Origin of the sequence: Streptomyces tailanensis (assembly GCF_008386495.1) — a bacterium.
GTDB lineage: Bacteria > Actinomycetota > Actinomycetes > Streptomycetales > Streptomycetaceae > Streptomyces > Streptomyces tailanensis.
Window position 1 is genome coordinate 1 of record NZ_VTHJ01000025.1, and the last position, 57,671, is coordinate 57,671.

General features: G+C 69.2%; 41 protein-coding genes, 1 tRNA gene and 2 pseudogenes (1 of these 44 running past the window's edge). 24 read left to right on the forward strand and 20 right to left on the reverse strand.

Annotated elements, in window-relative coordinates; translation table 11 throughout:
• Positions 1 to 202 precede the first annotated feature (202 nt).
• Positions 203 to 760: a beta-class carbonic anhydrase gene (locus F3T56_RS21135; protein ID WP_172639055.1), complete on the forward strand. Its 558-nt coding sequence runs from the start codon at positions 203 to 205 to the stop codon at positions 758 to 760.
• 126 nt (positions 761 to 886) lie between these two features.
• Positions 887 to 1,798, forward strand: a complete 912-nt coding sequence (locus F3T56_RS21140) for an acyl-CoA dehydrogenase family protein (RefSeq protein WP_246203734.1) — start codon at positions 887 to 889, stop codon at positions 1,796 to 1,798.
• Positions 1,799 to 1,825: 27 nt separating this feature from the next.
• Here F3T56_RS21140 and F3T56_RS21145 read toward each other — a convergent pair whose 3' ends face one another.
• Entirely contained in the window at positions 1,826 to 2,518 is a 693-nt protein-coding gene (locus tag F3T56_RS21145) for a GntR family transcriptional regulator (protein WP_149826767.1), read from the reverse strand.
• Between the two features lie 288 nt (positions 2,519 to 2,806).
• Between F3T56_RS21145 and F3T56_RS21150 the strand changes: the two genes are divergently transcribed.
• The 5 genes from F3T56_RS21150 to F3T56_RS21170 all read left to right on the forward strand — a co-directional run bounded on the left by F3T56_RS21150 (position 2,807) and on the right by F3T56_RS21170 (position 9,080).
• Complete coding sequence (locus F3T56_RS21150) at positions 2,807 to 3,280, forward strand: formate dehydrogenase subunit gamma (protein ID WP_149826768.1); 474 nt, start codon at positions 2,807 to 2,809, stop codon at positions 3,278 to 3,280.
• 2 nt (positions 3,281 to 3,282) lie between these two features.
• Entirely contained in the window at positions 3,283 to 4,914 is a 1,632-nt protein-coding gene (locus tag F3T56_RS21155; protein ID WP_149826769.1) for a formate dehydrogenase beta subunit, read from the forward strand.
• Complete coding sequence (fdhF, locus tag F3T56_RS21160) at positions 4,911 to 7,772, forward strand: formate dehydrogenase subunit alpha (RefSeq protein WP_246203735.1); 2,862 nt, start codon at positions 4,911 to 4,913, stop codon at positions 7,770 to 7,772. Before F3T56_RS21155 ends, fdhF begins: the two co-directional genes overlap by 4 nt.
• Position 7,773: 1 nt before the next feature.
• Positions 7,774 to 7,986, forward strand: a complete 213-nt coding sequence (locus F3T56_RS21165; RefSeq protein ID WP_246203736.1) for a formate dehydrogenase subunit delta — start codon at positions 7,774 to 7,776, stop codon at positions 7,984 to 7,986.
• Positions 7,987 to 8,138: 152 nt separating this feature from the next.
• Entirely contained in the window at positions 8,139 to 9,080 is a 942-nt protein-coding gene (locus tag F3T56_RS21170) for a LysR family transcriptional regulator (RefSeq protein WP_149826770.1), read from the forward strand.
• A 9-nt stretch (positions 9,081 to 9,089) separates the two neighbouring features.
• On the opposite strand, the gene F3T56_RS21175 is transcribed toward F3T56_RS21170, so the two are convergent.
• Positions 9,090 to 10,664, reverse strand: coding sequence for a FadD7 family fatty acid--CoA ligase (locus F3T56_RS21175; protein ID WP_149826771.1), 1,575 nt, complete (start codon positions 10,662 to 10,664; stop codon positions 9,090 to 9,092).
• A 261-nt stretch (positions 10,665 to 10,925) separates the two neighbouring features.
• Between F3T56_RS21175 and oxc the strand changes: the two genes are divergently transcribed.
• Positions 10,926 to 12,674, forward strand: coding sequence for an oxalyl-CoA decarboxylase (gene oxc, locus F3T56_RS21180; protein ID WP_149826772.1), 1,749 nt, complete (start codon positions 10,926 to 10,928; stop codon positions 12,672 to 12,674).
• 29 nt (positions 12,675 to 12,703) lie between these two features.
• A complete protein-coding gene (gene frc, locus F3T56_RS21185) occupies positions 12,704 to 13,960 on the forward strand; it encodes a formyl-CoA transferase (protein ID WP_149826773.1) in 1,257 nt (418 codons plus the stop codon).
• A 70-nt stretch (positions 13,961 to 14,030) separates the two neighbouring features.
• Here the strand turns inward: frc and F3T56_RS21190 are convergent, their stop codons facing one another.
• Entirely contained in the window at positions 14,031 to 14,450 is a 420-nt protein-coding gene (locus tag F3T56_RS21190) for a PAS domain S-box protein (RefSeq protein ID WP_149826774.1), read from the reverse strand.
• A gap of 278 nt (positions 14,451 to 14,728) precedes the next feature.
• Positions 14,729 to 15,700 carry a 2-dehydropantoate 2-reductase gene (locus F3T56_RS21195; protein WP_149826775.1) on the reverse strand — a complete coding sequence of 324 codons (972 nt, stop codon included), beginning with the start codon at positions 15,698 to 15,700 and terminating at the stop codon, positions 14,729 to 14,731.
• A 300-nt stretch (positions 15,701 to 16,000) separates the two neighbouring features.
• Here F3T56_RS21195 and F3T56_RS21200 point away from each other — a divergent pair, with 300 nt between their 5' ends.
• The 3 genes and pseudogenes from F3T56_RS21200 (at position 16,001) to fusA (ending at position 19,387) form a co-directional block, all read left to right on the forward strand.
• Positions 16,001 to 16,678, forward strand: coding sequence for a GntR family transcriptional regulator (locus F3T56_RS21200; protein WP_149826776.1), 678 nt, complete (start codon positions 16,001 to 16,003; stop codon positions 16,676 to 16,678).
• Between the two features lie 160 nt (positions 16,679 to 16,838).
• Positions 16,839 to 16,923, forward strand: a tRNA-Leu gene (locus F3T56_RS21205).
• Positions 16,924 to 17,316: 393 nt separating this feature from the next.
• Positions 17,317 to 19,387, forward strand: a pseudogene (gene fusA, locus F3T56_RS21210) (elongation factor G).
• A 117-nt stretch (positions 19,388 to 19,504) separates the two neighbouring features.
• Here the strand turns inward: fusA and F3T56_RS21215 are convergent.
• Positions 19,505 to 20,875, reverse strand: a complete 1,371-nt coding sequence (locus F3T56_RS21215; RefSeq protein WP_149826777.1) for a glycoside hydrolase family 43 protein — start codon at positions 20,873 to 20,875, stop codon at positions 19,505 to 19,507.
• A gap of 336 nt (positions 20,876 to 21,211) precedes the next feature.
• Here F3T56_RS21215 and F3T56_RS21220 point away from each other — a divergent pair, with 336 nt between their 5' ends.
• The 6 genes from F3T56_RS21220 to F3T56_RS21245 all read left to right on the forward strand — a co-directional run bounded on the left by F3T56_RS21220 (position 21,212) and on the right by F3T56_RS21245 (position 30,178).
• Positions 21,212 to 22,153, forward strand: coding sequence for a hypothetical protein (locus F3T56_RS21220; RefSeq protein WP_246203737.1), 942 nt, complete (start codon positions 21,212 to 21,214; stop codon positions 22,151 to 22,153).
• Positions 22,154 to 22,227: 74 nt separating this feature from the next.
• Positions 22,228 to 22,677: a peptidase inhibitor family I36 protein gene (locus F3T56_RS21225; protein WP_149826778.1), complete on the forward strand. Its 450-nt coding sequence runs from the start codon at positions 22,228 to 22,230 to the stop codon at positions 22,675 to 22,677.
• 100 nt (positions 22,678 to 22,777) lie between these two features.
• Entirely contained in the window at positions 22,778 to 23,227 is a 450-nt protein-coding gene (locus F3T56_RS21230) for a hypothetical protein (RefSeq protein WP_149826779.1), read from the forward strand.
• Positions 23,228 to 23,390: 163 nt separating this feature from the next.
• On the forward strand, positions 23,391 to 27,281 hold the full coding sequence (locus tag F3T56_RS21235; RefSeq protein ID WP_149826780.1) for an nSTAND1 domain-containing NTPase: 3,891 nt from the start codon (positions 23,391 to 23,393) through the stop codon (positions 27,279 to 27,281).
• 160 nt (positions 27,282 to 27,441) lie between these two features.
• On the forward strand, positions 27,442 to 28,302 hold the full coding sequence (locus F3T56_RS21240) for a C40 family peptidase (protein WP_149826781.1): 861 nt from the start codon (positions 27,442 to 27,444) through the stop codon (positions 28,300 to 28,302).
• Between the two features lie 217 nt (positions 28,303 to 28,519).
• Complete coding sequence (locus F3T56_RS21245; protein ID WP_149826782.1) at positions 28,520 to 30,178, forward strand: N-6 DNA methylase; 1,659 nt, start codon at positions 28,520 to 28,522, stop codon at positions 30,176 to 30,178.
• Between the two features lie 28 nt (positions 30,179 to 30,206).
• Here the strand turns inward: F3T56_RS21245 and F3T56_RS21250 are convergent, their stop codons facing one another.
• The 4 genes from F3T56_RS21250 to F3T56_RS48000 form a co-directional block, all read right to left on the reverse strand.
• Positions 30,207 to 32,342, reverse strand: a complete 2,136-nt coding sequence (locus F3T56_RS21250; protein ID WP_149826783.1) for a UvrD-helicase domain-containing protein — start codon at positions 32,340 to 32,342, stop codon at positions 30,207 to 30,209.
• Positions 32,343 to 32,381: 39 nt separating this feature from the next.
• Complete coding sequence (locus F3T56_RS21255) at positions 32,382 to 33,626, reverse strand: McrC family protein (protein ID WP_149826784.1); 1,245 nt, start codon at positions 33,624 to 33,626, stop codon at positions 32,382 to 32,384.
• Positions 33,623 to 35,449: a DUF4357 domain-containing protein gene (locus F3T56_RS21260; protein WP_425473596.1), complete on the reverse strand. Its 1,827-nt coding sequence runs from the start codon at positions 35,447 to 35,449 to the stop codon at positions 33,623 to 33,625. Before F3T56_RS21260 ends, F3T56_RS21255 begins: the two co-directional genes overlap by 4 nt.
• 63 nt (positions 35,450 to 35,512) lie before the next feature.
• Entirely contained in the window at positions 35,513 to 36,622 is a 1,110-nt protein-coding gene (locus tag F3T56_RS48000; protein WP_246203738.1) for a hypothetical protein, read from the reverse strand.
• A gap of 540 nt (positions 36,623 to 37,162) precedes the next feature.
• On the opposite strand from F3T56_RS48000, the gene F3T56_RS21270 reads away from it, so the two are divergent.
• Both F3T56_RS21270 and F3T56_RS21275 read left to right on the forward strand, forming a co-directional pair.
• On the forward strand, positions 37,163 to 37,444 hold the full coding sequence (locus F3T56_RS21270) for a DUF6247 family protein (RefSeq protein ID WP_342786967.1): 282 nt from the start codon (positions 37,163 to 37,165) through the stop codon (positions 37,442 to 37,444).
• A 73-nt stretch (positions 37,445 to 37,517) separates the two neighbouring features.
• A complete protein-coding gene (locus tag F3T56_RS21275) occupies positions 37,518 to 37,703 on the forward strand; it encodes a hypothetical protein (protein WP_246203739.1) in 186 nt (61 codons plus the stop codon).
• An 806-nt stretch (positions 37,704 to 38,509) separates the two neighbouring features.
• On the opposite strand, the gene F3T56_RS21285 is transcribed toward F3T56_RS21275, so the two are convergent.
• The 3 genes from F3T56_RS21285 to F3T56_RS48005 form a co-directional block, all read right to left on the reverse strand.
• Positions 38,510 to 39,601: a PASTA domain-containing protein gene (locus F3T56_RS21285; protein WP_172639056.1), complete on the reverse strand. Its 1,092-nt coding sequence runs from the start codon at positions 39,599 to 39,601 to the stop codon at positions 38,510 to 38,512.
• 113 nt (positions 39,602 to 39,714) lie between these two features.
• Positions 39,715 to 41,352 carry a hypothetical protein gene (locus tag F3T56_RS21290; protein ID WP_149826787.1) on the reverse strand — a complete coding sequence of 546 codons (1,638 nt, stop codon included), beginning with the start codon at positions 41,350 to 41,352 and terminating at the stop codon, positions 39,715 to 39,717.
• A gap of 364 nt (positions 41,353 to 41,716) precedes the next feature.
• Entirely contained in the window at positions 41,717 to 41,977 is a 261-nt protein-coding gene (locus F3T56_RS48005) for an McrC family protein (RefSeq protein ID WP_246203740.1), read from the reverse strand.
• Positions 41,978 to 42,004: 27 nt separating this feature from the next.
• Here F3T56_RS48005 and F3T56_RS48010 point away from each other — a divergent pair, with 27 nt between their 5' ends.
• The 3 genes from F3T56_RS48010 to F3T56_RS21305 all read left to right on the forward strand — a co-directional run bounded on the left by F3T56_RS48010 (position 42,005) and on the right by F3T56_RS21305 (position 44,092).
• A complete protein-coding gene (locus tag F3T56_RS48010; protein ID WP_246203741.1) occupies positions 42,005 to 42,172 on the forward strand; it encodes a hypothetical protein in 168 nt (55 codons plus the stop codon).
• A gap of 70 nt (positions 42,173 to 42,242) precedes the next feature.
• Positions 42,243 to 42,470: a hypothetical protein gene (locus tag F3T56_RS21300; protein WP_172639057.1), complete on the forward strand. Its 228-nt coding sequence runs from the start codon at positions 42,243 to 42,245 to the stop codon at positions 42,468 to 42,470.
• A gap of 260 nt (positions 42,471 to 42,730) precedes the next feature.
• Entirely contained in the window at positions 42,731 to 44,092 is a 1,362-nt protein-coding gene (locus tag F3T56_RS21305; protein ID WP_149826789.1) for an endonuclease domain-containing protein, read from the forward strand.
• Between the two features lie 979 nt (positions 44,093 to 45,071).
• Here the strand turns inward: F3T56_RS21305 and F3T56_RS21315 are convergent.
• Together F3T56_RS21315 and F3T56_RS21320 are read right to left on the reverse strand one after the other, a co-directional pair.
• Complete coding sequence (locus F3T56_RS21315) at positions 45,072 to 45,308, reverse strand: hypothetical protein (protein ID WP_149826791.1); 237 nt, start codon at positions 45,306 to 45,308, stop codon at positions 45,072 to 45,074.
• The gene (locus F3T56_RS21320) at positions 45,305 to 45,625 is read right to left on the reverse strand and encodes a hypothetical protein (protein ID WP_149826792.1); all 321 of its coding nucleotides are present in this window, start codon (positions 45,623 to 45,625) and stop codon (positions 45,305 to 45,307) included. Before F3T56_RS21320 ends, F3T56_RS21315 begins: the two co-directional genes overlap by 4 nt.
• A 140-nt stretch (positions 45,626 to 45,765) precedes the next feature.
• Here F3T56_RS21320 and F3T56_RS21325 point away from each other — a divergent pair.
• Positions 45,766 to 45,959: pseudogene (locus tag F3T56_RS21325) on the forward strand (DUF397 domain-containing protein).
• A 60-nt stretch (positions 45,960 to 46,019) separates the two neighbouring features.
• On the opposite strand, the gene F3T56_RS21330 reads toward F3T56_RS21325, so the two are convergent.
• The 6 genes from F3T56_RS21330 to F3T56_RS21355 all read right to left on the reverse strand — a co-directional run.
• Positions 46,020 to 47,765: a GTPase gene (locus tag F3T56_RS21330; protein ID WP_172639058.1), complete on the reverse strand. Its 1,746-nt coding sequence runs from the start codon at positions 47,763 to 47,765 to the stop codon at positions 46,020 to 46,022.
• Complete coding sequence (locus tag F3T56_RS21335) at positions 47,758 to 50,550, reverse strand: GTPase (RefSeq protein ID WP_172639059.1); 2,793 nt, start codon at positions 50,548 to 50,550, stop codon at positions 47,758 to 47,760. The genes F3T56_RS21330 and F3T56_RS21335 overlap by 8 nt, the downstream gene beginning before the upstream one ends.
• A gap of 191 nt (positions 50,551 to 50,741) precedes the next feature.
• Positions 50,742 to 52,838, reverse strand: coding sequence for an Hsp70 family protein (locus tag F3T56_RS21340; protein ID WP_149826795.1), 2,097 nt, complete (start codon positions 52,836 to 52,838; stop codon positions 50,742 to 50,744).
• The gene (locus F3T56_RS21345) at positions 52,835 to 53,440 is read right to left on the reverse strand and encodes a hypothetical protein (protein ID WP_149826796.1); all 606 of its coding nucleotides are present in this window, start codon (positions 53,438 to 53,440) and stop codon (positions 52,835 to 52,837) included. Before F3T56_RS21345 ends, F3T56_RS21340 begins: the two co-directional genes overlap by 4 nt.
• Positions 53,441 to 53,445: 5 nt before the next feature.
• A complete protein-coding gene (locus tag F3T56_RS21350; RefSeq protein ID WP_149826797.1) occupies positions 53,446 to 55,104 on the reverse strand; it encodes a hypothetical protein in 1,659 nt (552 codons plus the stop codon).
• Positions 55,101 to 57,671, reverse strand: the 3' portion of a protein-coding gene (locus tag F3T56_RS21355) for an Eco57I restriction-modification methylase domain-containing protein (protein ID WP_149826798.1). It continues 1,464 nt past the right edge of the window; only the last 2,571 of its 4,035 coding nucleotides appear in the window; its start codon lies beyond the right edge, outside the window; the stop codon is at positions 55,101 to 55,103. Before F3T56_RS21355 ends, F3T56_RS21350 begins: the two co-directional genes overlap by 4 nt.

Sequence of the window (57,671 nt, forward strand, 5' to 3'; positions counted from 1 at the left end):
ACCCACATCACCCCCTCCCCCCTCCTCGGCCAACACACCGAGGAAATCCTCATCAGCGAACTCGGACTGGAGGAGAGCGAGTTGACGCTTCTCAAAGCCGAGGGCGTGATCTGACCAGCCGCTTCCATCGCGTCCCGGGCACGGCGCCGACCGTGCCCGGGACGGTTCCCGTGCACACCCGACCGGAGTGAGGTAGCACAGCATGTCGACACACGCCCCCCGTTTCGCCCAGTCCGCCCGCGGCGCGGCGGCACCCGGCGCAGAGACCGTCATCGACCGGCTCGTGGAGTCCAACCGCGCCTACGCCGCCGGATTCACCGACCCTGGGATGGGCGCTCGCCCCGTCCTGGGCGTCGCCGTCGTGGCCTGCATGGACGCCCGTATCGACCTGCACGCCGCGCTCGGCCTGCAACTCGGCGACTGCCATACCGTCCGCAACGCCGGCGGTGTGGTCACCGACGACACCATCCGGTCCCTGACGATCAGTCAGCGTGCGCTCGGCACCAGCAGTGTCGTCCTCATCCACCACACCGGCTGCGGTCTGCAGACCCTGACCGAGGACTTCCGGCACGAGCTGGAGCTGGAGGTCGGCCAGCGCCCCGCATGGGCGGTCGAGGCCTTCCGGGACGTCGACCAGGACGTACGGCAGTCGATGCAGCGGGTGCGCACCTCCCCGTTCCTGCCGCACACCGACGACGTCCGGGGGTTCGTCTTCGATGTGACGACGGGTCTGCTGCGGGAGATCGACCCGCGGGTCTGAGTTGCCTCGGGTCTGAGTTGCCTCGCGCCGCACTCTGGCGCCCCGTGAAAGCATGCAGCATACTGTATGCAATCATCTCTTGCCGCCTGACGGCGGACCGGACACCGCTTCCGAAGGGGGCACTCCGTGTCGTACCGCACCGTGTCGTACCGCACCGCTCTCGCAGAAGTCCTGACCCGCGTCGTCGCGCCGTGCGCCGAACTGACCGGCACGGAGGGCAGGTTCCCGCGTGGCGCTGTGACGGCCTTCGGGGCCACCGGGCTGCTGGGACTGACCGTCTCCACCGAGTTCGGCGGCGCCGGACTGGGCCTGCCGGAAGCCGCCGAGGTGGTGGCCCGGACCGCCCGTATCTGCCCGGCCACGGCGGCGGTGCTCCGGTCCCACTACACGGCGGTCGCCGTCATCGAGTCGTACGGCAGTCCGTGGCTGCGCGGTGAGATCGCCGCCGGACGCCACCTCAGCAGCCTCGCCCTCGCCGAGGACACGACCGGCGAGCAGGAGGCGGAGGCCCATCTGCTGATGCCGCGGTGCACCGCCTTCCGCTCCGGTGGCGTGGTCGCCCTGCGCGCTCGTAAACGCCAGGTGGTCGCGGCGGGAGAGGCCGACAGTTACGTCTGGTCCTCCCGGTCGCTCGGTGTGCCGGACGGTCTGAGTCTGTGGGGGGTCCCGGCACACGCCCCGGATCTCTTCGTCCCGGCGCGGCCCGATGACTCGGGGCCGCCGGGCAGTGCGACGTCCACGGTGTTCGCCGACCCCGTTCTGGTGCCCGCCGACGCGATGCTCGGGAAGGACGGCGGCGGGCTCGACATCGTGCTGCGCACGGTACTGCCCTGGCTGCGCGAACTGTGGGCCGCGGGCGCGGGGGAACTCCACCTCGCCGCCGATGCCGGCCTCGGGCTTGCCGATGGCTCCCTCGCCACCGACACCGGCCGCCTGCCCGTCGACGGTTCCCTCGCCGTCGACGGCGCCCGCGAGTCGGCCGGCCACCTCTCGGCAGGCGTCCCCCGACGCCCCGCCGATTCCCTCGCGCCGTCCTGAACTGCCGCCCGGCAGCGGCCCGTTCGGTCAGTCCCTGCCCGCCGCCCCGGCGGTGATCTGCTTGCGGTAGAAGCCGGTCGTGCGCTCGGTGTGCTTGCGCATGACCTCAGCCGCTCGGTCCGCGTCGCCCTTGGCGATGGCCTTGATGAGCTGGGTGTGCTCGTTCCAGGCCTCCTTGCCTCGGGGCTTGGCGATCGGTGTGTAGTACCAGCGCACCTTCTGGCTCACCTGCGCGAGCAGTTCGGCCAGTACGGCGTTGTCGGCCACGGAGGTGACGAAGGCATGCAGGGCCGTGTTGGCCTCGACCAGACGCTCGACGTCACCCGCGGCGAGCGCGTCGACGCCCTCCTGCTCCAGCTCCCAGAGGCGTTCCACGTCCTCTGGTCCCGCGTTCCTGGCGGCGAGCTGGGCCGAATAGGTCTCCAGCACCGAGCGGACGCCGAGAAGCTGGGCGGCCTCCTCCTCGGTGGGGGAGTGGACGAAGGCGCCCTGGGCGGGCCGCAGATCGACCCAGCCGGCGGTCTGCAGGCGCTGCAGGGCTTCGCGGACCGGCTGGCGGCTGACCCCGAGGTGCTCGGCGAGCTCGGCCTCGACCAGGTGCTGGCCGGGCTTGAGGGAGCCGTTGACGATGAGTTCGGTCAGGGTGTCGTACACGGCCTGGCGCAGGGGTGCCGGGCGGGCGACGCGCCGGGACGCTGCGGCCATGAGTGCCTCGCGCATGGTTGTCCCGTTCCGCCGCCGGGCCGACGGCTTTGCCGAGAGGAAGCCGCCGAGAGGGTTGTAGACGGCGGCTTTAGCATACAGGTTTTGGTATGCAACATGGACCTGGCGGTCCGTCGGGTCCGCCGGGTCCGTCGGGCTTGGGGGCGCGGCCGTGTCGGGGCTCGGGCGGTCGTATTCGCCGCACGCCTTTACGGCTGTCGTCTGTATACAGAAGCCTGTATGGGGTATTGTTTCAGTCTCCTGCAACCCTCGCCGGGGACCCGTGTGACGGAAGGCGAAGCGATCATGACGACCAGCGGGAGTGACGTGACGGTCGAGAGCGTGGTCCGGAGGGTGGTGGCCGATCACCGGGATCAGCGCGGCGCGCTGCTGCCCGTACTGCACGCGGTCCAGGCCGAGTTGGGCCATGTGCCGCAGGAGGCGATACCGGTGCTCGCCGACGAGCTCAACCTCTCCCGGGCGGACGTCCACGGAGTGGTGACCTTCTACCACGACTTCCGCCGCGAGCCCGCGGGCCGCACCACGGTCCGCATCTGCCGTGCCGAGGCCTGTCAGGCGCTGGGCGCCGACCGCCTGGTGAGCTACGCGCGCGAGGCCGGACTGACGCTGGGCGAGACGACCGCAGACGGTTCCGTCACCGTCGAGCAGGTCTTCTGCCTGGGCAACTGCGCACTGGGGCCGTCGGTGGAGGCGAACGGACGGCTGTACGGACGAGTGGGCCCGGCCCGACTGGGCTCGATCCTCAACGGGACGGTCTGATCATGAACAACTCTTCCCCGTTCGGTACCGCGTCGCACTCCGCGGTGACGGTCTACGTCCCCCGCGACTCGGCGGCCAGATCCGTCGGCGCGGACGAGGTCGCCGACGCCCTCCAACGCGCCGCCACACGCGGCGACTTCGCCATCGACGTCGTACGCAACGGATCGCGCGGCATGCTGTGGCTGGAGCCGATGGTCGAGGTCGTGACCCCGCAGGGCCGCGTCGGCTACGGACCGGTGACCCCCGAGGACGTGGACGGACTCCTGGCCGCCGGCATCCTGGACGGCGCGGACCATCCGCTGCGACTGGGCCTCGTCGACGAACTGCCCTGGCTGGCCCGCCAGAACCGGGTCACCTTCGCCCGAGTCGGCGTGACCGATCCCCTGTCGCCCGAGGACTACGTCGAGCACGGCGGACTGAAAGGTCTGCGGGCCGCCTTGGAGATGGCCCCCGCCGACGTGGTCGCCGAGGTCACCGAGTCCGGACTGCGCGGCCGTGGCGGCGCCGGATTCCCGGCCGGCATCAAGTGGAAGACCGTGCTCGACTGCGCCGACGAGCTGAAGTTCGTCTGCTGCAACGCCGACGAGGGCGACAGCGGGACCTTCGCCGACCGCATGGTGATGGAGGGCGACCCGTTCCTGCTCATCGAGGGCATGACCATCGCCGCGCACGCGGTCGGCGCGAGTGAGGGCTACCTCTACATCCGCTCCGAATACCCCGACGCCGTCGCCACGATGCGCGAAGCGATCGAGCTCGCCCGTGAGCAGGGCTGGCTCGGCGAGAACATCCTCGGCTCCGGACTCCACTTCGACCTGCACGTACGCGTCGGTGCCGGCGCGTACATCTGCGGCGAGGAGACCTCCATGCTGGAGAGCCTGGAGGGTAAGCGGGGCATGGTCCGCGCGAAGCCGCCGATCCCCGCGATCGAGGGCCTGTTCGGCAAGCCGACCGTGGTGAACAACGTACTGACCCTCACCACCGTCCCGGTCGTCCTCGCCGACGGAGCCAAGGCGTACCAGGACCTCGGCGTCGGCCGCTCCCGCGGCACCCAGGTCTTCCAGCTCGGCGGCAACATCGCGCGCGGCGGCATCGTGGAGACGGCGTTCGGCATCACGCTGCGCGAGCTGATCGAGGAGTACGGCGGCGGGACACTGACCGGGCGCCCGGTGCGCACCGTGCAGGTCGGCGGGCCGCTGGGGGCGTACCTTCCCCAGGCGCAGTTCGACCTGCCGATGGACTACGAGGCGTTCGCCGAGGCCGGCGCGATGCTCGGGCACGGCGGGATCGTCGTGTTCGACGACACCGTCGACATGGCCGCGCAGGCCCGCTTCGCGATGGAGTTCTGCGCCGAGGAGTCGTGCGGCAAGTGCACCCCGTGCCGGGTCGGCGCGGTGCGCGGCGTCGAGGTGATCGACAGAATCGTCGCCAGCACGCACCGGGACGAGAACCTGGCCCTGCTCGAGGACCTATGCGACCTGATGACCGAAGGCTCGCTGTGTGCGATGGGCGGGCTGACCCCGATGCCCGTACGCAGCGCCCTCACCCACTTCCCCGACGACTTTCTCGGCGGCCGTCGGCTCCTGGAGATCCAACCCGTGACTGCGACCGGCATGAGGACGGAGGGCACGGCATGAGCCTGCTCAAGGAACCCGACTTCGGAACCCCGGAACGGCCCGGCCCGGCGACGGTGTCGGTGGAGATCGACGGCCTGCCGGTGACCGTCCCGGAGGGCACCTCCGTGATGCGCGCCGCCGCCGAGGCCGGCGTCGACATACCCAAACTCTGCGCCACCGACAGCCTGGAGGCGTTCGGCTCCTGCCGGCTGTGCGTGGTGGAGATCGACGGCCGGCGCGGCACCCCGGCGTCCTGCACCACACCATGCGCCGACGGGATGAAGGTGAGCACCCAGACCCCGAAGGTGGAGAAGCTCCGCCAGGGCGTCATGGAGCTCTACATCTCCGACCACCCGCTGGACTGCCTCACCTGCCCGGCCAACGGCGACTGCGAACTGCAGGACATGGCAGGCGTGGTGGGGCTCAGGCAGGTCCGCTACGGCTACGAGGGCGAGAACCACCTCGACGCCGAGAAGGACACCTCCAACCCCTACTTCGACTTCGACCCGTCCAAGTGCATCGCCTGCTCCCGCTGCGTCCGCGCCTGCGGCGAGATCCAGGGCACCTTCGCCCTCACCATCGAGGGCCGAGGCTTCGACTCCAAGGTCTCGCCCGGCGCCGGCGAGACCTTCATGGACTCCGAGTGCGTCTCCTGCGGTGCCTGTGTGCAGGCCTGCCCGACGTCCACGCTCCAGGAGCGCTCGGTCGTCGAACTCGGCATGCCCACCAGGTCGGTGGTGACCACCTGCGCGTACTGCGGCGTCGGCTGCTCCTTCAAGGCCGAGCTGCGCGGAGACGAACTCGTGCGCATGGTGCCCCACAAGGACGGCGGCGCGAACGAGGGCCACTCCTGTGTGAAGGGCCGCTTCGCCTTCGGCTACGCCACCCACCCCGACCGGGTCCTCAAGCCCATGGTCCGAGACCGGATCACCGACCCGTGGCGCGAGGTCGAGTGGGAAGAGGCCATCGGCACGGTCGCCCGGCGCATGCGGGAGATCCAGGGCCGGTACGGGTCGGGCGCGGTAGGCGCCATCACCTCTTCGCGCTGCACCAACGAAGAGGTCTACGTCGTACAGAAGATGGTCCGCGCGGCCTTCGGCAACAACAACGTCGACACCTGCGCCCGGGTCTGCCACTCGCCGACGGGATACGGGCTCAAGCAGACCTTCGGCGAGTCCGCGGGCACCCAGGACTTCCGCTCGGTCGCCGAGGCCGACGTCATCATGGTGATCGGTGCCAACCCCACCGACGGACACCCGGTGTTCGCCTCCCGGATGAAGCGCCGGCTGCGCGAGGGCGCCAAGCTCATCGTGGTCGACCCACGCCGCATCGACCTCGTGCGCTCCCCGCACATCGAGGCCCGGCACCACCTCCAGCTCCGGCCGAGCACCAACGTCGCCGTCGTCAACGCCATGGCCCATGTCGTCGTCACCGAGGGCCTGGTCGACCGCTCCTTCGTGGACGCCCGGTGCGAAGGCTTCGACGAGTGGGCGGAGTTCATCGCCCGCCCGGAGAACAGCCCGGAGGCCGTGGAACCCATCACCGGCGTCCCGGCCGCCGAACTCCGCGCCGCGGCAAGGCTGTACGCCGAAGCACCCAACGGCGCCATCTACTACGGCCTCGGCGTCACCGAACACAGCCAGGGCTCCACCATGGTCATGGGAATGGCCAACCTCGCGATGGCATGCGGCAACATCGGCCGCGACGGCGTCGGCGTGAACCCACTGCGCGGCCAGAACAACGTTCAGGGCTCCTGCGACATGGGCTCGTTCCCTCACGAACTCCCCGGCTACCGGCACGTCTCCGACGACGCAGTGCGCACCGTGTTCGAGAACCTCTGGGGCGGCACCCTCCTCGCCGAGCCCGGACTGCGCATTCCGAACATGTTCGACGCGGCGATCGACGGAACCTTCCGCGGGCTCTTCGTCCACGGCGAGGACATCGCCCAGTCCGACCCGAACCTCAAACACGTCACCGCCGCGCTCGAAGCCATGGAACTGGTCGTCGTCCAGGACCTGTTCCTCAACGAGACGGCCAAGTTCGCGCACGTCTTCCTGCCCGGCGCGTCCTTCCTGGAGAAAGACGGCACCTTCACCAACGCCGAACGACGCATCAACCGGGTGCGCGCGGTCATGAAACCGAAGACGGGCAAGCACGAGTGGCAGATCGTCAGCGAGATCGCCACCGCCATGGGGTATCCGATGGCGTACGACCATCCGAGCCAGATCATGGACGAGATCGCCTCGGTCACACCGACGTTCACCGGGGTCTCCTTCGAGCTGCTGGACAAGCTCGGCAGCGTCCAGTGGCCGTGCAACGAGCAGGCGCCGGAGGGGACGCCCATCATGCACGTGGACGAGTTCGTGCGCGGCAAAGGCAGGTTCGTGGTCACCTCCTACGTGCCGACGAACGAGCGCAGCACCCGCCGCTTCCCGCTGGTCCTCACCACGGGGCGGATCCTCAGCCAGTACAACGTCGGCGCGCAGACCCGCCGTACGGGCAATGTCGCCTGGCACCCCGAGGACATCCTGGAACTGCACCCGCACGACGCCGAGGTCCGCGGCGTCAAGGACGGCGACATGGTCACCCTGGCCAGCCGGGTGGGGGAGACGACGCTGCGCGCGGAGATCTCCGACCGGATGCCGACCGGGGTCGTGTACACGACCTTCCACCACCCGGTGACCGGCGCCAACGTGGTGACCACGGAGAACTCCGACTGGGCGACCAACTGCCCGGAGTACAAGGTGACCGCCGTCCAGGTCGGCCTCGCCCGCCCGGACCGGCACAGCGACACCGAGCCCACCGAAGTCACCGAAGTCACCGAAGTCACCGAAGTCACCGAAGTCACCGAGAACGAGCTCGTGACGGTGGTGGACTGAGATGACAGCCACCGTGCCGTCGGAGCGCAGGATGGCGAACGACATCGCCAGGAACCTCGCACACCTGCCGGGGGACCGGGCCGCCGAGGAGATCGCCGGGCACATCGGCCGGTTCTGGGACCCACGGATGCGCAACCGGCTCTACGAGTACGTCGACGCCGGAGCCGACGGCCTCGACCCCCTGGTGGTGGCGGCCGTGAAGCTCCTGCGCTGACCGTCCGCGCCCGCGCCCGCGACCGCCGAGGGACGTGCGGCGGTCGCGGGCGTCGGGTTACGTGTCGAGCAGCATGACTACGGCCCCTGTACATATCTCAAATACTGCATACAGTATGGAGTGTGGCCACCTCGGGCAGAGAGGAGTCGTTCATGCTGTTCCGGCAGCTCGAATACTTCGTGGCGGTGGCGAGGGAACGGCACTTCGCCCGGGCGGCGCAGTCCTGCTACGTCTCCCAGCCCGCGCTCTCGGCGGCGATCGCCAAACTGGAGCGGGAGCTGAACGTCACGCTCATCAACCGGGGACACAACTACCAGGGCCTCACTCCCGAGGGTGAACGGCTCGTGGTGTGGGCCAAGCGCATCCTCGCCGAACAGGACGCGTTCAAGGCCGAGGTGGCCGCCGTGCAGTCCGGCATCACCGGCACGCTGCGGCTCGGTACCGACCCCACGGCCTCCACGACCCTGGCGCTTCCCGTGGCCGCGTTCTGCGCGGCGCACCCGCTGGCCAAGGTGCAGGTACGGTCCCGGCTGTCGACGAAGGAACTCCACCGCCAGCTGCGCGACTACGAACTCGATGTCGCGATCGCCCACTTCGACTCGGGCGACCAGGAAGGCCTGCAGGTCGTCCCCCTCTACCAGGAGCGCTACATGCTGCTGGTGTCGGACGACCATCTGGTGGCCCAGTCCGCCACCGTGACCTGGGCGGACGCCGCCCAGCTCCCCCTCGCGCTGCTGACTCCCGACATGCGGATCCGCCAGATCGTCGACACCGTCTTCGCGGAGAAGGGGTTCGTGGTGACCCCGCAGGTGGAGACGGATTCCATTGCCTCCCTCTACGCGCACGTGGGCGGAGGCGAATGGGCGAGCATCGTGCCGCACACCTGGCTGCGGGCGATGCCGGTGATCGGCCGGACGAGAGCGCTGCCCCTGGTCGACCCGGAGGCCGGCGCCCAGGTCTCGGTGGTGATCCACGCGGCGACCCCCGGCTCGGTGGCCGCCCGTGCCTTCGTCAACGCGGCGACGGGTCTGTCCCTGGACGACTTCTTCGCCCGGCCGCTCCCGGACGGGCACCGGGTCCGAACCGCCTCCTGAAAGCCCCGGTCAGGGCGCGTACAGGGCCTGCACGGCCCTCCGGTCCAGACCGCCCTTCGCGGTGTACGGCAGCGTGGCGACCAGCTCGATCCGGTCGGGCACCTCGAACGCGGCCAGCCGGTCCCGGCAGTACCGCAGGATCTGCGCGGGCCCGACGCTCTCGCCCTCGCGCACGACCACGGCGGCCCCGACCCGCTGCCCGTACACCGTGTCGGGGACGGCGAACACGGCCGCCTCGGCCACCCCCGGGCATCCGGCGAGGATGTCCTCGACATACTCGGGCGAGATCTTCTCGCCGCCACGGTTGATGAGGTTCTTGATCCGCCCGGTCAGGGACAGCTGGCCGTCCCCGTCCAGCGCGCCCAGGTCGCCGGTGCGCAGCCACCCGTCGACGAACGTGTACGCCGTTCCCTCACGGTCGGCGAGATAGCCGCGGGCGACGGTGGGCCCCTGCACCCACACCTCGCCCTCGACACCCACGGGACAGACCCGCCCGTTCCTGTCCACGACCCGGACCTCGACCCCCGTCGGCCGGCCGACCGACCCGTGCTTCAGCGCCCCCCGGCCGGGCAGCGGCTCACTGGTCGCCTGGTGCGAGGACTCGGTCATCCCGTACGCGGACAGCAGCGGCACGCCCAACGTGCGCTCAAGCGCCCGTTGTGTGGCCGTGTTGAGGGGAGCGCTGCAACTGCGTACGAACTTCAGCGGTGGCGCCTGTGGGCCCGGATCCTCCCGCTCGGAACGGTCCAGCAGGATCTCGTGGATGGCCGGGACCGCGGTGAACCAGGTGGCCGACACGGCACGCATGTCGTCCCAGAACGTGCCCGCCGAGAACCGTCCCCGCTCGGGCAGCAGCACACGGCCTCCGCTGGCCAGGGTGGCCAGCAGCGCCGCGAACAGCCCATGGCCGTGGAAGAACGGCATCACCGCGACCGTCGCGTCATCGGGGCCCAACTCGTAGGCGCCACAGGTGTTCTGGACCGATGCCGCCACGTTGGAGTGGGTCAGCGGGACCATCTTCGCCCGGCCGGTGGTTCCGGCGGTGAACAGGACGAGGGCGTCCTGATCCGACAACTCCTCCGCCGCACCCCGTACATGAGGAGCGGCACCGGGATCGAGTGCGATCGTCGCCGTGCCCGCCCGGGAGACGTCCACGCGCAGCGGCCACGCCGGGACGGGCAGCGCGACACCCGTCGCTTCGGGCCCCACCAGCACGGCCCGTGCTCCCAACGCCGCAAGGCGCTCGGAGAGTTGGGACGCGGGCAGTGCCGGATCCAGCGGAGCGACCACCAGCCCGGCGCGCGCCGCACCGAGCAACGCGACGACGAACTCCGCGGTGTTGGCACAGATCAGGCCGACCGCGTCACCGCGGCGCAACCCGGTGCCGCGGAGCCGGGCGGCCACGTCGTCGGCCAGTGCGCCGAGACCCCGGTAGGACAGGTGCACCCGCTCGCCCGTGACGACGAGGGCCTGGGCGTACGGGCGGGTCCGCACGTGTGCGTCGAGGAGATCGGCGAGGCCCGTGACCGTCGGAGGCCGGTACCCGTCCGCGTCCCGCACGGATGCCGCGGCCGCAACGGCCATGACCCCACCCCCTCGCCTCGCGCCGGATCCGATGAAGCAGTCCTCTGCGAGCCTGCGGTGGCACACGGCGCACGTCCAATACCCGCTGGCGAACGGTCGATAGCAGCCGTCTATCAAGCAAGCTGCGAAGCCCCTGAGCAGCCGTCGATAGATGCTGTTTATCGGCTGGTCGCCGATGGGTCTTGGACGTGGGCGGGCGCGCTGCGGATCGTGAGAGAAGTAGCCGCTCCGGCAGGACCTGCCCAAGGAGGACCTCGGACCATGACCGCCCCCTCGCCACTGGAGACCGCGGCAGCAGCCGACGTTCCGACCGAGCTCACCGACGGGTACCACCTGGTCGTCGACGCGCTCAAGATGAACGACGTCGACACCATCTACGGGGTGGTCGGCATCCCGATCACCGACCTGGCCCGACTCGCCCAGGCCCAGGGCATCCGCTACGTCGGTTTCCGTCACGAGAGCAACGCCGGACACGCGGCGGCCATCGCCGGCTACCTCAACAAGAAACCGGGCGTGGCGCTGACGGTGTCGGCACCGGGCTTCCTCAACGGTCTGGTCGCGCTGGCGAACGCGACCACCAACTGCTTCCCGATGGTCCAGATCTCCGGCTCCAGCGAGCGCCACCTCGTCGACCTCAAGCAGGGCGACTACGAGGAGATGGACCAGCTCGCCGCCGCGCAGCCGTTCGTCAAGGCCGCGTACCGGGTCAGCCGGGTCGAGGACATCGGCCGCGGCATCGCCCGCGCGCTGCGCACCGCGATCTCCGGGCGCCCCGGCGGGGTGTACCTCGACATCCCCGCGGCGGTGCTCGGCTCCATCATGCCCAAGGAGGAGGGTGACAGGACGCTGAGCCGTCTCGTCGACCCTGCCCCGCGCCAGCTGCCCGCGCCGGAGGCCGTGGACCGGGCGATCGAGCTCCTGGCCTCCGCCGAGCGCCCGCTGGTGGTGCTCGGCAAGGGCGCCGCGTACGCCCAGGCCGACGCCAAGGTACGGGAGTTCATCGAGTCCACCGGCATCCCGTACGTACCGATGTCGATGGCCAAGGGCCTGCTGCCCGACGACCACCCGCAGTCGGCCGCCACAGCCCGCTCCCTGGCCCTGAAGAAGGCCGACGTCGTGATGCTGATCGGCGCCCGCCTCAACTGGCTGCTGGGCCACGGTCAGACGGGCTGGAACCCCGACGCCAAGTTCGTCCAGATCGACATCGACCCCAAGGAGATGGACAGCAACCAGCCCATCGCCGCTCCGCTCGTCGGGGACATCGAGTCGGTGCTCGACGCGCTTGCCGACCGCACCAAGCCCGGCCAGATCCAGGCCCCCTCGGCCTGGCGGGACGAACTCGGGGCGCGCTCGGCGCAGAACGTCGCCAAGATGGCCAAGCGTCTGGAGGCCGACCCGCACCCCATGCAGTTCATGGGCGCCCTGAAGGCCGTACGCGACGTCGTGCACCAGCACCCGGAGACGTACATCGTCAACGAGGGCGCCAACGCCCTGGACATCGCACGCAACGTCATCGACATGCACGTCCCGCGCCACCGCCTCGACAGCGGCACCTGGGGCGTCATGGGCATCGGCATGGGCTACGCCATCGCCGCCGCCGTCGAGAGCGGCGCCCCGGTCGTGGCCATCGAGGGTGACAGCGCCTTCGGGTTCAGCGGCATCGAGATCGAGACGATCTGCCGCTACAACCTGCCCGTCGTCACCGTGATCATGAACAACGGCGGCGTCTACCGCGGCGACGACGTCAACCCGTACGACGAGGCCCCCTCGCCCACGACCCTCATGGCGGCCGCCCGCCACGACCTGCTGATCGAGGCGTTCGGCGGCAAGGGCTACCGCGCCACCACGCCCGCCGAGGTCACCGCCGCCCTCACCGAGGCCCTCGCCTCCGGCGGCCCGGCGCTCATCGACTGCGTGATCGACCCCTCGGCCGGCACCGAGAGCGGCCACATCTCGCACCTGAACCCCAAGGGCATCACCGTCGGCAACATCACGCCGGCCAAGAAGTGACCACGCAACTTCACGAAAAGGAAGCAGACATGAGTGAAAAGCCGCTCGCCGGAATCAAGGTGATCGACTTCACCGGGGTCCAGGCCGGTCCCGCCTGCACGCAGATGCTCGCCTGGTTCGGCGCCGACGTCCTGAAGGTGGAGCGCCCCAACGGCGGCGACGTGACGCGCCGTCAACTCAGGGACATCGAGGACCTGGACGCTCTCTACTTCACGATGCTCAACAGCAACAAGCGCTCCCTCGCCATCAACACCAAGACCCCCGAGGGCAAGGAGGTCCTGGAAAAGCTCATCAGGGAAGCCGACGTCCTGGTGGAGAACTTCGGCCCGGGCGCGATGGACCGGATGGGCTTCCCCTGGGAGCGCATCCAGGAGCTCAACCCGCGCCTGATCTTCGGCTCGGTCAAGGGCTTCAACGACCAGTCGTCCTGGAACGACCTCAAGGTCTATGAGAACGTCGCCCAGTGCGCGGGCGGCGCCGCCTCCACCACCGGCTTCTGGGACGGCCCGCCGACCATCTCCGGCGCCGCCATCGGTGACACCAACACCGGTATGCACCTGGCGATCGGCATCCTCACCGCGATCATCGACCGGAACAGGACCGGCAAGGGCCAGAAGGTGTCCGTCTCCATGCAGGACGCCGTGCTCAACCTCTGCCGCGTCAAGCTGCGCGACCAGCAGCGCCTGGAGCGGGTCGGCTACCTGGAGGAGTACCCGCAGTACCCCAACGGCGAGTTCACCGACGTGGTGCCGCGCGGCGGCAACGCGGGCGGCGGCGGCCAGCCCGGCTGGGTGCTCAAGTGCAAGGGCTGGGAGACCGACCCGAACGCGTACATCTACTTCACCATCCAGGAGCAGAACTGGAAGCGCACCGCCGAGGCGATCGGTCACCCCGAGTGGGCCGAGGACCCGGAGTACGCCACCGCGCGCGCCCGCCAGAACCACATCTTCGAGATCTTCGAGGAGATCGAGAAGTGGCTCGCGGACAAGACCAAGTACGAGGCGGTCAACATCCTGCGTGAGTGGGAGGTGCCCTGTGCCCCGGTGATGAGCATGAAGGAGATCGCCTACGACGAGGACCTGCGCAAGAGCGGCACGGTCGTCGAGGTCGACCAGAAGGGCCGCGGCACCTACCTGACCGTCGGCAGCCCGGTGAAGTTCTCCTCCTTCAAGCCGGATGTCGCCGGTGCCCCGCTCCTCGGCGAGCACAGCTCCGAGGTCCTGGTCGAACTGGGCTACGACGAGGAGACCATCGGCCGGCTGAAGGAGAACGGCGTCATCGTCTGACCCCGGCCGTCCCACGCGAAAGCGGCCGTGGCCTTCGGGCCACGGCCGCTTCTCCCTTGTCCGGTGCGGCTCAGACCGTGGCCTCGGCCCGCCGCCGCATCAGCTCCCGCTCGCGTCGCGCGGTGACGTCCCGGATGACCGCACCGCAGTACGTGCTGCCGTCGGGGCCCGGCAGCATCACCACGCTGAACTCGATGGACAGCTTGCGGCCGTCCGCCGCCAGCGCGGGAACGTTCAGCAGGTCCGCCTCCCCGTACTTGCTGGACCCCCGGTCCATGGCCTCCTGGAAGCCGTCCCAGTGACGCTTGCGATGCCTCTCGGGGATGATGACGTCCAGACTGCGACCGTCCACATCGGCCGCCGGGAACCCGAAGATGCGCTCCGCACCCCGGTTCCAGTAGCGGATCAGTCCTTCACCGTCGATGATCACGATGCCGTCGGGCGCCTGGGCGGCCATTCCCAGCACCACCTCGGGATTCAGATCTTCCATGTCGCCTCCGAGCCGGGGCCATTGGATACTGAACGTACGACGGCAGTATACAGATAATCGTATACAGGATCCACTTCGCCTGATCGCCATCCGCGCCCGGCTCACATGACGGAGGCGGGACCCCGCCGACGCAGGGGGCGCTCCCCGCCGCAGAGGTCCCGCCGTCGTGCAGCGGGGGGCCGGTCAGCCCTGGGTGGCCGCGCCCCGCAGGGTGATGCGGTCCGCTCCCGCGTACACGTTCATGGAAGTGCCGTCCGGTATCGGCGAGTCGAGCCGTCTCATGCGGCGGTCCGGTGGGCGAGGAGGTCGCTGATGGCGTGGACGGTTCGGAGGGTGGGGACGTGGGTGCCGGTGATGTCGGCGAGTTCGATGACGGCCGTGAGGAGGACGTCGAGTTCGAGTGGTTTGCCGGCTTCGAGGTCCTGGAGGGTGGAGGTGCGGTGGTCGCCGACGCGTTCGGCGCCGGCGAGGCGGCGTTCGATGGATACGCCGACCTCGCAGCCGAGGGCTTCGGCGACGGCGAGGGTTTCTCGCATCATGGTTTGGATGACGTGGCGGGTGCCGCCGTGGTGGCACATCTGGCGCATGGTGGCGCGGGCCAGTGCGCTGATCGGGTTGAAGCTGATGTTGCCGAGCAGTTTGAGCCAGATGTCGTTGCGCAGGTCTTTTTCGACCGGGCATTTCAGCCCGCCGGCCTGCATGGCCTCGCTGAACGCACGGCAGCGGGCCGAACTGCTGCGGTCGGGTTCGCCGACGGAGAAGCGGGTGCCTTCCAGGTGGCGGACCACGCCGGGGGCGTCGAGTTCTGTGGCGGCGTAGACGACGCAGCCGATGGCGCGCCGCGGGGCGAGCACGGCGCTGACCGCCCCGCCGGGGTCGACGCTTTCGATGCGGTGGCCGTCGTGGGGTCCCCCGTGGCGGTGGAAGTACCACCAGGGGATGCCGTTCTGGGCGGCGATGACCGAGGTGTCCTTGTGGAGCAGGGGCTCGATGAGCGGCCCGCACGCCGCGTACGAGTTGGCCTTCAGCCCGAGGAAGACGTAGTCGACCGGGCCGATGTCGGTCGGGTTGTCGGTGGCGTGAGCGTGGGCGGTGAAGTCGCCGCGAGGGCTGAGGATCTTCACGCCGTGGCGCCTCATGGCCGCGAGGTGCGGTCCACGGGCGATGAGGTGGACGTCGGCTCCTGCGCGGTGCAGGGCGGCGCCGACGTAGGCGCCGATGGCTCCGGCGCCGAGAACTGCGACTTTCACTGGATGGCGCTCCGTTCGGTCGAGGGTGTACCGCGGAACTTGGAAAGTGTTGACGAAATATTGTCTACAGGATGGAACGTGGTGCAGCAAGGGTTCAGGACGGCGCCGGGCGGTCCTCGCATGCCTCGCGAGGTGCCCCGATCGCCTGCCCCACCGCGCCCGTGAGCTGCCGCCGCGCCTCGCCGCGACCGGCCCGACTCTGCTGTGTCCAGGCGTTTTGTGCGCCGTAGACTGTAGGCGAAAGCCAATTCATACTTGGCTCTCGCACACAGCGATGCCGCTGCTGACAAGGGGGCCGTGATGTTGTCGACGACAGGACTGCCGCAGGGTGCGGTGCCCAAGCTCGAACGACCCGGCCCGCTGCGTGACCGCGTCTACGAGGCGCTGCTCGAACTCATCACCACCCGTGCCCTCCAGCCCGGCCAGCACCTGGTCGAGAACGAGCTCGCGGGCCACCTCGGGGTCTCCCGGCAGCCGGTGCGCGAGGCACTCCAGCGGCTGAACACCGAGGGGTGGGTCGATCTCCGGCCTGCCCAGGGCGCGTTCGTGCACGAGCCCACCGAGGAGGAGGCCGACCAACTCCTCACCGTGCGCACACTGTTGGAGGCTGAGGCCGCCCGGCTCGCCGCCGCCAACGCGGGGGCCGCCGCCATCGACGCGCTGGAGGAGATGTGCGCGGAGGGCGAGCGCGCGGTCGCCGACGACGATGTGGACGCCGCGGTCGCGATGAACGCCCGGCTGCACGCGAAGGTGATGGAGCTGGCGGGCAACGCCGTACTGGCGGAGCTGGCCGCACAGGTCGACCGACGTGTCCGCTGGTACTACACACCGGTCGCCCGGCAGCGCGGCCGCCAGTCCTGGAACGAGCACCGTGAGCTGATCGCGGCGATCGCGGACCGCGACGAGCAGCGCGCCACGGCCGTCATGCGTGCCCACACCGAACACACACGGAAGAGCTACCACGAGCGGGAGAAGTAGGGATCCGGCCGCGGTCGGCTAGGGGGAGGGCTGCCTGGCCCGAGCGCGCGTCCGGGATCACTGCCGGGCCACGGATATGCAGGTGAAGGGCGCTCCGAAAGCTTGGTATTGTTGTCCATGTCGCCGCGGGGAACACCCCCGGCAAGGCGACAGACACCTGGTCCGGGTGGCGGAATGGCAGACGCGCTAGCTTGAGGTGCTAGTGCCCTTTATCGGGCGTGGGGGTTCAAGTCCCCCCTCGGACACATCAACCCCATCGACCGGTTTCCGGTCGGTGGGGTTTCTCGTTGTCCCGGGCCCGGCGCGGTCCGTCGCGTGCCCTCGAAAAATGCGGTGACCCCGCCCCGTCGTCCTCCCTAGACTCACCCCACCGAACGACGAGAGAGAGGGGAATCCGGCCATGCGTGAGCGCCCCGCTGTCGTCGTTCCCCGTTCCCTGTACGAGGTGATCCTCGTGTCCTCGTTCGTCCGGTGCCCGCTGCGCGGCCGGTACCGGATGTCCGTGACGAACGTCTGACGTCGAACCCATGTGACTGCGGCGGAGCGACAGCTCCGTCCGCGCGCATGCCCTTGCCGTCCGCCGTCCTCTTACGGGAATCGCGCTGTCCTGAAACAGAGCGTCCGAAAGGCCACGGGCCATGCGCAACAACATCGACAACCCTCTGACCGCCGTCCGCAACCTGGGCATCCTCGCCCATGTCGACGCCGGAAAGACGACCGTCACTGAGCGGTTCCTGTACGTGACCGGGACCACGCACAAGCGGGGTGAGGTCCATGACGGCACGACCGTCACCGACTTCGATCCGCAGGAGCGGGATCGCGGGATCACGATCTTCGCGGCGGCGGTGAGCTGTGACTGGGACGGTCATCGGATCAACCTGATCGATACGCCGGGCCACGTCGACTTCGCCGATGAGGTGGAGCGCTCGCTCCGGGTGCTCGACGGCGCGATCGCGGTGTTCGACGCGGTCGCGGGGGTCGAGCCGCAGAGCGAGTCGGTGTGGCGGCAGGCCGACCGGCACGGCGTACCGCGGATCGCCTTCGTCAACAAGCTGGACCGCGCGGGCGCCGACCTCGACGCGGCGGTCGAGTCCATCCGGGAGCGGCTGCATCCGGCGCCGCTGGTGGTGCAGTTGCCGATCGGCGCGGAGGACGGGTTCACGGGTGTCGTGGATCTGCTGCGTATGCGGGCGCTGGTCTGGGCCGACGGCGGTGACGTGGTCGAGGAGGGCCCGGTGCCGGACGCCTTGCGCGACGAGGCACAGCGACGTCGACGACGGCTGGAGGAAGCGGTGGCGGAACTCCATCCCGTGGCGCTGGACGAGTTCTGCGCCGAGTCGACGCTCTCCGCGGACACGCTGACCTCGGCGCTGCGCGACCTTACCCACACGGGTGAGGGCGTGGTCGTGCTGTGCGGCTCGGCCTACCGCAACCGCGGTATCGAACCGCTGCTCGACGCCGTCGTGGCCTATCTGCCGTCGCCGCTCGACGTACCGGCCGTACGCGGGACGCACGACGGTGCGGAACAGGAACGGGCCGCCGATGCTCAAGTACCGCTCGCGGCACTGGCGTTCAAGGTGAGCGCGACGGCCACGGGACGGCTGACCTACCTGCGGCTGTACTCGGGAACGATGCGGAAGGGAGACACCGTGCAGGACGCGGGTACGCGGCGCACCGAGCGGATCGGACGGATCCTGCGGGTCCAGGCCGACCGGCACGCCGAGTTGGACCGGGCGGTGGCCGGGGACATCGTCGCGGTGATCGGGCTGAAGTCGGCGCGCGCCGGGACGACGCTGTGCGCACCGGCGGCTCCGCTGCTCCTCGAACCGCCGTCCGTCGCCGATCCGGTGGTGTCGGTGGCGGTCGAGGCCCGCAGGAGTACGGACACCGACCGGCTGGCGACGGCGCTGGCACGGCTGGTCGAGGAGGATCCCTCGCTGGTCGCGCGGACCGACCCCGAGACCGGGCAGACGGTGCTGTCCGGCATGGGTGAACTGCATCTGGAGGTGGCGGTGGAGAAGATCCGGCAGACGTACTGCCTTGAGGTCGCCGTCGGCCGGCCGCGGGTGGCCTATCGCGAGACGGTCGTCCGTGGGGTGTCCGGGCTGGTCTTCCGGCACGTCAAACAGGACGGTGGGGCGGGGCAGTTCGCGCATGTCGTCCTGGATGTGGAGCCCCTGGAGGAGGCTGACGGCGGCGGCAGCGCCACTGGCTTCGCCTTCCGCTCGACCGTCGTCGGTGGTCGGGTGCCGCAGGAGTTCGTCCGCGCCGTCGAGGCGGGGTGTCGTGACGCCCTCGTCGAGGGGCCGCTCGGCGGTCACCCGGTGACCGGGGTGAGTGTCACCCTGACCGACGGCCACGCACTCCAAGGACTCCTCGGAGATGGCGTTCCGTACGGCTGGGCGGCTTGCGCTGCGGGAGGCGATGCGCGCGGGTGTGATGGGCCTGTTGGAGCCCGTCGCCGACGTCACCGTCACCGTGCCGGCGGATGCTGTGGGCGGGGTACTCGGCGATCTCGCGGCGCGGCGTGGCCGGGTGACGGACTCGGTCGCCCGGGCGGGGTCGGTGGTGATCACTGCCACCGTGCCGCTGGCGGAGCTGTTCGGGTACGCGACGAGGTTGCGTAGCCGGACGCAGGGGCGGGGGACGTTCACGACTCGGCCCGCGGGGTACGCTCCGGCGCCGAGTGCGGTGACCAGTGACCGCTGAGTGAGGTACGACGGCCCCACCTGCCCGGTGAGGCCGTCCGCCAGAGGGTTTTCGCCCCCGCCGCCCCTACCCGTCCCATCCCCAGGGGCGGGCGGCGGGGGCGAGATCATCGTGCGGTCAGGACCAGGGGCTCACCGCCGTGAAGGAGCTGTCGGCTCGGAAGGTGTCTGTGGCCTGGTACACGTCCACGCGCAGCTCGTAGTTGTAGTGGCGGAGGTAGCGGCCCGGGTAGTTGTACGACTCCAGACGGACGGAGCCGGACGTCGTGCCCGGGCGGGCGCAGTACGTGGCGTCCTTGTCGAAGACCGTCGTGCCGTTGTCCGTGTCGAAGCGGACGCGGAAGTCCCAGTGCCGCAGATAGCGGCCGGCGGAGTCTCGGAAGGAGTAGCAGTTGGCGTCCGCGAGGCCGGGCACGATCGTGAAGGTCGCGCTCTGCTTGACGGCGGTGGTGCTGGACGAGGTGACCGGGTCGACGTAACCGAGGCTGTCGGAGCGGACCACGGTGTAGCGGCTCGGGTAGTTCACGGACTGCAACGACCGGGTGGTGTTGGTCGGGAGCGTGACCCCGCCGGACACCGTCTCCTTCAGGACGGTCAGATGCCGTACGAAGCCGGTGAGGCCGGGCAGTTCGGTCGGGGTCGACCAGGTCGCGAAGTTGTCGTAGCTGTCGCTGTACCAGTACTTCCCGGCGCCGTAGGCGTCGTAGTAGATCCGCCAGCCGCCGTTGTCGAGCTGGACGAGCGCGGGACCCTCCATGCCGGAGCCGAAGCCCGCCCAGTTGCCCGTCTTCTGGAAGGTGTACGGGCCGGTGAGGCTGGAGGCGGTGGCGTACTCGATGTACTTCGTCGTCTCGTTCTTGGTGAACGCGTGGTACGTGGAGCCGATCTTGACGATGAAGGTGTCGATGTAGTTCGGGCTGATACCGGACAGCACGGTCGGCGTGGACCAGGCGGTGAGGGAGGAGTTCGTCGCCGTCAGCTTGTACGGCTTGAAGATCCACTCGCCGTCGGCCGCGATGGACGCGGACAGGATGATGTTGACGCTGCCGTTGCTGTCGACGAACCACTCCGGTGCCCAGGCGCGCTGGAGACCGCTGATCGGGACCGTGTAGTCGTACAGGAAGGTCCAGTTGAGGCGGTCGGTGGAGCGGGCGAAGCCGATGGTGGTGGACAGCGCCGACCAGGTGCGGGTGGTGTAGGTCAGGTAGTAGTAGCCGTCCGTGTGCTTGAAGATGCTGGGGTCACGGATCAGGCCGGACGGCGGGGTGTACGCCGGGCCCTTGCGGAGCGTGAACCCGGTCGCGTCCGGCGAGTCGTAGACGTACATGTTCGACTCGCTGCTGTTGGTGAACGCGGTCATCGTGTACCGCGTCGCCTGCCCGGCCGGCGGGTGGGCGGCTCCGGCCGGCCCGGCGAAGGCGGTGGTGAGGCCCAGCAGGGCGGCCACCGAGGTGAGGAGGGCGAGGACCGCCCTGAGGGTTCTGTTCAACGCTCGTCCCATTTCTGCGTGAACTGCCCTGAGGCGTGGGGTGTTGGTGGGGTGTTGTTCGAAATTTCGGCTCTTGTGCGGAACTTCGATCAGAAGATAAGAGGGGGGCATGTGCGCGTCAATGGATCGCGCAGGGATTGTGCGAGACGAGATTCCGTTTACTCCCCGCCCACGTCACCTGCGTTGCCTCCGGACCGGTGTTTGCCCAGGTCGTGACCGGTTTCCCGGGCGCTTCACAGGCGGGCAACAGGAAACCCGTCGACCCCGGTGAACAGCGGGGCAACTCTGGATTCGTCAGCACGCAGCGAGACGGACCAGCGAGGCCAAGGGGGACCCATGAGACGCACGCTCATGTCTCTGTGGGCAGTCGTGACGGTCGTGACGGCGGCCGCCGCGACCGGATGCACCGAGGACACCGACACGGGCAAGCCCGGTTCGGCCACCACGGCCGCCCGCCAGGCCCGGCCCCAGCCGCTGACCTGGCAGCAGGAACTGCGCGTCGACGACGCCCAGCAGCGCCTGACGAAGCAGTGCATGAACCGCCAGGGCTTCGACTACTGGGAGGATCGCACCCTGACCCTGCGCGAGAGCCGCCCGGTGCGCTACGTCCAGGACGACGTGGAGTGGGCCCGTACGTACGGGTACGGCGGCCGGCTCGACGCGAAGAACCAGAAGGTCCGTGAAAGCAACCCCATCGGCACCTACCGCCAGAGCCTCTCCGCGTCCCGGCGCGCCGCCTTCGACATCGCGCTCGACGGAGGCGACGACGCCCGCATGCTCACCGCGCCGCTGCCGGGGGGCAGCGGCGAGATCCGCAAGCGCATCGGCGGCTGTACGGAGGAGGCCGAGCGCAAGCTCTACGGCGACCCGGCCGAATGGTTCCGCACGGGCAAGGTCGCCACGGGCCTCAACGGCCTCTACGGCGAAGACCTGATGAAAGACCGCCGGCTCACTGCGGCGATCACGGCATGGTCCCGGTGCATGAAGAAGGCGGGACAGTCCTACAAGGACCCCCAGGCGGCCCGCGACGCCGTCCGGGTCAACACGAGCCGGCTGGGCGAGGCCCGCGCGGACGAGGCGTTCGCCGCCGAGCGGAAGACCGCCGTCGCGGACGCGACCTGCGCCCGCGAGACGTCCCTGCGGTCCGTGGCCTCGGCCCGGGAGACGTACTACGAAGACCGCCTGCGCGACCGATACGGCAAGGACGTCGACACCTACCGACGCCTCGGTCAGCAGGCCTACGACCGGGCGGTGCGCATCGTTCCGGAGCGCGACTGACCAACTCCCGTGCTCCGGGAGCGTTCACCGCCCTGCACCACCCACGCACACCAAACGAAACGAGGGGAAACACCATGCGCAAGTTCACCGTCACGGCAGCGCTCCTCGGGCTCACCGCCCTGGGCGTCGTCGTACCCGCCGCCACCTCGCAGGCGGCCGAGAGCACCGTCACCGGCCCCGTCTGTGACAGCAAGTGGGGTGCCCGCAACGGCTACATGTACGCCTGGGAGAACCTGGACTGCTCGGGCACCCTGCTGATCAGCACGGCGGGCAACAGCGACTGGTGGGTCGGCTCGCAGGACAGGGCCACGTCCGTCATGAACCGCGGCTACGTCGGCAGCCTGGACCACGTCGCGTTCTACCAGCACTCCGGCTACGGCGGCGGCCACGCCTGCCTCGCGCCGGGTGAGCTGTACGCCGACAACCTGACCGACAACCGGCTCACCGGCGGTGTCAGCGCGAACGACACCATCTCCTCGCACCGTTGGGTGAACCGGAGCGCCTGTGGGGCCTTCCTGACCTGATCCGTCCGACCGGTTGCGGGCGGCCCGGCGCCGACCACCCCGGGCTGCCCCGCCTCGTTCAATGGCACGTGAAGACTCCATCGCAAGGGGGGAACGTACGATGCGCAAGTTCGTCGTCACCGCGGCGGTCCTGGGGTTCGCCGCCCTCGGCCTCGCCCTGCCCGCCACGGTCGCGCAGGCGGCCGAAAGTGTCGTGGCCGGTCCCGTCTGTGACAGCAAGTGGGGTGCGCGCAACGGCATGTTCTACGCCTGGGACCTGCCGGACTGCCAGGGCGAACTCCTGATCGCCACCTCGGGGAACAACCCCGACTGGGGCGACGCCGGTAACAGGGCCTCTTCCTTCATGATTCGGGGCTACACCGGTGGCAGGGACCACGTCGCGTTGTACGACGGCGTCAACTACAGCGGCGGCTACGCCTGCCTCGCGCCGGGCGGGTTGTACGCCGACAACCTGACCGACAACCGGCTCAGCAGCGGCATCCTGGCGGACAACACCATCAGCTCGCACCAGTGGGTGACCAGGAACGCCTGCCCGGCCTTCCTGACCTGACCCCACCGACCCGAGAGCACGGACGTCCGGAACCGCATCGGCCCGCGGTTCCGGACGTTCGTGTTTTCGCCACTCCGGGTGAAAGGCTTGGTTGTCCTTACCACCCCACCAGTAACCTTTGGCATCCGCCGTATCACGGCCCGTACTGCCTTGGGGGACACCTATGGGGGACCCGCAGCTCGGAGACGAAGCAGACCACCGGAACGAACGGAACCGGAATGCGCCGACCACGCACTCCTTCCCCGCGCAACTGAGAAGACTCCGGCAGGAACGCGGCCTGTCGCTCACCGACCTCGCCCGGCAGACGCACTACAGCAAGGGCTACCTCAGCAAGATCGAGACCGGCACGAAGCGCGCGACCGTCGACGTCGCCCGCCTCTGTGACCAAGTCCTGTGTGCCGAGGGGGAGTTGCTGCGGCTGGTGGAGCAGGCGCAGCCCTCCGACGGCGATGTCTCGGCACCCTCCGAGCAGCAGTCCGGCGAGGCGTGTTCGTGTCCCTACCGCGGCCTGTCGGCGTTCACCCCGCAGGACGCGGAATGGTTCTTCGGCCGGGAGCGGGCGACGGCCGCACTGGTGGAGCGGATCTTCGAACGGGTCGGCAGCGGACCGCTGATGCTCGTCGCCCCGTCGGGCGCGGGCAAGTCGTCCCTGCTCAACGCCGGTCTCGTACCGGCCCTCCGACGCGGCGACCTCCCGATGGCCGGGGCCGACCGATGGCCGGTGGTGACGCTCACCCCCACCTCACGGCCGCTGGACGAACTGCTGGAGCGCACCGCCAAGGCGCTGGGCAGCGACCTCGGCATCACCGTGGACGACGTGCGGGAGAACCCCGACGCGCTGCTCGACGCCGTACGCGTCAGATCGGACGAGCCGCCGCCGGGCCCTGAGGGGCGGCGGCCACCGCACCCTCGACCGGTGCTGATCGTCGACCAGTTCGAGGAGTTGTTCACCCTCTGCTCCGACGAGGACGAACGTCGCTCCTTCGTCCGGGTGTTGAGCGCCCTGGCGACCTCCCGGCCGGAGGAGAGCGCGCACGATCCGGCCGTCGTGGTGCTCGGCGTACGCGCCGACTTCACCGGCAGCTGTCTGGAACTCCCCGAACTGGCCCCGGTCTTCACCGACGGGTTGTTCGTCCTGTCCCCGATGTCCGTGGCCGAGCTGCGGGAATCGATCACACGCCCGGCGGAACTCGCCGGGATCACCCTCGAACCCGGCCTCGTCCCGCTGCTTCTGCGCGACGCCGGGCTGCGCGACGAACCGGGCATGTCACAGCAGGACATGGGGATCGGCGCCGACGAGACGCCCTCCGGCGCGCTCCCCCTCGTCTCCCACGCACTGCTCGCCACCTGGCAGCGGCGCGAGGGGACCGCGCTGACCGTCGACGGGTACGAGCGGGCGGGCGGCATCCAGGGCGCGGTCGCGCGCACCGCCGAGAACGTGTTCGCGCGGCTGTACCCGGCTGAGCAGCGGACCATCCGCCGCATCCTGTCCCGGCTGGTGTTCGTCGCGGACGGAGCCGGGGCGACCCGCCGTCGGATGAGCCGGGTCGCCCTCATGGCCCAACTCGCCGACGCCGACGGGGCCGCCGCCGCGCTCGACGCCTTCGTCCGGGCTCGGCTCATCACCATGGACAGCGACACCGTCGAGATCACCCACGAGGCCCTGCTGCATGCCTGGCCCCGGCTGCGCGACTGGATCCACGCCGACCGGGCCGGACTGCTGCTGCACCAGCAACTGGCCCACGCGGCCGGCGAATGGGAGCGCGAGAACCGCGACCCGTCCGCCCTCTACCGGGGCACCCGGCTGGACACCGTACGGACCTGGGCCGACGAGTCGGACGGCCGGCGCAGGCTCGCACCCGGCGAGGAGGCCTTCCTGAGGGCCAGCCAGGCCGAGGAGGACGCCCGCCGGAAGCAGACCGTACGTCAGGTCCGGCTGCGGCAGTCCATGCTCGCCACGCTCGCCGTCCTGCTGGGGCTCGCCGTCACCGCCGGGGGGCTCGCCTACCAGCAGCGCGAGGGCGCCCTCGACCAGGAACGCGTCGCCCGTTCCCAGGCACTCGCCGTACGGTCCGCGTCCCTCGCGGGGGGCCAGCCGGAGGCGTCGATGCTGCTCGCGGAGGAGGCCTACCGGGCCGACACCACCGCCGAGGCGCGCGGCGCCCTGCTCAGCACCCAGTCGCAGCCCTTCTCCGCCCGGCTCGGCGGACACCGGGGGCCTGTCAACTGGGTGGCATTCTCGCCGGACGACCGGTTGCTGGCGACGGCCAGCTCCGACGGCACCGTCACCCTGCGGAGCGTCGCCGAAGGCCACCGGAGGCTCGCCGAGTTCACCGTCCCCGGGCGCGTGCGCTCGGTCGCCTTCAGCTCCGACAGCCGTACGGTCGCGGTGACGTCGACGGACGGGCCGGTGAGCCTGTGGGGCGTGGCCGACCACCAGCGGAAGGCGGTGCTCGCGGCGAGCACCAAGGGCGCCCGGGTGGTGTCCTTCGACCCCCGAGGCGGCGCGCTCGCCGTCGCGACCGCCGACGGAACGGTCGAACTCTGGGACACCGGGCGCACACCCCGGCTGACCGCCTCGCTCCCCGGCCACGAGGGAAGACTCAACGCGCTGCACCACTCGCCCGACGGCCGCACCCTGGTCTCCGCCGGCGCCGACCGGACCGTACGGCTCTGGGACACCGACCGCGCCCGCCCGCTCGCCGTGCTCAAGGGACACACCGACGAGGTGCTCGGCGCCGCGTTCTCCCCCGACGGGCGGAGCGTTGCCTCCGGGGGGATCGACCGGACCGTACGGCTGTGGAACGTGCGCGGGGGCAGTTTGACGGCGACCTTCGCCGGGAGCAGCGACGACATCAACGCCGTCGCCTACACACCCGACGGCACGACGGTCGCCGGCGCGGTCGGCGACGGAACGACCCGGCTGTGGGACGTGCGCAGCGGCAGGCAGACCGTCGTCCTCGCCGGGCACACCGACTACGTCCTCGGGGTGGCCGTGAACTCCGACGGTACCCTGCTGGCCACGGCCGGCTTCGACCAGTCCGTGGTCCTCTGGGACCTCGGCGGCCAGGTGCTGACGGCACGTCCGTTCACCGAGGTCTGGCAGGTCGCGTACAGCCGCGACGGGAAACTGCTGGCCAGCGCCGACGCCGATCACACCGTGCGGCTGTGGGACACGGCGAAACGCAGCCTCCTGAAGCAGTTCGAGGGGCACACCGAAACGGTCTTCTCCGTCGCCTTCTCCCCGGACGGCAAGATCCTGGCCTCGGCGAGCTCCGACGGCACCGTCCGTCTGTGGAACGTGACGAAACGCGAGCCCCTGGCGAAGCTGACGGGCCATGAGGGGGAGGTCTTCTCGGTGGCCTTCGCCCCGGACGGCCGGACCCTGTCCTCGGTCGGCGCGGACAACACGGTCCGCCTCTGGGACGTCTCCTCACGCCGGGGGCTCGCCACCCTCGACGGCCACGAGGACTACGCCAACGATGTTGCGTTCAGCCCCGACGGCCGCACTCTGGCCAGCGCCGGCGACGACCTGACCGTACGGCTCTGGGACGTCTCCACGCACCGCCCGCTGACCGCCCTCACCGGACACACCGGCGCGGTACGGGGCGTCGCGTTCAGCCCCGACGGCCGAACCCTCGCCAGCAGCGGCAACGACGGCACCGTACGCCTGTGGGACGTCCGCGAACGCCGCTTCGAGGCCGCCCTCACCGGCCACACCGGCTCCGCCCGGGCCATCGCCTTCAGCCCCGACGGCCGAACCCTCGCCAGCAGCGGCAACGACCGTACGGTGCGCCTGTGGGACGTCGCCGGACGGCGGCCCTGGGCGATGCTCACGGGCCACACGAACGCCGTCTGGGGTGTGGACTTCGCCCCGGACGGGCGGACGGTGGCGAGCAGCAGCACCGACGGCACCGTACGGCTGTGGGACCTCGACCCCGGGACCCGGCTGGCGGAGATCTGCCGGCTGCGCGCCGACCTCGGCCCCGACGAACGCGAGTCACTGCTGCCCGGGGTGCCCCTCTCGGCGGGAACGGCCTGTCCCCGCGGCTGAGGGCCAACTGCCCTGTTCGGAGGGGGTTTCCCAGATGTTTCCCGGTTGCCCGATTCGGTGGGGCGACACCTGGACCTCGACGAGCGGGGCGTACGCCCAGCAGGCTGCTGCTCGACCACTCCACACACGTCGGCACCGACTACGAAACGGGGGTCCCGGCATGGAGCGCCGGACCGGACTCATCCGCACACTGATCGCGTTGTCCGTCTTCCTCTTCTGGGCGCCGGTGTCCACGGCCACCGCGGCGCCGGCGGCCGCCGCCGGCGAATGCGGCGTCCTCGCGCCGGGCGCCTCGGCGGCCGCCGAGAGAGCGATCGCCGCCGCCTGCGCCGAGGTCGACGCCGGCACCTGGTACACCTGGGGCGGCGGCCACGGCGCCCAACCCGGCCCCACCTACGGGCAGGTGGACCCCAGCGACCCGGAGGACAGCAAGCACGACCCCGAGCGGCGGGGCTTCGACTGCTCCGGTCTGGTCCGCCACGCCTACGCCGAGGCCACCGGCTCGGACATCCTCAACGGCGTCGTCGGCCAGCAGCACTACACACACCGTGCCGCCGAACGCTTCACCGCCGCCCAGGGCCTCGCCCCGCTGCTCCCCGGCGACCTGCTGACCTGGGGCACCTCGAAGGACCTGCACCACATCGCCATCTACCTCGGCGCCGGCAAGATGGTCGAGGCCAAGGAGTCCGGCACCAAGCTCATGGTCAGCGACGTGCGCCTGAACGGCACCTACTACGGCGCCGTCCGCGTCAACACCGGCCAGGTCACCGGTCACATCCACCAGACCTGGGGCACCGCCGTCTGGACCAAGGCCGAGCCGTTCCTCAAGGCCGCCCGCGTCTACGCCTTCCCCGGTTCCACCACGATCCGCGTCGAGTGCCAGAAGCACTCCGAGATGGTCGAGTCCGACGGCTACAAGAACGACGTCTGGTCCTACCTCCCCGACTACAAGGCCTGGGTCACCAACATCTACATCAAGGGCCCGGCCTGGCTGGAAGACGTCCCCGAGTGCAAGTCCTGACACCCGCACCGTGAAGCCACTCGCGCCGGTGACCGCCCGGGGGGACGGTCGCCGGTGCGAGTCTGTCCGACACGGGGGAGGGCGCCGGACGACCCGACTCCGCGCAAGAAGTATGGGCCCATTCACGGTCCGTATGCGACCTGCACGTCCTCTTGTTGACGATGTCAACAAAGTGTCTCGTTGAGGTCGGGCGACTGTGCTGTGTACGGTGGTGGGTATGGCAGACATCCCTGCGGCTCCCGTCAGCGCACTGGTCACCGGCGCAGAGATCGCCCGGCTCGCAGGCGTCACCCGTGCCGCGGTCTCCAACTGGAGGCGGCGGTACGACGACTTTCCTGCCCCTGCGGGCGGCGGAGCCAACAGCCCGCTCTTCGACCTGGCCGAAGTGCAGGCATGGCTGGACAGACAGCGCAAGGGGAAGGACGTCTCGGAGAAGGTCCAACTGTGGCAGGCGCTGCGCGGGGCGTACGGCGACGACATGGTCGGCGCCCTCGCTGACGTCGCGCAGTGCCTCGCCAAGGCCGAGGGGGAGATGCCGACCGGGCTGCCGGAGGACGCCGTCGGGCTGGCGCGGCGTCTTGCCGCGAGCGAGTCCGCGACTGAAGTCGTCCATGACCTCGCCGAACGCTTCACCGACTCCGTGCGCCGGGCCGGATCCGACCAGGTCACACCACCGCGCGTGGTCCGTGCCGTGCGGCACTTCGCGGGTGAGGTGTCGACCGATGCGACCCTCTTCGACCCAGCCTGCGGTATCGGCACGCTGTTGCTGGCCGTAGGACCGGAACGCGGGCCCAGGCGATACGGCCAGGAGTCCGACGCCCGCAGCGCGTCCTTCGCGCAACTGCGCGCCGATCTCACCGGACGCGGCGGCGTCGACATCGCCACGGGCGACTCCTTGCGTGACGACCGCTGGGCGGACCTCAAGGCCGACCTCGTCGTCTGTGACCCGCCCGTCGGCGACACGGACTGGGGCCGTGAGGAACTGCTGCTCGACTCCCGATGGGAACTCGGCACCCCCTCGCGGGCCGAAGGCGAACTCGCCTGGCTGCAACACGCGTACGCGCACACCGCGCCCGGCGGCCGCGTTCTCATGGTCATGCCGGCTTCGGTGGCCTACCGCAAGGCCGGCCGCCGCATCCGCGCCGAACTCGTACGGCGCGGCATCCTCACCCGGGTCACCGCTCTCCCGCCCGGCACCGCGTCCTCGCACGCTCTCCCCGTCCACCTCTGGCACCTGCGCCGCCCGCAGACTCTCGGCGACACGGCGAGCACTGTCCACATGGTCGACCTGACCGCGAGCGATCCCGACGGCTCATGGGAACCCGGCTCCGACCAAGTGGCGGATGTGCCGCTGATCGACCTGTTGGACGACACCGTGGACCTCACCCCTGGCCGTCATGTCGAGGAGTCCCATCGTGACTACGCGGCCGAATACGAGAACCTACGGCGGGAGTTGACGGAGCAAGTACGGCTGCTGACCGAGCTGTTGCCGACACTGACCGCGGGCGAGGGCCCCGACGTTGCGGACGGGCCCTCCGTCAGCGTCGCCGACCTCGCCCGCGCCGGGCTCGTCGAATACGGCGATCCGGAACCGGTCTCGGTCAGCGATCAGCTCGACACCGACTACCTCCAGGGTTTTCTGCGCAGCGCGGTGAACACCCGGCGCTCCACGAGTACGAGTGGCACCTTCCGGCTCGACGGCAAGGGCGCCCGCATCCCTCAGATGGACATCGCCGAACAGCGCCGGTTCGGAGCCGCCTTCCGAGCGCTTCAGGAGTTCGAGGAGCGGGCGCGGAGGGTGGCCGAGCTCAGCCGGGAGGCGGCGGCCCTGGCGCGGGACGGGCTGGGGAACGGATCTCTCACTCCGGGGAGCTGACGGTCAGTCATCTGCCATGCCTGGTCTGTCAGTTCGGCTGCGGTACGAACGGGCTGGCGACCCCGCTCCACGAGACGGCCAACGCTTCCCGCGCCCGCGTGCACGCCACGAAGAGCAGGCACCGCTCCCGCAACAGGTCCGAGTCGTGCTGGAGCGCGTCCACGGAGGCCGGTGTCACCTCACGGGCGAACGGTACGGCGCTCGCCGTCACCCCCAGGACGGCGACGCAGCGGAATTCCAGCCCCTTCATGGCGTGCATGGTGGCCAGCCGGACCCCGTCCACGCTCGGCCCGGGGTTGTCCCTGACCCGGACGACCGGGACCTTGGCCGCGGCGAGCTTGTCGCGGACCTTGTCGAGCAGGACGTTGAAGCGGGCACACACGCCGATCTCCGACGGCCGGATGCCCTGGGCGATCCAGTCCTGGACACGGCCGACGAGCGCCGCGACCTCCGCCTGCTCGGAGCCGTACCCGTCCACATGCGGTCTGCGGCCGTGCAGCAGCGAGCGGTAGCCGGCCAGACTGTCGCTGCCCTCGCCACCCAGGTCGTCGATCGTCACCGGGCTCAGAATGCCGGTCGACCAGCCGAGGATCTCTTCCGTACTCCGGTAGTTGATGCGCAGACGATGGGTGCGCCCGGTTACCGAGATGCCCAGTGAGCCGAGCGACACCTTCGAGTCGTAGATCCGCTGGTGCGGGTCGCCCGTGATGAACAGGTCGTCGCTGCCGGGCGTCACCGCGCCGCGCAACACGCGCCACTGGGCGGGGTGCAGGTCCTGCGCCTCGTCGACCACGACGTGGTCGTGGGTGGGCGTCGAGCCGCCCAGCAGGTCCGCCGCACGCGCGCACACCTTGAGGTGCGTGGTGGCTCGCTGTTCGCGGAGCATCGTCTCGAACAGCTCGACAGCGGGCCACAGCTGCTCGCGGCGCGCCGACGGCAGCGCGCTGCCGCGACCGCGCCGGGAGGCGGTCCGGTAGGCCTCCAGCGTCTGCAGATTCTGAGCGAGGATGACGTGCCGGTACTCCTGGGCCAGGAACTGCTCCGTCCACGGCAGCCCGAGTTTCTTGACGATGCGCTCCCACAACTGCCGTTCCTCCCGGTCATTGATGGGAGAAGGCGCCCTGCCGTCGAGGCGGGTCACGACACCGTGCGCGTAGGCGTTGACCGTGGTCACGTCCACTCGACCGAGCAGAGACTCGTCGCCGTCGAGGAGCAGGGACAGGTTCTCGCGAAGGGAGGAGGCCAGCGCGTTGGTGTACGTGGTGAGCAGGATGCGGGCGTCAGGGGAACGCGTGAGAAGGTGTTTGACCCGGTGCAGGGCCGCGACCGTCTTGCCCGTGCCCGGACCGCCCGTCATCTGCACCGGTCCGCCGTACGACACCCGGTAGGCGACCCGGCGCTGCGACGGGTGCAGGAACACCCGCCAGGCCGCGAACGGCTTCTCCAGGATGTCGGCGAGTTCCTCCGGGCCGGTGACCAGGGTGATACGGCTGGTGGTGTTGGCGATGGCGACGGCCAGGCTCTCGTCCGGGTCGGGGCCCGCGTCGACCGGCCGCCGCACGGCCACCACGTCCCGGTAGACTTCTTCTGCGCCGAACCCCTCCGCGAGGTACTGCAACACCTCGAACTGGTCCTCGGGCAGCAGTGTGCCGAACGCCTCCAGCTGCGGCTTGTCGACAATGGTCCGCACGGCTCTGAGTACCTGGTCGTCGATGCCCAGTTCGCGCAGCACGGTGTCGGAGTACTTCGTGAACAGCAGCGAGGGTGCGGCGGCCGCCGCCTTCTCCAGGGCCGGGGTCAGCTGCTCGATGGCGACCACGTTGCGGACTTCCAGCGCCCGCGTCGCGGAGTTCGTCGTGTACAGGCGCCTGGCCGCCCACGTGTACGCGTCGTCATGCCGGACGACGTTGACGAGCAGGAACACATCGCTGCCGTCGTCCGGTGCGAGGACCACACCCCGCCAGAAGTCGTTGATGCGGATCGTCCGCATTCGCGGGTCGCGGGAGTTCTCCACGGACTCCAGGTGCAGCCCTTTGTCCGAATGCAGTTCGGGTACGGTGAGCTGCTGGAACTTCTGCATCGCCTTGCGCACGCCGGCCCTGACGGGCTTCTCCAGGACGTCGTAGCTCTCCCAGAAGCTGTTGGCGAACGCGAGCTGTGGCACGATGTGAACTCCCCACCCGGACGGACACTCCGCAGTCGATCATATGCGCGGGGTGTTCACCAACCGGAGGGCGACCTCCTCGATTTCCGTGAGCAGCCCGGCCGGTTCCTGGTCCAGGTCGAGGGCGTGCTGATGGATGAGGATTCCCGCATGGCGCACTTCATGGGCGGCGTGCGGGGCGTTGCCCTTCGCGTACAGCAGGTGTCCCTCGCGCAGGCCGAGCGCGGTGCAGTACGCCAGCATCTGGTACAGGTCGGCGTCCGGGTAGCCGCCCCGTTTCTCTGCCTTGTACTTGGCGTCGGCCACCGCGCACGGGGTGCCGTCCGGCCCGTACAGCACGAAGTCCGGCTTCATCCGGATCACGGCGGCCTCGTCGAGGTGGTGCGGGTCCTGGAGCCGCGCGGTGTGACCCGAGCCCGTGCCTGGGAAGGCCTCCCGCAAGGCGACCGTCACAAAGTCCTCGAAGAGCTTGTTCATGTCGAACAGGAACCCGTCGATGCGCAGCCCGCCGGGCTTGTGCTCGGCGGAGATACCGTCGATGACCGCACGGGCGAGGTGCAGGGAGTGGTGGTACCGGGCGTTGAGGCGGGAGGGCCGCCAGTCGGGAAGCGGCTGCCCGCGCACGATCGCCGTGACGGCGGCCAGGCGAGCGCGCTGGTGGAGCAGCCTGCGGCGCACGTCGCGCGGGACGCCGGGCAGCCGTAGGAGACGCTCGACGGCCGTACGCAGGATGCGGTTCTCCGCGATGTCGGTGGTGAACTCGTCGTACGCCACCTCCACCGGCAGCGTCGCCCCGAAGCGGCGTCGTATCTGCTCGGCCTCCTGGAGCCGTCCGCGTACGACGAGAGCGGTCTCCTCGGTCGCCCGGTACCCCTGCAGCAGTCCTTGCCGCAGGGCCCGGTCCACCTGCCGCTCCACCGCGTGGGCGAGCGCGGGCAGCAGATCGCGGTGCTCGGCCACGTCTACGTCGCCGTCCCGCCAGCTCCCCTTCGGATCAAGGCTGTAGCCGAGCAGGAAGAAGAGACGGACGATGGGCACCTTGGGCGTGACGCGCACGGTGACCGGCTCGCCGCCACCCGGTACGGTCACGGCCATCGCCCCGACCTTGCTGCCCGCCCGCAGAGACCAGTGCCCCGGCGCGTACGGGTCGGGTGTCGCGTCCACAATGTCGGCGGCGGCGAGCGCGCGGCCGACGGGGCCGGGGAGGGCCTTGCGGACGGCCGGCGCGTGCTCCACCAACTCGACGGGACCGACAGGGTTCACGGCTTCCGCGGCGGACGTCACCCCAGCGACTCCCGCAGCGCGGCCAGCCCGTACCGTTTCTCGATGTCCACACCCTCCCCGTAGTGGTGTTCCTCCAGCAGCGGCAGGATCTTCGTCCGCCAGGTCCGCTCCAGACCACCTTCCCGGTAGACACCCCGCTTCATCAGATACGAGGGCCCTATGCGGAAGTCGGCGTCGTCGATACGGGAGTTGAGCGCGTCGAGCAGATCGGCGGGCTCGCTGTCCTTGCCCTCCTTCGCCAGCCAGCGGCGCAGCAGACCGCTCGTCGGCTCCGTACGCGGGGACAGCTCGACGAAGGCGAACCGGCGGCGCATCGCCGCGTCCACGAGGGCGATCGAACGGTCGGCGGTGTTCATCGTGCCGATCACGAACAGGTTCGGCGGCAGCGCGAAGTCGTCGCCCGAGTACGTCAGCCGCACAGACTTGTTGCGGTACTCCAACAGGAAGTACAGCTCGCCGAAGACCTTCGCCAGGTTGGCACGGTTGATCTCGTCGATGATCAGGAAGTGCGGGATGTGCCGGTTACCCTCACGGGAGGCCAGGTCGGCGAGTTCGCGCAGCGGGCCCGCGGTGAGCCGAAACGCGACCTCCCTCGTCTGCGGGTCCTCCTGGGGCCGGAAGCCCTCGAAGAAGTCCTCATACGCGTACGACGGATGGAACTGCACGAGCTTGACCTGCTCGGGTCCGCCGCCGAGGAACTCGGCGAGCTTCAGCGCCAGGTACGTCTTGCCGGTGCCCGGCGGCCCGTACAGCACCAACTGCCGCTCGTCCCACAACAGATCACGGACTTCACGCAGCCAGTCGGCGTCGTGCACGAGAAGCTCGGCGGCGAGTTCGTCCGTCGGCTCGGGCAGCTCCAGTTCACGGCGGGCGGCGAGCGCGGGGATCGCCACGCTGAGGTCCCTGTCGGCGGCCTCGGCCTCCTCGATCAGGTCCTCGTCGCTTATCCCGAGGCCGTCGACGAGGTCCTTCACCGCGGACAGATCGACCACGTCGTGCTGGGCGGAGAGCTTTTGCTGGAGCGCCTCGGGCAGGTCCTCGTACGCGTGCCCCTCCTCCGCCCAGTCCACCGGTCGGCGCAGATCGGACCTGCCGTCGTCCGAGGCGAGCTGCTCTGCCTCACCGGTGATCTTGCCGACGTAGAGACGACCGCCGGAGATGGTGCACATGGTGTCGCCGGGGCGCATCCGGGAGAGGAACATATGCAGCTCCTCGACCAGCTGGACCTTCTGGTTGTACGTCGCAGTGGAGGCGTAGTCCTCCTCGACTGCGGTCCGCAGCCGGTCCTTGCTGATGCCCTGTTCGACCCCTTGTCGCAGGTGTCGGGCCCGCAGGGTGACCAGACCCTCGGGCAGCCACAGGCGCTGGACGAGGTCGAGCCCGGAGACATTGGAGCCACGCACCAGCCAGACACGGTTGGGGCCCCACCACACCTGATCGAGATAGTCGGAGAGCGGATGACCGTCGGCGGTCTTCCACTCCAGCCATCCGTTGGCGCTGCGACAGACCAGGATCTCGGCTGCGGCCGACGGCGAGTTGCACTCGACGTCCTGCGTCGTCTCCAGCCATCCGGGCCAGGCGGCCGACTTCGTGAGGATCCCCTCGTCGAGCAGGCGTTGCCTCAACCGGTACGACGACGGCATGCGGACCGGGAACGAGGGCACCACCTCGGAGCGGCCGGGGGAGCCGGCCAGGACGATGAACTTCTGGCTTCCGTTCGTCCCCTTCTCGGTCAGCAGTCGTCCGCGTGCCTCGGGGCCACCGTTCGGCAGCCGCAGCCGGAACTCCGGATAGGACGTGTCGTCCTCGGTCACCGTCACCACTCCCCCACTCGTACGCAGCGCAGTCACCGAGAACGATAGGGGCTGCCACTGACAACGGTCGGGTCACCAGGGATCGAGGCCTCTCCGGACCGGGTCCTTGGTGGGCAGAAGTGCCTCGTGGGCGCGGGTGTTCTCGGCGAACAGCCCGCCGGACGTGCGGTCCAGATAGAACGCGAACGCTTTGGCGTGGTTCGCAAAGTCGGAAGCCGGGCGGGTGAGGCCCGTACCTGTGATCACTATCAGCCGCTTGGGCACGTCCTCGCCGGCCGCCGCGGCCATGCCGTTGAGCCTCTGGACCTCCGAGGTCGACAGGGGCCTGCGGCCGCTGTGCCACGCGATGTGGAACGTGTCGGACTCGATGGGTGTGTCGGCGTCGCCTTCGCTGAGGTCCCCGAAGCCGAAGTCCCTGAGCTGGTGAAGGACCGCTTCCGCGATCTCGGACGCACACGGCGTACGAGACCGACCGGGTCGTGTCCCGTCCTCGCCTCCGTCGTTCCAGAGCTTGGCGAAACCCGCGAACCAGTTCGGCGCAGCGACCTCAACCGGGATGTCCGCGAACAGCGGCTCCTGAAGCGCGAATATCGACTCGGGGGAGTGCGGCGTGGCGGGCCGTGGAGGCTCCCACGTCGACTCGACGTCCCACGCCTCCCACCCCTGGCACAGCAACTCGGCGATCTCCCGCACTGAAACGCTCGCGCGCGGCATGCCCGGTACGGCAGATGATCGGCCTCTTAGACACCAGTCGAGCTCGACTCGGCCCCAGCCGTCCCAGAGCGGGCTGTGCACGTCCACCATCCACCCGAGGGCAGGCTTGAGCGATACACGGACGAAAACCTCGGGGAACTCGGCCTCCAGGACGGAACCACCGCGTCCGCTGTCCATGAAGTCGAGCTTCGGCTCGTAGCGCGGCCCGTAGGGGAAATACCCGTTGTCCACCGCCACGCGCCGCACCCGCACCCCTTGCGCGTCGAGCAGGTCGGCCAGCCCGGTCATCTCGGAGGGCTGGCTCTCATGCCAGCGCCACGGTGAGGGCACCGGCTCGCCGGCCAGGTGAGCCGAGGCCACGGCGTGCAGGGCGTCGATGAGGACCACGTCGGGCGTGCGGACAGGCCAGACGGACGGGTCACTGTCCAGGTCAGGATCCACGATCGCCCAGACAATGGTGTGCCCCATCCGGACGTTGGCCAGCCCGACTGCCTGCCTGCCTGCCAGACAGAGCGACCTTCAGGAGCATCCGTCCGTTCGAGTCGTCGAAGCGGACCCGGTCGGCCAACTCGGGGTGGCGCTCGCACAGAGCACGCTCCAGGCTCTGGAAGTGCATGTGCCTGCTGAAGGCGCTGAGCATGTCACTGGTCGGGAAGGACAAGGGGGACGCTCCTGTCGCGGACGGGCGAGTGGGCAGGCCGGGAGACTGGGGCAAGGCGTGATCGTTTGGCCGAGCGTAAGCTCTCTGATCGCCCGTTCAAAGGAGTTGCCGAGGTTTCGGACATGGGCCGGTCGGCCTCGGGCAGTGAACGTCGCCGAGGGTGTTGGTCGGAGACCGACCCGTTCCGGTTCGTCGGGGCCGCGCGCCGTTCCAGCGGTCCAGTACGGCCTCACGCAATGTCTTTACCGCGATTTCCTGCTGACGGGTGGAAGTGTCGGAGGGGCTGACCGAGGAGTCCTGCGCCCTGCGGAAGGGGGGACCACGACGCCTCCCTCACCCCCGATGCGCTGCGTGTCGCGGTCGAGCGACTGACACCGAGCCGTATGCAGGCTTTCGTTCGTGATCTCGTCGACGCGACCACCAGTGCTCAGCAAACCCAGTCCCTCGCGCCGCTGCGCACCTTCGTTCACACGTGGGCTGTGTTCGTCGCGATCCAGCGGTACCCCTCACGTGCCACACGCCTGCGGCATCTGGAGGAGGTCGTGAGCGCCGGTGTCGAGGATCCGGCGGACGCCATCGCGGAGATCAGGAAGATCCACGCTGACGCGGAGGCCGAGGCCGGGCTGTGACCGACTGGAAGTGGGACTACAACCCGAGTGAGGAATACCTGACCGCTGGGCTCCCTGCCGGCGTGACGCTGAGGTGGAGCGGATCGCCACCGAGCTCGCCGCACTCGGGACCGACGCGGAAACGGCGGGCAGCAGGCCGGAGGACAGACCCGGCGGGTTGAGGAACGTCCCCATCCCCGGTGGGCGCGGCTTCATTCAGTTCCTCGCGGTCCCTCGACACGAGTCCCTCTACATCTGCAACATCGTCTGGAACGGGTGACCGCACCCAACCCGGGTGAGGGCCGCCTGACCTTCGAAACGCGGCAGGAGCACAGTCCAAATCGGCCATCAGTCAAACCCGTACGACCACATACGGTGAGCACCGGTGCTGCTCATGTGTAGCGGCTGGAGCCGGCATGGCCGTAAAGATCGTGTTCGGGGTGCTGTGCCCATACGACTGGGATTCCTTGCCCTCTGTCGCGTTCTCCCAAGCGCACGTCTCACGGGACGCCGAAGCACGACCTGACGGGGCACGGGTGCTCGCCCGCAAGTGGGGACCCGCAGAGGCTGCATCGTGGACCCAGCGGCCATCACTTACGTGGCGTCGGTCCGGGGGTCGTCGTCCCGGTCGGTCGCCAGTGCGGCCGGCAGCGGCAGCCCGTACTTGTCGCACAGGAATCGGGTCTGGCAGTACCGCTGGGCGTCGGCGCGGCCAAGTCGTTGACCAGCTCGAGCAGCGCTGTCGCGGCTCCGAGCGCTGGTTGCAGGGCCGTGTGGCGACCGCGTCGCCTGCGCGACGGATAGGTTCCGTGACTGCCTCTGGCACAGCGTCTGTAACCCGTCTCACGGCGTTTCCTGCGACCTCACCGGTGCGACAGAGCGCGGCGCTCGCCCAGTTCGGCAGACCACGGCGGTTGTTGCGGCGCTGCCAGTGCTCGTTGAGCGTGTCCCATACCTGCCCCTCGTACGCGCTCATCAGGGTTGCACCGTCGACGAGTGGGTCGGCGTAAGTGCTCACTGAGGTTCTCCATTTCGACTGTGATCGGTGGGGTAACGATGCCCTACCGTTTCTGGGGTCGTGCGGGGTCAGGAGGAGCGCCAGCGGTTGCGGCCGTCGGAGCCGGGGCCGCAGACCATGGGGGTTCCCTTGTTGGTTACGCCGGTCGCGCCTTGCGGAGAACAGTACGAGCCGGGGTGGACGGTGCCGACGCTGCCGCCGCCGGTGGAGCCGCCGGATGAGGAGGAGGAACTGCCGCCTGTCGAACCGTCCTCCTCGCCGGTGCTGTTGTCGCTCTCGTAATCGGGGTCGTTGGCCGGGATCTTGTAAGTCGTGCCCTTCGCCTTCGGGCATTCCTGAACGAGGTCGGCGTCGCTCCACCGGCCCAGGTCGAGGCTGACCGTGGTGGTAGAAGTGACCTTGGTTCCCTCGTCCGGGGACTGGAAGCACACCCGCCACTCGTCGCCGTCCTCGGCGGCCTCCTCGGCGGTGGGAGTGCCGATGTCGAGGTAGACGTCGTCGAGCGTGACGCTGTCGAGGCCGATGCCAGCCTGCTTCAGATCCTTGGTCGCCGCGTTGTAGGTGGCGCCGACGACGTCCGGCATCTTCGGCCACGGGAGTGGGCCGCCGTCCTTCTCGGGGCACGGTTCGTCGCTCTTGACGGCCGCGAAGTCGAGGGCCTTCGCGGTCGTGTCGGCCTCCTGGAAGCACACCGTCCATCCGGACCGCATGATGATCGAGCGGTCATCCTCGGCCGCGTCGTGGTGACCAGTGGTGAAGCCTGCGGAGCGCGCCAGCTTCTCCGCCTCGTCGAGTGGCTTGCCGGTGTAGTTGGCGGCCTTGACGACCTTCGCGGGGGTCGGGGACGACGCGGCCTCGGCGCTTGCTTTGCTGTCTTCGCGTGCCTTTGCGTCGGGCTGCTTCGTGCTGCTCTCGTCGAGCTGCCCGCCCAGGCCTGCGCCGACCGTCAGCAGAAGGAAGGCTCCGAACGTCGCGCCGATCTTGGCGAACCGGCGCCAGGGCGGCAGCACCCACACCGCCACCATGGCGGCGATCATCACGATGAAGCCGAGCCCGAAGCTGAACGCGCCGAGCAGGGCGACAAGAGCGAGGAGCCCGAGCACGGCGGGGGTGGTCTTCCACCAAAGGTGCGGCGGGGAAAGGGTGTTGTAAGGGTTCACGTGGCTCTGTGCTCCTCGGGTACGGACTGGGCCGGGCCCGGTCCGGGCCTGGACTCGTATGGCCTGGGGTCGGACTGTCGGCCGGGGCGCGGCGGTCGTTGCGGGTGGACGCCTCAGGTCATGGTGTTGGTCAGATGCGGGCCCATGTAGCCGACGTAGATTCCGTGATCGGTACAGGCTCCGTCGTAGTAGTGCAGGCGTGGCGCGATGGTGTTGCCTCCGCCGATCCGCAGGTGGGCGCCCATGAACAGCTTGCCGCCCGGATGCACGTGGCGGGGCACGGGGAACGTCCGTGCCCGGCTCCAGTCACCGTTCGCCTTCACGGACTTCGACTCGTCCCTGACGACCTTGCGGGGGGAGATGACGTGCGCTCCCTCGGGCGCGTCCGCACACCACTGCTTGAAGTCGCTGTTCGCCTTGCCGCTCGCGACGGCTTCCGCGAAGTCCTGGAGTGCCAGCAGGGCGTCCCAGGCCATGCGGACCCAGGACGAGCCGTACGCCTGGTCGTCGAGTTCCAGGGTGTACTTGCGCCGGCCGCTGAAGTGGACGCGTCGCATGTCGACGATCCGGTCCAGGATCTCGGCGAAGGACGTGGGCGCGTTCACCGAGGGGTCCACCGTCGCGTACGCCTGCTCGGCGGCGCCCAGCCTCAAGAGTTCTCTCTGCAGTTCCCGTATCTGCGCCTTGGCCCGGTGGAGTTCCTTGTACTGCTCGTCGTAGTCGACGACGACCTGGGCCTCGTTGTTCTCCGCCTGACGCAGTTCCCGCTTGAGGTCACTGATCTCGTCGGCTCTGACGCGCTGTTCGCGTGCCGCCTCCTCCAGGATCTCGTGCAGGGCGTCGTTCTCGTCGCGCAGCCGTTCCTGTTCGGAGCCGCCGACCCCGTCCCTGGCCCGTGTGCGCATGAGTGGCACGGAATCCAGGGCGTCGGGCAGCGGCAGTCGGGTGGCGAGTCCCTGAGGGAGCTGGTTCAGGATGCGGGCGGCCAGCCGTGGGTTCTCGGTGATCAGCCGTTTCGACATCACACGGTGCCGCTGGCCGTCGGCGGGCCAGGCCGGGTCGACGCCGGGCAGGTAGGTGCGGATCCCTCCGTTGTACACGCGGTGGTGTTCCAACGCCCGGTTGAAGACCGACTCGGCTCCCGGGGTGAGCACGTAGAGGATCGCCAACCCGACCAGGGGTCGGACGAGAGGGTCGACCGTTCCCTCCAACCAGGCGTCGAAGTCGACGTCGTTCGGTGTGCTCGCCATGACGACGGGAAGGCGTCGCCCGGCGTCGCACAGTTCGTCTATGACCGCCTCGACATCCTCCGCCTCGACCACTTGGGGCATGGCCGTCACGTCCGCCAGACCGTCGTGTGCGTCGAGCGCCTCCAGCAGGTGTTTCGCGAGCCGGGGCGTCTTGGCGGGCACGGGGGCCGCCTCGGCGTCGTCGGGGAGGTGCTCGACGTCGAGCTGGACCCAGGTCGGCCCGTCGGCGATCTGCCGCGTCACGACGGTGGTCTGCCAGGTGCCGCCGGGCGCGGTCTCCCGGAGCCGCCATCGTCCGTAGGCGCCGGTGACACCCGTGACGGAGTCGTGGTCGAGGGTGACTCCGCGGGCTATCTCGTTGCGGCCCTCGGCGAAGGCATCGACGTTGTAGCGCTTGGGCGGTTGGGCGAGCCAGTGGCGCAACTGCTCGTCGACGAGTGCACCGGTCCGCACGTAATCGGTCCGGCTGGTGACCACCATGCGGTAGCGGCGGGCGTCCATCGTGCTGCTCCTCACGTGTACGGGGAAGGGCGGCGTGGTTCAGGCGTGGCGGCGGTCAGAGCAGGTCACTGAGGCTGGTGTCGCTCATGGCTCGGATTCCTTGGGTGCTCGGGATGGCTGTGGCGGGCGTGCCCAAGGCGATGCGAGGGGACCGTGAGCCGTTGTCAATTCGAGCATGACGGAAGCCCGTTGGCGACGTCAACAGGCTTATGTGAATTCCCGACTGGCCGGTGTGTGTACATGTGTTCGGGTGTCTTGCCCGGAATGGAAATGCGTCGCTCGGCCGACCGATCTACCGAGCCGACCGTCCCTCAGGCGCCTCACCGCCCACGGCTGCTGTCGCCGACCGGGCAGCGTGTGATGGTCAGCGGAGTACTGCGCCGATCCACGCCATCGCCTGCTCGGGCGTGCTGCGGGTGTTGACACCGAGGACGTGGACGATGCCCAACAGGCCTTTGGGGCCGCGCACCTGGAGGGCTCGCCGGGCGTGACTGCCCGGTTGGGGATGGACGATGACGGCCGTCGGGGCGTCGGCGGACGCGTAGCCGCTGCTGTAGGTCAGGAGCTGGTGGACGTCGGCCGCGCTCACGCCGTGGCGGTCGTAACGCCTGTACTTGGCGTCCACGGGCAGCAGCGTGCGATGTGCCGTGTCGTGTCTTGGAAGTCCTGGAAGGCTGAGCAGGAGATCGGGTCGGAAGGTCGAGGCGCTGCCCAGGTCTCCGCGGACTGTGAGCGCGGCTTCAGTGTCGAGCACCGCATCATCGAGCGACGGCTGACGGATGAGAGCGAGGAAGGCGGTCTCTTCGGGTTCCGCTTCTGAGCTGATCCGGCCAGGAGGAGCTCTGCCGCCGTGTGTCATGCTGTGGCGGTTTTCGGAAGGGGAGGGTGAGATGACCGAGAAGCCGCTGACGCACAAGCAGGCGCTCGCCGCGGTGATCCAGGTGCTGGGAGGCACCTGGGACACCGAACGTGCCGTACTGGCTCTACGAGTCGCCGGGTACCGGCCGGCGGACGACGAAGCCGCGGGCAAGGAGGCCCGCCGCAACCTGCGCGAGCTCGCTGAGGACGGTGTGATCGTGAGGCCGGACCCGGACCAGGCCGTGTATCGGCCGGCGTAGTCGCCGCCGCAGGGCTCCGGCACTGCCCCGTCCTCGGGGTGACCGCACCAGGCTCCACAGGCGAGAGCGGCAACCACCCGCGAGGCGGAACGAGTGCCCGCGGCCTTGTCCGTCCAGCTCATCCGATTGCTGGGGCGGTCCTCACTTCGGGGCTGTCGATCTCGGCCCAGGCGGTCTTGCCGCTCGGCGGGTACGGCTCCACGCCCCAGTGGTCGGCGCCTGGAAGCCCGTTGCCGCGTCGGCGCCGTTAGCCTGTGGGCATGTCGGAGCGTGTCATGCCCGGTCGCACGGACGGCCTGATCACCCTGGGTGCCGCGGACGCTCTGTGGGTCGATCTGACGGCCGACAGTGCTGTGCCGACGGCTTCTGGGGCATTCACCTGCTCTCCTGCCCATGCCCGGGTGGGGTACGTCCTGCTCGGCGGCCATGTGGTGGCGACGGTGAGGGCGAGCGGCGGTCAGTGGAGTGTCCCGGAGGGTGAGGTGCGCCGGGCGGCCGCGGAACTGAACGCGGTGGGGATGGACCGGCAGGACCTGGTCCGCATCGGTCCGTTTCGTGGGGCGCCGAGGCAGGAGTGCGACGAGGAGACGCCGCTGCGTTGGCGCCGGCGCATCACGGGGGAACTGCGGGAGCTGAGCGGCCCCGAGCGGGCAGCACGACGTGAAGTCGGCCGGCCGTACCATCTGGCGGGGATCGACTGGCGACAGATGCTCGTGGAGCAGACCCGCGACGGGACGCAGCGGACGTGGTGGCTGCCGCGCGCCGTGGTCAGGCTGCTCGACGCGGCCGAGCACGCCGAAGCGCGGTGGGTGCAAGCCGCGCGGACCCGCCGGGCAGGCGCAGCCGCCACCGGGCCGCCCTCCCACCCCCGGCGGGCCCGAGACGCCGACGGTCGGCGAGACGTCGACGGTCGGCAGACGACGAGCCCCGAGGGTCCCACCGCCTCACCGCGCCCGTACAACGCAGAGCTGGAAGGCCAGCTGTACTCGGTGCTCAGCAGGAAGCCGGGTACCTCCCGCAGGGTGGCCGGGTGGGCGTGCGCCGTCTGCCGCGGCGCGCCCGCCGCAGTCCTCGACCACTGCCACGAACACGGCTACGTCCGCGCCCCCGTCTGCCAGTCCTGCAACACACTGGAACGTCCCGACCACCTGTACAGCAACGACATCCGGGTGGCGAACCGCTACACACGCCTCTTCCACACCGACACCGACGACTGGCTCCGCCACTGGCACCGCTGCCCCGGCTGCCGCGCCCGCACCACCCTGCCCCTGCCGCACCTCGCCGCATGGACCGCCCACATAGCCTGCCGATCGCTGCGCCCGACCCATCGAGCCCCCCGCGGGCGCACACCCTGCGGTGTCCTGCGCGTGTCCTGGACGGGCAGTCAGAACGCGCCCCGTTCCTGCCTGCTCACTGTCGCCGTCGACTGCTGCCCCTCCGGCGAGCACCGTGTCCTGGCGCGAGTCCCCTACCGAGAAGCCGTCGAGCGGTTTCGCGTCTGGTTGGCCGAGACGGCCCCTGCCGTGGCCGCCGCGGCCGGTCCTGACCGCGTGGACGGCCTCCCCGCCCAGTCCCGGCCAGTCATCGCGGACACCAGCGGCGAGGGCCTGGCACTGTTCTGAGCGGGCACCAGGAGACCTGACACCCCAACGTCCCCCCGCAGCCACCGGCCCCCGACACGGTCACCCGGCACGCCCGGCGAAACGCGCGGCAGAAACTCGTACCGGGACTCCTGAAGAAGGCCCCAGCGTTCACACCGGGGGTGAACGCTCGATCCTCGCCAATGTCGGCTGGCTCAACTCCGTGCCGCACGGCCAACTCCCGCCGGCTCGGCACCGCCCGCGCCCGCTCCCGGCGAACCTTTCGCCACCAACACGGACGATCTGCTGATCCAGAGCTACCAGGCCGACGACGAGACGACCGCGACATGCGACGCGTTGTCCCCGGCGAGGGCGCCGATCCCGTCCGGCGAGACTGTCATCAGGATCCCGGCCCGTATGATCCCGATCATCAGGAAGATGACGCTCTCGGTACCTTCGGCGCGTGCCGTCGACTTGCGGGTTGAACCGGTTGACGACGTTCTTGATCGCGTGGAGCGGTCCCTGCAGGTCCACTTGGATCAGGGCACGGTTGTCCGCAAACGGCGCCCGCCAAGACGACCCGGCAGCTCCTCCTTCAGGGAGCGCGGGCAAGGCGCCGTTCGTCGTGTCTCGGTCGGGTCGGGGGACGGCATCAGGAGGGATCTGCCCTTGTCAGGCCGCCGTGACCTGCTGACGCAGGCGTTGGACGTCCGCCGTACCGACGGTGGAGCGTGCGGCGTGCCCGTGTCGGGGGCGTACGCGGTCGGCTCCGCCACGCCGACCCGGCGCCCGTCGCCATCGAGGCGGTAGGTGCTGATGGTCATGCGGGACTTGCCCGGTTCGGGAGGAGTTCCGGCGTTCATCGCTCGCCCCCCGATGTGTGGCAGGCGCGCGGGGAGCGCCGCATCGGCAGGAGACCGACCGCTGCGGGCCGGGGCGCGTCGCGCGTCTGACGGTACGCCTCGCGCACCGGGCCGTGGTCGAGGGCCGGCACCCTCACCGTGCGCCCGCCGCTCACCGCTCACCGCTCGCGACCGCTGCGGCGGGATGCGGGCGGCAGCGACAACACATCCGGCACGCGCGGGAAGTGCGGAGCGCACTCCCGGCACGCGTACACCGTGAAGCCGGGACCGGAGCCCTGGTGCACCTCGGAGACGACGACCGGCGTATCGGTGATCGCGCAGCAGCGCACACACATACGCACCGGCGCACGCGTCCCACCCGGGGCCGTCTCGGAACGCTCGCTGCGCTCGCTCATCGGGCCACCGCCTCAGCGCCGATCACATGCCGGTCGAGGTCGATGCCGAAGTCGGCGGCCAAGAGCATGGCGACACGGCGCTGCCGCTGCCGCGTCCGCTCACACTCCCGCTCAGCGAGAACGACATACGGTCGGACCACGGCCGTCGCCTCGCCGGGGAGCGGTTCTTCGAGGCCGTACGGCGACCGCCGCACCGGAGGCCACGGCGCAGACGGGCGGGGCGCCTCCGGCATACGCGCGGGGGTCTGCCCGGCGGGGCGGGTGTCCGCCCGGCGCCTGCCGGTACCGGGCGCGAACAGGCCCAGGATCCGCAGCACGAAGGTGTGGGGTGACCGGCGCGGTGTGCCCTGGCGACTCTGCGCCCGTTCATGGTCACTCCATCGAACGCCGCGAGGTTGCAGCAGGGTAGGAGCCTGGCAGGGGGCCAGGGACCATACGGGAGGGGTCGGCGTAGACCATGAGCACGACGGAACTCGCCTGGTTCAAGTCCAGCTACAGCGGCAGTGCAGGCGACGACTGTGTGGAGGTCGCCGTCACCGAACAGGTCATCTCGTACGGGACTCCAAGGATGTGACGCGACCTCACTTCGCCGTCGGGCGCGAGGAGTGGTCGCGGTTCGTGGGGTTCCTGGGGTTCGCGGCGAGGGCCTGAGCCGTGTTCGTCCCGGCGGTCGCGTGGTGACGTTCACCGCCGGGACACCGGCCCGCCGGGTCAGTCGGCGGCAGGCCTGACAAGCTTCTCGGCCTCGTCGCGGAGGCTCTTGATTCCCTCCAACGCTGTTTCACGCTCAGCGCTGATCTCCGCACCCTGCTTCGTGAGACCGCTGAGCGACTGTTCCACTTCGGCGATCCACTCGCTCAGGTGCTGATCACCGGCGTCAATGAGACTGGTCCGCTGTCTGCGTGCCGCTTCGTCGAAGTGATCCCTGATCATCTTCCGGTTCTCGTTGATTGCCTTCCACTTGCCCTGGTCCTGCGCGACGCTCTTCAAGTCCATCAGCGGCCCCATGACCATCAGCGCCCACTGCACCTTGCCGGCCGCGCCGGCGACTTTGCTGGCCGCCTTGCCCTTGCCCCACGGCTTGAACTTGCCCACGCCGTTGGTGATCTTTCCCCCGGCGTCGAGCACCTTCTGGCCCACTCGGTTCTTGTTGAGCCAGTTCGCGACGTCGGCGGCAGCGCTTCCCTGCTCGCTACCGCCGGTTGTAACCTTCCCGATCCACTCGTGCATCTTTCTGGCGCCCGCCTTCGCGGCTTTCTCCGCGGCTTCCCTGACCGCACGTGCAAACGGTGACTCGTCATCCGAGGGCGCGTCGATCGTCATCTCGGGTGAGTCGAGGTCGTTCACCCAGGCTTCAGGCTCAGGCACACCGGTTCCGTACTCGGCGACCAGCGCATCGAAAGCTGTCCTCACCGATGAGGAGAACGTGGCGTCGAACTCGGTGTTCGCGCTTACCAGTTCCTCGCTGACGGCACGAGCGAGGTCGACGGGGACGACGCCGTCCTTCTCCGAGACGCCGGCGGCGGCTCTGCCTCCCGCCGTTCTGATCTTGGAAGCGACGACCTCGCTCTCCCTCTTCAGGGCGCTCAGCACACCCTCCTTCGCCCGGGAGATCGACTCCTCGACCTTCTTCGCCGTCTCCGCGGCGCCGAGTTCCTCGCCGTCCAGTACCCACTTCTGTTCGGCGTCCGTCAGAACCCGGAGGAGTTCGAATGCCTGCGCCTTGGGACGGACGCCGCTGACACCTGGTGCGATGATTCTCCGCAACTCGGCTGTCAGAACGTCGATACCGCTCTCCGCGCCAAGCAACTCACGCTGAGCAACCGTGAGGTCGGGGTCATTGGCAGCGTCGACGTAGTCGCGCGCGTCGGTCGGGACGATCGGGACGCGGTCGGCAAAGGGACCGAGTCGCTTGCGAATCTCATCGAGGATGACGTCGCGATCACTGTTCTCGGCGTTCATCTTGTTGACGACGACCACGCTTCGGTCAGCGAACCCGTCGGTATCGAGGGCCTGCAGAATCGCCTTGGTCTCCGCTTCGCCTGGTAGTTCGCTCGTTGTCACGATCATCAGCGCGTCCGCACCCCGCACGCCGCGCCGCGCCGCACTGGAATGTTCGTCGTTGCCTGAAAGCGTCCCGGGCAGGTCGACGAGCGTCACGTCGTTCCACGGGTACGGCGTCGGCTCGTGCGTCTTGGGCGCCGCGTGGACGAGTTCATCGACAGCGGCCGGCGGGAGCCGGAGCAGTGCCGCGATGAGCATCGACTTCCCCGCACTGTACGGACCCAGGAGCGCGATCCGCAGCGGGCTCGTGTCCGCATGAGGCAGGCTCGCTGTCAGGCCCCGAGTACGAGGGTGAGCGTTCAGGGCACTCTCAGCCCGTGCGATCAGCGCGGGTACGAGGGCCTTCAGACCCCCGTCGCTCTCCGACGCGTCCACCGGATTGCCGTCAGTCATCTGCCTTCCCTTCGCTTGCTCCGCGGGTGCTGAGGCTCCCGGATTCCGAACAGATCTCGATTCGCTCGGTGAGAACATCCACGAATTGGTCCTGTACACACGCCCGCACTTCCGCGATGCGGGATACGTCGGTCCAGACGCGAAGTTCGACGCCCGGCGTACGGCGTACCCGACGGATCGCCGCCGGGTCCCCGCCCGCAAGGGCCAGTAGTCGGCGTACCAGGACGAGGTCGATGGCATCAAGGGCGGACCGCACGGACGACCGCAGCCGACGGACCCGCTCGAACCGTTTCCGTGTGCTCCTGATGTCCGCGGACTGCGCTTCGAACTGGGCGTCGACTTGAGCCGTCGCGTCATCGACGATTCGAGCCAACTGTGCTTCGACTGTGTCGAACAGCTCATCGAGCCTGGCCTCGGCCGCGGCCGTGGTCTCGCCAGTCCACTTGTCCTTGGCCTGTCGCAGGCGATCAACCTCACTGCTCACCGCTTTCGCCGCTCCGACCAGGGGGTCCAGCGCGTAGCTCACTGCCACCACAGCAGGGTTGGCCGTACTGGCACCCGCAGCGAGTTTCTTGGCGATCCCATGGGCAGCGAAGGAACTCAAGAGGGCTGTCGCCGCCCCCTTGGCAGCCGCCGCGCTCAGGCTCCCGACCGTCGCGTCAGGACGCGGTCGTACACGCAGGTGCGCGTCGTCCTGCCGCTCCGCGGTGCTTGGCTGCGCGCGCAGAACCCTCTCCCGTTTCCGCATCTCCTCCTCGAACTCGTCCCCGAGACTCGAGACAAGTCCCTCCAACTCCAGGCCGGTGATGAAGTCGCTCCATCGCTGCGCGTGATCCACGCCGTCCAGGTCCCGAACCACATCCGGCAACCGCTCCTTGGCATGGTGACGCTTGGCTTCGAGTCGGTCGCGAGTCTTCTGACCCGCGATCCGGAAAACATCGAGCAACGCAGCCCGTTGACTCGGCGCCGAGCGTTCGAGTTCGCCGAGCGCGAGACCGATCTGAGGGAGTTCCTCAACCGCCCGGTCGTGGAACGCGGCGAGCGGCGCCCGCACGCCTTCGGCCAGCCGAACGGCACGAAGCGGAATCGCGCGCTCGGCCAGGAGTTGGGCGAGGGACTGCTCCAGGTCGGGCAACCTGCTCGCCCGAAGGGCCCTGTCTCCCAGCTCGCGATCCCCCGTGGACAAGGCTTCGTGCGCGGCACCGGAGTGGACCGCGAGGACGACGGGCGATGCGACTCCGACCGCTCTGGAGACCTGCTCGATCCGGACGGCGTGACCCGGCGCCGACGCGAACGCTCTCTCCGGGCGCTGGGCGAAGAGTTGAAGGCGGTCCGGTGTGTCGACTCGTTCCTTCACGTTGACGACAGCGAGCAGAGGTTTTCCCGAGAGGAGGAGTCGTTGGAGTTCGGATGACTCCTCGTCGCGCAGCGTGTCGGCGTAGTTCCATATGACCGCGTCGGCGATGTCGCACGCGGCCCGAGCGTGTTGGGCGTCGAGGTCGTCGTCCTTCGCGGCGACGCCGGGCGTGTCGAGGTAGGTCACGGAGCCGAGCTCGAACGCGGAGGTCTTCCGTGTGGTGCGGTGCGCACCTCGCCCGATCCCGGTTCGGTCCGCGTCACGGGTGAGGGCTTTGCGGAGCGTGGTCTTCCCGGACTTGGTTCTTCCGGCGATGGCCACGAGAAGCCTGCCTCTCACCGCGGGCATGGCCCGCACGGCATCGCGCAGTTCGCGTTCGAGCGCCCCGATGTGGCTGATGGCCCCGACGAGATCCTCGCTCTCGATTACGTGCGCGGAGTACGACGTTGGCTGAAGGCGAGCCTCGACCTCGGCCCGGAGCCTGGACTGAATATCGCGGCAGGCCGATCGGCTCGCGCCCACCGCCCCGGACGGGTGTGCGAATCGGTCGACCAGGAGCTGAAGGGCCTCGCGGAGATCTGGTTCGGTTCGCCGCACGTCCATGGCCGCTGCCACGCGGTCGAACAACTCGACGTTTTTCGTGTACCAGGACTCAAACGCTCGCAGCTCGCTGAGGGCGGTCCGAGAGGCGACCGCCGGCAGCCCCGCCACGAGCCGTGCAGCCGAACTCGTGGCAGGCGCGGCCAGGGACGCGGTCGTGCTCAGGGGCGTCGTCGCGAGCCCGTGCTCGATCACCGCCCGCGCGCTGTCGTCCGCGAACATGTCCAGAGCGCTCCCCGAAACGGCGCCGGTGTCGCGAGCCTTGATCGCCCACACCAGGGCATCACACCGATCCGATCTGAACCCCAACCGCCCGTCCGGCCCGAGCCAGCGCCACCACTCCGGTCGCACGGACAGGAGCGCCTCGTACGACTTCTCCGCGGCGACGAAGTCCCGCACCTTCTCAAGCCGCGTCACCAGATCCCGGTTCCGCAGATCACGAGCTGCCGAGACACTGTGCCTGAGCACGAGCTCACGCGCATCTGCAGCCTGCCGGGTTCTTCGGCGACGACTCAGGTCGGTCAGCGCGCCTTCGATATCGATCTCACGGATCGAACGCCAGATCTCCTTGGGCCATTCCTGATCCGCACGACGACACGGCTCAAGGGCTCCAGGCAGTAGCCGTTCCGCGATCGCCACAGCCGCGAGGTCCGCCCGAAGCGCTTCCACCGGCACACCCTCAAGCGCCTGGAGATGCGACCGTACTCCTTCGAGCCGCATCAACTCCCGGAGGAATCTGGCCCCGTCGGGCGTCAGAGTGCGGCCCCGAGCTGTTGCCAGGCGGACCAGTTCCTGTTCTTCGACGCACGCCGCCACGGCTTCGGACACCCACCGAAGGGTGCTCCCGGACGGTGGCAGACCGGCACACCCGCACGCTTGGGCAACCGCGTCCACGTCCTTTGCGAGCCGCTGGAGCGCGGCCGGCCCGGCCGTGGCGTCTACACCCAATGGCTCGAGCAGCAGGGCCAACATCTCGCCTCTGAGACTCGTCCTGTCATTCACTGCCGTGTCATTCACCACTACTCCTCGTGGGGGCGGTGGTATCTGAACTCGGGGAGCGGGCCGGGGCTCGGGGGAATCAAGGCCCGGGACTGCTGAGGCACCTCCGCTCGTACGATCCGGTGGCGAGGCAGTACGCAGGTGCGCGGTGTGAAAACCCACATACCTTGCGACAAAGTGACCCCGAGCACTCGTTCCTTGTCCCGCAACCAGGGATATCTGTTCTGCAACTCGACATAGTTGTCGTTGGTGACGACGGTTCCGCCGGTGTCCTCTGCGATTGCCGTGACAAGCGCATCGCCCTTGCCCTCGGTTCCGGCCGGAGGCTGGATGAGATCGCCTTTGCTGAGCGCCGCATCCACAGCCGCACGTTCTTCCTCCGCGACCTTGTGCCTGAAGGTGGCGTCGACGACCACGTGGAGCATGGCGTCGGGGTACTTCGATGTCAGGGCGTCGCGCGCGGACAGCAGTTGAGCGTAGGACGGTCGGTCGTCGCTGCCGTACACACCAGGTTGCCGCGGCGACCTGCCGATCCACGCCAGGTTGGAGCCGTCTACCACGAGCGCCGCAGGCGCTGAACCCGTGGCTCGCTTCCGAGCCGACGCCGACAGCGGCCTGGTGACCGTGTTGCCAGCGAGCAGATCATTGAGTTCCTTGCGAACCGCCGGCGTCGGACCACCAGAGCTGAAACTCTTGATCTCCTCGTTCAGTACCTCCTCGCCGGTGCGTTCAAGGGTCGCCTTGACGTGCAGGAGCCCGTTCGTGTCGTACGTGTACTCCAGCAGGAAGCGGGAGTCCTCACGAGCCCGGGGGTCCCGATAGGTGAGTCGGAGGTCTGTCAACTTCACGTTGTCGGGGTGGTCCAGAGGCCGGTCCGGGTCACCCTCCCAGATCTCCACGGTGAGACTGCTGGCGTTGTCCAGGCGCGGTGTGTAGTTCTTGCGCTCCTTCCACGGCAGCGGTGAGTTGCGCGGAATGATCTGACTGAACTTCCGCTGGCCGGTGTCGTCTGTGACGACCGTACCCAGGGCATGGCTTGTCGCCACCTGGATCACGCCGTCAGCCTCCCCCGACAGCACAGCTGCCGCAATGGAGGCACCGCGGGCGACCGCCGTCATGGGATCGCACACGCCGACCTCGACAGGCTGCTGCTGCATGACCTCGGCGACCGCCATCCGGACGCTCGGGATCTGACTGGTGCCGCCAATCATCAGCACCGCGTCCACGTCCAGAGGTGCCATATGCAGGTCGGTGAGGCACTGCTGGACCGGTGCGAGGGCGCGGTCCACGAGGTCGGTGATGGCGTCCTCCAGCTCCTCCTGCCACACCTCGACGGTGTCACCGTCCGGAGTCCTGACGGTGACGGAGTCCTCGGAGGACAGACGGATCTTGCTGCGCTCCACGTCCAGCCCGAACTGCCGCTCCTGCGCAGGCGTCCACGCCGATCGCGCCGGAGCCCGTTCGAGGACGAGGTCACGCAGACGACGGTCGATCTCCAGACCGCCAAGCTCGGTTACACCCCGTGACGCAAGCTCCTCGAAGAACCCGTCCTGGTAGTCGAGCACGGTGACGTCGATCGTGCCGCCACCCCAGTCGAAGACCAAGATGGTGCGGGCTTCTTGTAGCTCGTGCACGTACGAGATCGCGGCTGCCGTCGGTTCGTTGAGCAGCGCCAGGACGTCGATGCCCGCGAACTGCGCTGCGGCGCGCGTGCGATAGCGCGCGGCGCCCGTGGCGTTGGCGGGCACGGTGATCACGGCCTGGTCGATGGCGGTGAGGTTGTGCTCCGCGCCCTTCCGCATGGCCTGGAAGACACCGGCGGCCACCGTCGTGGCCGCGAACCTGCGGCCGTGAATCGTGACGTACTCGTCGCTCTTGAGGAGTCTTTTGCAGGCCTCGGCCGCCTCTTCGGAGCGGAGCTTGGCCTCCCAGCCGAACAACGCCCCCCGACGCAGCGAACTCATGCCCACCACCGACGGGAAGAGGTACTCGAAGCCGGGATGGCGCCAGTCGGCGTCGATGTGGTGGGCGTCCAGTAGCAGTACGTCAGCGTCGGCGCCCAGCCACTGGGCCACCACGGAGTTGGTGGTGCCGAAATCGATCCCGGTGGCGGTCACACGCCCTCCCCGTTCGACGCCTCGTCGTCCCCGGCAGAGTGGTCTCCTCCGCCGGGCCCGGGCAGGCGGCGCAGTTGTCCGGAGAGCACCAGCTTGCCGGTGGCCTGGTCCACGTAGGCCGGGCGCAGCACCTCGAACGCCTCACCATCGCCTTCCACCACCACGAAGAGCTCGCTTTCGCCGTCGGGTGAGTCCACGCACCGCACGCCTTGGTCCAGCAAGGCAGTACGGATGCCCTTCCGAAGCGAACTGGCACTCTGGTTGGGCGCGCCGGCGAGCAGATCGACCTCGACCATCCGGGCCACGTACTCCTCCCTGGAGCGAAACGCCTCCAGTACGGCCTGGCGCAAGGCAGCCGTCACAGCGGCCTGTGTGGGTCGCTCCTCTTCCGGGACAGCGGTCAGGAGGCCGGTCGCCCGCTCGGCGAAACGGGAGAGCAGTATGTGAGGGCTGAGTAGCTCCTCGGGGCGGTAGGTGCGAGGGGAGTCCTTGGGGACATCGGCCGCCGCCCGCTGCTTCTCCCGACGATGTTTGAGGCCGTTGTTCCCCTTGGGGGTAATGCGCTTGGGGGCCGCTGTGGTCTTCCGCTGGCTGCGGGGCACCTTTTTCACTGTGTGTGCATCCTTGCGTTGCGATCGGGGCGCCGGGGGGTGCTGAGCAGGTGGGGCAGCAGATCCGCCACCGCTCGCTGCCGCACGAGCCCGAGGCCTTCGGGAGAGTGAGGGATCGTTCGCCTGGTCAGCGGGGCCAGGGGCGGGATCAGCGTGACCGGCACCTCGTCCGGAAGCTCGAACACGTCCGCGTCGAGCGGTAGCACGAAGAAGCCGGACGAGTCCTCGTCGCGTTCGGCGTCTCTGATGCGTTTCATCGCGCTGTTGAGCCGCGCGCTCATGTCCACGTCGTGCACATGCTCCCGGCGGAGGTCCCGGTACCGGGTCTCCCAGCTCGGCGCGCCGTGCGGTAGCCCGAGGTCCAGATAGGGGTTGGACGCTGCCGGTCTGTCGTTACGGGGAACCGTCCGACGCTGCTCGACCATGCGGAGGTTGGACTCGGCCAGCTCGAGCGATCCGCTGATCCCCTTCAGGACGACGGCCGCCGCGTTCAGTTCCTCCCGGAGAAACAGCGTGTACGCATGGAAGTTGAGCGCCTCGGCCCGGTAGGCCGGATCAGCGGTCTCGAACGACACCAGCTTGTCTATCTGGGACGACGCACGGGCGAGGTCGTTCAGGCACAGCAGGTCGTAGGCCTGACGCAGGGCCATGAGCGCGTGCAGGGGTGACCGCGACGGGTTGACGGCTGCCTTGGGTTCCCACAGAGAGAAAATGAGCCGCCACAGCCCCCTGTCCTCCCATATGTCCCGGTCCCAGTTGCCGACATCGACCCCGTCCAGAAGCCGGCGCAGCCGGAGCACCAGATCGCGGGGCAGCTTCCTTTCGAGCTCCTTCACCACCGAAGCGTCGCCGTCGGCAACTCGCTCCAAGAGGTCGTAGACGTCGCCGACCGAGGGCAGCGGCTCGCCCCCGGCGAGAAACGCGTTCCGCCGCTGCCGGGCCGTCCACTCCAGCGCAGTTGCCTGCTCGGCGGTTACCTGATCGGGAACCAGCCGGGCTTTGAGGTACGCGTGCTCCGGCTCATCGGCCCGGTACTGCCAGGGCTGATGCTCGGGGCCGACCGCTCCGGTGTCAATGAGATCGTCGAGGACGCTCAGCGGTATCCAGGGAAGCACACGCGGCAGCATCCGAGGCGGGAAGGTGGCCGTACCATCCGTCGCGAGCGCCGAGAGGAGGGCGAAGGCCCCGGAGGGGGCCTCGCTCCCGGAGGCGGCGAGCGTGTCGTCGCCCGCTGTCAGGGCGGTGAGCCGTTGCTCCCCGACCTCGGTCAGCCATAGGAAGCCGCCCGCGTGGACCGCCGTAAGTGCCGCGGCGACCGTGGCTGGGTCGGCTCGTTCGAGGACGGTCCGCACAGCAGGCAGCAGCCGGTCGTCCGGTTCGTCGCGCAGGGCGTCGGCCAGGGCGTCGTGCGTCGCGTCCTGTGTGAGGGATACGAGTTGTTGGAGCAGAGCGTGGGCCTGCAGTACCGCCTGGGCTCCGAACACCCCCACCTTCCGCCACCTGCGTACGGTGAACCCGTCGACCCCCGCGTCCGCACTCTGGGCGTCGCGGCGCTCCCTGAGCGCCCTCAGCCGCTCCCGCTCCCGTGCGACCGCCTCGGCCCGTGCCCCCGACACCGGCTGCCCCGCCCCGCCGGCCGACGGCGGACTCGTCACTCTCCGGTTCCTTCGTGGCGGGGGCCGTGGCCGGGGGGCGGGGTGAGGGCGGAGGTATAGGTCTCGCCGTCCACCAAGGGGTTGTCGAGGGTGAGCCCGGCCTCGGCCATGCGGTCGTACTCGGCGAGGATCAGCTCCTTGGTTCTGTACGAGCCGTACTTGGCCTCGTCCTTGCGGCGGACGATGGGGAAGGTGTCGAGGATGTAGTCGGCGTCCTCGCGGGAGATTCCGTAGAGGTGGAAGAAGAGGGCATCGAGTTCGGCCCGGATGACCTGGCGACGGCTCTCGTCCCAGTGAAAGGGGGCGCCTGTGTCGCCGAGTTCGGCCGCGAATTCCGTCATGTCATGAGCAAGGTAGATCAGCTCCCTGAGGCGGGTGGCGATCCAGGTGGAGTGTGGCTGCAATGTCCCGGGGCCCAAGACGGGCAGCTGCTGCCAGATAAAGAAGTTCATAGTGATCCCGCCCACCTTCTGCCGGCTGGCGAAGTCATGGGCGAAGGATGACTGGCACGCGATTAGTGAGCTCAGCAGGAACGGATGCTGGTTCGCGAGCATCACGGGCACCTTGTTGCCGACAGCAGATTTGGGGAAGGCAAACGAGATCGCCGTTCGCTCATCAGTTGCTCGGCAGATGTCGCGCCAACCGAGAAGCCATTCTCTCTGCCACTGCTTGGCGGCCAGCTTCTCGTTAACCTCCTGCTCGGCCACCCAGTACCTGGGCAGAACTATAGCGTCGGCGTCCTGCTTTTCCTGCAGGGTGAAGTCGCGAATGGAACCGTCTTCGTCGTACGTGGCCCAGCGGTGGTCGTAGTGGTGGAGCATCTTCGCTTCGTAGAGCGGGAGCATACGGGCGGTGCCGCGTGTGAAGGTGTTGCCGGTGAGGGTCCAGCCGTCAGCCTCGAGCTGCCCGCCGGTGTGGAACAGGTGCGAGTCGTTGGACATGTGGAACATCGTCATGAACGACACCCCCCACGGGTTACCGTCTTCGGCGCCTTCCTTGATGAGGACGGGGACGCGTCGGTAAATCCCGAGGGTGATCTCGGCGTCACGGCGTGAGCGGAAGACTGGACAAGTGCCGGTGTTGGGATTGAGGAGGGTGATCTCCTCGGGGGTGAGTATGAAGCGCTTGCCAGCTGCATCGAGTTCGGCTGGGTCGTGAAGGAAGAAGGCGAAGCTGGCGGCAGATTCGCGGGTGGCGCGGCCGGCGAGGGTGAGTAGGCTGAACTTAAATGAGCGATGCACACCAGGGAAGAGGGGTGCGGCGTTCTCGAAGTCGTACAGCGAGGCGAGGGAGCCTTTCTGAACGAGATCCTTGAAAAAGAACTGCGTGGTGGCGTCGGTAGCGATCCCTGTGGGCACGATCACGCCGGTACGGCCCACGGGGCCAACGAGCGCGCGGTCCGTTTCGGCGAAGACCGCGTAAGTGTTGATATCGCCTCGGCCGGTGAGCGGGTAGCGCAGTGAGGAGCGCAAGAACTGGCTCTCACCCTCGGCGCGGCGCTTGGCTGCGGTGAACTCGCTGAAGAGGTCAGGGTTCGTCGTCGGCAGGGCAGCGATGAGCTTCTTTCGGGCAGCGGCGTTCGGAGCGTTGGCGATGGCCGCGTCCCGTTGAGCGAAGAACTCCTGCTCCTGGAGCTTGATGCGTTCCCACGGCGGGTTGCCCAGCACAGAGGAGAAGCCTCCGGCCCATCCGACGGAGGGATCCACGTCAGCGTCCGCACTCTCGGAGACGTGGAAGACGTCGGGGAACTCCAGATGCCAGTGGAAGAACTTGTACTGGTGGGCGAGGTGGATGATCTCCTCGTTGGTGGTGACGGGAACCCCGGCGCCCGGGCTCTGGAGGTCGCGGAACACACCCTCGGTGACCGGAGTCGGCGCGCCCTGCTGCTTCGGCCAGACGAAGGCGGCGCACCAGGCGTCGGCGATGGTCAGGGCGCGGAGGTAGTCCGCGGACTGCTCCAGGTCACGGAAGCGGCTGGACTGCAGCCGCACGTCGCGCAGGGTGTTGGCCGGGGCGGCGGTGATGTCGCGCAGGCTGGCCGCGAAGGCGGCGTTGGACACCCAGATGCGCTCTTCGGTGTGGAAGCTGAGCTGGCCGCCGCGCTCCTTGGCGTTCCGCTTCTTCAGAGCCGCCGCGATCTTCTTGTCATCGCCCTCGATCGGCTTGAAGGCGTCGTCGGGTATGCCGCCCGCCAATAGGGCCGGGGTCGCCCCCAGCAGTGCGTTGCCGTGCTTGATGTGGGCGTCGAGGAAGCCCAGCGGCTTGCCTGGCTCAAGGGCCTCCAGCCACAGGGAGACCTTGGCGAGTTCAACCGCCATGGGGTTGAGGTCCACGCCGTAGATGCAGCGGGCTACGACCTCGTGCAGGGCGTGGCGTACGGCGTCCAGCGTCGGCTCGGGGTTGTGCTCGCGGACGGCGGCGACGCGCTTGGCTATGCGGCGGGCGGCGGCGACAAGGAAGTGGCCGGAGCCGCAGGCGGGGTCGCAGATGGTGAGGTTGAGCAGTTCCTCGACGATGGCCGGGCCGGGGTCGGGCTGGCCGGAGCGGGTGGCGCGGATTTCGGCGCG

Coding starts and splice junctions, on each gene's coding strand:
- F3T56_RS21190 (WP_149826774.1), bottom strand. CDS start 14,450: ATGGAAGATCTGAATCCCGAGGTGGTGCTGGGAATGGCCGCCCAGGCG.
- fdhF (WP_246203735.1), top strand. CDS start 4,911: ATGAGCCTGCTCAAGGAACCCGACTTCGGAACCCCGGAACGGCCCGGC.
- F3T56_RS21175 (WP_149826771.1), bottom strand. CDS start 10,664: ATGGCCGTTGCGGCCGCGGCATCCGTGCGGGACGCGGACGGGTACCGG.
- F3T56_RS21240 (WP_149826781.1), top strand. CDS start 27,442: ATGGAGCGCCGGACCGGACTCATCCGCACACTGATCGCGTTGTCCGTC.
- F3T56_RS21155 (WP_149826769.1), top strand. CDS start 3,283: ATGAACAACTCTTCCCCGTTCGGTACCGCGTCGCACTCCGCGGTGACG.
- F3T56_RS21290 (WP_149826787.1), bottom strand. CDS start 41,352: ATGGACGCCCGCCGCTACCGCATGGTGGTCACCAGCCGGACCGATTAC.
- F3T56_RS21170 (WP_149826770.1), top strand. CDS start 8,139: ATGCTGTTCCGGCAGCTCGAATACTTCGTGGCGGTGGCGAGGGAACGG.
- F3T56_RS21300 (WP_172639057.1), top strand. CDS start 42,243: ATGACCGAGAAGCCGCTGACGCACAAGCAGGCGCTCGCCGCGGTGATC.
- F3T56_RS21305 (WP_149826789.1), top strand. CDS start 42,731: ATGTCGGAGCGTGTCATGCCCGGTCGCACGGACGGCCTGATCACCCTG.
- F3T56_RS21230 (WP_149826779.1), top strand. CDS start 22,778: ATGCGCAAGTTCGTCGTCACCGCGGCGGTCCTGGGGTTCGCCGCCCTC.
- F3T56_RS21225 (WP_149826778.1), top strand. CDS start 22,228: ATGCGCAAGTTCACCGTCACGGCAGCGCTCCTCGGGCTCACCGCCCTG.
- F3T56_RS21200 (WP_149826776.1), top strand. CDS start 16,001: ATGTTGTCGACGACAGGACTGCCGCAGGGTGCGGTGCCCAAGCTCGAA.
- oxc (WP_149826772.1), top strand. CDS start 10,926: ATGACCGCCCCCTCGCCACTGGAGACCGCGGCAGCAGCCGACGTTCCG.
- F3T56_RS21135 (WP_172639055.1), top strand. CDS start 203: ATGTCGACACACGCCCCCCGTTTCGCCCAGTCCGCCCGCGGCGCGGCG.
- F3T56_RS21315 (WP_149826791.1), bottom strand. CDS start 45,308: ATGAGCGAGCGCAGCGAGCGTTCCGAGACGGCCCCGGGTGGGACGCGT.
- F3T56_RS21245 (WP_149826782.1), top strand. CDS start 28,520: ATGGCAGACATCCCTGCGGCTCCCGTCAGCGCACTGGTCACCGGCGCA.
- F3T56_RS21330 (WP_172639058.1), bottom strand. CDS start 47,765: ATGACTGACGGCAATCCGGTGGACGCGTCGGAGAGCGACGGGGGTCTG.
- F3T56_RS21165 (WP_246203736.1), top strand. CDS start 7,774: ATGACAGCCACCGTGCCGTCGGAGCGCAGGATGGCGAACGACATCGCC.
- F3T56_RS21145 (WP_149826767.1), bottom strand. CDS start 2,518: ATGCGCGAGGCACTCATGGCCGCAGCGTCCCGGCGCGTCGCCCGCCCG.
- F3T56_RS48000 (WP_246203738.1), bottom strand. CDS start 36,622: ATGGGGCACACCATTGTCTGGGCGATCGTGGATCCTGACCTGGACAGT.
- frc (WP_149826773.1), top strand. CDS start 12,704: ATGAGTGAAAAGCCGCTCGCCGGAATCAAGGTGATCGACTTCACCGGG.
- F3T56_RS21220 (WP_246203737.1), top strand. CDS start 21,212: ATGAGACGCACGCTCATGTCTCTGTGGGCAGTCGTGACGGTCGTGACG.
- F3T56_RS21235 (WP_149826780.1), top strand. CDS start 23,391: ATGGGGGACCCGCAGCTCGGAGACGAAGCAGACCACCGGAACGAACGG.
- F3T56_RS21150 (WP_149826768.1), top strand. CDS start 2,807: ATGACGACCAGCGGGAGTGACGTGACGGTCGAGAGCGTGGTCCGGAGG.